Below are 57,671 nucleotides of genomic sequence, written 5' to 3' on the forward strand. Positions count from 1 at the left end.
TGCGAACGGGTGGTCGCAGGACCGGGCGGCGGACAGAAGTGCTTGTGCGGCAAGGCGTTCAGCAATCGCGGTGGCCAATTCGATTGCCGCGCAATCGGGTCCGGGTGCCACGCCGGTTGCCTCGTACGTGCCTTGGCGAAGGGCGGCGGCGATGGCGCGTTCGCGCTTCTCGAGCATCACGACATGCCAGGGCTGTTGGGTGGGGGTGTTCGGGAGCCGCAGTGGTGGGCGGTCGACGGCGAGCTTGCCTGCGGTGACCTGCAGGATCTGGTTCTCGCCTTCAGCGGTGATAATCGCTTCGAGGTTCCCTATCCAGTCCTGCAGGTGGTTGATGCGTAGCGCGCCTTGCGCGGCTGCCCGCTGTCGGCATGTGATGACGGTTCGATGGGCGGTGTTGGACAGCAGCGGTTTCGCGAGCATGGACCACATCGCGTCGTCTGGACCGGTGTGGGTTCCGGCCGCGCGGATATCGCGGATGTATCGGCCGAGCACGCTGGTCGCGTAGACCTCGACGAGCGCGCGGATCAGATCTCGTTGCACCGCATCACGATCAGCCATGCGAGTTCCGGTGCCGGGTCGGCGCTGGTTGGTGTAGTTGACGAGCCCGGCGAGTGCGGCTCTGGCGCTGGCAATTGCCGCGTTGGCCAGGTCGAGGCGTCCATTGCCGAGCACACTGATCGCGGCGTGGAACCGTCGGCGTGGGGGTAGCGCGCATTCGAAGACCCCGTCGGGGTTGATATGCGCCCAGTCTCCGCCCAGCAGCGCGTCCGCGGGCAAGCGCACGTTGTGGAACCGCACCATGGCGTGATCCATCGGTGCGGAGTCCTTATCGGGCAGCCGAACCACGTCCACACCGTCCGCGAGACCATCGGTGGTGCGTAGCCGCAGTAGGAACGGAAGCACCCCTTCGTCTCGGCCGTGTACGAGCAAACGTGCCGTGACAACAACGGTTTTGGGGACATCGGGGTCCGCGACGTTGGGCATGAACTTGACCGCCGCGGGACACGGAGTGCTGAGCACGAAACCGCCGACTACCGGATCCCAGGTGGCGGTGGTTTGCTGATCAGCGCCATTGGTTCCGCCGAGCTCGGTGAGCATCAACGCCCCGAGGGTGGTGGCGGTATCGAGCTCGCGAAGGCAGTTCTGCTGGTAATCCGAGCCGTTACCCAGAGCCAGGATTGCCCCGATCGCGAGGTCGAAATGCCCGGTCAGCACCAACAGCAGGCGTGGCGCCGCGACTTGGGCCCAATCACACAGTGCGCCACGCAATTGCGGATCCGCGGCGATCTCGCGGGCGGGAAGGCCGAGCTCACGGATGACGGTGCGAAGTAGATCAGGAGCACCTTGCGTCAGTTCGGAGTACGTGGAGCCCGACTGTGGCTGATCAGGCAGCCCGACGACAATATCTCGAACCCGGTGATGCAAGGCGCTCTGCGCACCGAAAATCACTGTGCGCAAGGCGTGCACGGTGTGTTCATCGTTGATCATCGGGGGTGTGTGCGCGGGAATCCGGTCGCGAAAAAGGTCTTTGGTTGTCATGTGGAACTCACTTCGACGCTCGAGCTGATCGCGCACACCGATCAGCGGCCGCCGTAGTGAGCGGTCGCTAGGTTATGCGCGGATCATTGTTCAACCACGCGAGCCCGCGGCCGCGCAGGTGGCGGGCCGGGGTTCGCGAATTCTGTTGGTACTGCCTCCTATCCAATGTTCAGCGGGGGTGACGGAGGGAAGGTGACGGGCAGTGCTGCCAGTGCGCGATGGAAAGGCCCGGGGCGCCATACCAATTCCTCGGCGGGGACCGCCAAGCGCAGCTCGGGTAGCGCGTCCAGAAGGAGGTCGATCGCCTCCTGGACGATGAGGATGGAGGCGGCGCGGGCTTGCATCGGGCAGGAGTGCGGGCCCGCGCTCCAGGCCAGATTCCATCCGTTGCGCAGGTACTGGCCGTCGTTCATTTCCGGATCGTTGTTGCACGCGGCCATGCTGATGATCACGGGCTGATGAGCTGGGAGCCAGACCTTGTCGACCACGACGGGCTGGCGAGGATAGGACAGGCAGTAGTTCGCCAGTGGTGGGTCCTTGGCCAGGATCTCGTCGATCGCGGTGCTGGTCGACGGTGGGAACGCGGTGCCGCCGAGCGCGAACCGCGGATCGGTGAGCATCAGCAACAGCGTGTTGGCGATCAGGTTCTGCGGGATCTCCACACCGGCGGAGTAGTGGGTCACAAGCTGATGAATCATCTCCTCATCGGAGAGCGCGGCCGGATCACGAACCAGGCGGGTGGTGATGTCATCGTCGGGGGAGGCGCGTTTGAGCAGTGAGAGCTCCAGCAGGGCCTCGTTCAGCATCGAGTTGACCGTGTCGGTGTCCACGCCCTCGAACATCGCCGCACTCGCCGCGGCGACCCGTTCGCCGATGTGAGCGGGGCAGCCGAGCATGTGATTGATCGAGGAGAACACCAGCGGCAGAATGTATTGTGCGATCACATCCGCGGTGCCGTCTTCGCAGAAGGCGTTGATCAGCGGTATCGCGATCGGTTCCACGGACGCGCGGACCGCGTGCAGATTGAGATCCGCGAGCGCGTTGACCGTGGCGCTGCGATAGCGAGCGTGTTCGGCGCCATCGGAGCGCAGCGCGTTGGGTCGCCATTCGACCATCGGCATCATGTCCAGACCCGGGGGCATGGTGCGCTGCCAGGTGCGGGGATCGGCGGGAAAATGGTAGGGATCGTTGAGGATTCGCACCGCGGTGTGGAAGTTGATGACCAGGGTCGCTGAAACCCCCGGAGCTAGCTCGACCGGAACCAGGGAGCCGTAGCGTGCGCGCATGCTGTTGTAGGCGCGGTGTGGGTCAGCGGCGAATTCCGGTGCATGTAGCGGGATTCGGGGCCCGAGGGCCTCCACTGGCAAGGGGGCGTCCTCGGTTGTCGGTGCGGGTGTGTGCGGTGCGTTCACCGGATGCTGGCTCCTTGCAGGAAGGTCAGGGGTGGGGCGGGTGGAAAGGTCACGGGTATGGCGACGGGTGCGCGGTGAAAAGTGCTGGGGTGCCAGCTCAATTGCTCGATCGGCACCGCGAGCGCGATCTCGGGTAGGGCGTCCAGTAGTTGATCGATCGCCTCCTGGACGATGAGGATGGCCACCGACTGGGCGGGACAGCTGTGCGTTCCCGCGCCCCAGGCCAGATGCGCGCGATTGCCCGCACGATCGCCGCTGATCGCGGGATCGTTGTTGCATGCGGTCAGCCCGATCAGAACCGGTTGATTGACCGGTAGCCACACGTCCCCGATGATCTGTGGCTGTCGGGGATAGCGGGGACAGCCGTTCTGTACGGGCGGGTCGGTGAACAGCACCTCGTCGATGGCCTCGCGTACCGACACCGAACCGCTGACCAGATCATCGTGGAATCCGGCGTCGACAGCCATCAGCAGCAGGGTGTTGACTATCAGATTCCAGGTCGGCTCGGACCCCATCGCGTACAGCTTGACGACCTGCTCCACGACCTCGCCGTCATCGAACCCTGCGGGGTGTATGAGCAATTGCGAGATCACGTCGTGTCCAGGAGCGTGACGCTTGGCCGTGACGGACTGCGCGACAGCACTTCTGAAGATCTGCTCGTTGAGGTCGGAGGATTCGGGATCGGCGGTCGCGTTCAGCGCGCTCATCGCCGCGTGCACGTTATCGCGTACGTCCGGGGAGAACCCCAATAGATCGTGCAGCACCTGCTCGGTGAGCGGACGGGCGTACTGGCCGAGTAAGTCGGCCGCACCCGACTCGCAGAAACCATTGATCAATGGCACCGCGACGGCCTCGACCGCAGCGCGCAGTGCGTGCAGATCGATACTCTCCATGGCGGCGGTGTAGGCGCCGCGTGCACGAGCGGGCTCATCGCTCTCATCACCGGCGGGGCCCCACTCCATCATCGGTAGCACCGGGCACTGGTCAGGGATCGTTGTGCGCCACGCTCGATGGTCGGCGGGAAAGTGGTCGGGGTCGCCCAGGATGTGCAGGGCTTGGCGGTAATCCAATACCAGTGTCGCCGGTACGCCGGTCGCGACTTCGACCGAGACCGCAGGGCCGTGCTGACGTAGTTCCTCGTAGGCGCGGTGCGGGTCAGCCGCGAATTCTGGGGTGTACAACCTCATTGCTGATCGCTCCGCAATCCGCTCCGGTGCCGTGACACGGACAGATGAGTGCGGTGTCACCGAGACCGGTGACGCGTCGGTGGACAAGGGATGCTCCCGGGGCAGGGTGGAGTGGACCGACGAACGTCATTCCCCTGCAGTGGGTCTCACGCTGTCGGCACCTGGGACGGATGTGGCCAATGTGGAGCTAATAGTTCAGTTCGCAAGCAGGTCTACCGGAATCAATTGCTACTCGGATGCAGAGAGAGCGAGCATTCTCTATGCGCCCCAGTCGGATACGAGTTCTGAGCTCCTCGGCCCAGCTTTGCTGCTGTGATCAGGCAGGATCGCCGAGGCGATAGGGGAGGAGCCAAACATGTTTTGCCATAACACGTTTCGTGCACGACTTGATGATAGCTGTGAGCGATGGCTCTCGCAGTATGAATGTGGACTTGACTGACGAGACCTGGACGAACGTTCAATGCACCTCGCTGGTTCGTCGAGGTTGCCGAGGCCCCACACAGTTCCACCGCCATGACCTCGGCCGAACACCTGGCGATACAGATTCCGCGTTGGAACAGGTTGCTGGGAGCCATCGACTCATCTCCCGAAGCACTAGCGGATCCCGAATCCCGTTGCCCCGCCTGCGAAGTCGGACTCGATCTCCCGATCACCGAACCTCATGGAACAGGTGAGGGCGATCTCCAGGTAGGAGTCCAGCTCGCTCCACCAACGTCGTTCTCGTCGCTACATCCGTGATCACCGCCGAGGAAAGCTCCCGAGAACGAGGCCGCCCGCCCCGAGCCATCGGAGTGTGTCACCGGTATAAAACCTACTGGTCTGTTCGAAATGTGCCACGTCATAAGACATTCCGTCTCTCTGTCGGCAACGAGCACAGTCAACACCCGACCGGTCTCTCGGGCCCGCGGATCGGGATCTCAGTGCTTCTCGTTGCAGGGCGGGAGGTTCCGGTCCGCAAAGAGCGGACGGTTCCGGGGCGCGGAGGTCGCATTGACGACGAACTCACCGTCGGACCACAACGCGGGAATTTCGTCGCCGGTCGACGATGCGATTGTTCGGCTCGGTGCATATGGCGACGCCCGTGAACGACGGAGTTCAGCCTGTCCGAGACGTGCTTCATGTCCGCCGGCTCTAGTTTGCCATCCGTGGCGACTTCGACCGAGGTGTCAATTTTCCGTGCGACGGTCTCCAACTCCGGGCGAGAGTTGGTCAGGCCCAGCAGGTTTCCGCTCGCGATACGGTTGGCCTTTGTAGTCTTGCCCGAGGCCAGGCATCGCTGATTCGAGGAAGGCCGTGCACGAATCCCAGGCGGGCGCTCCAGCTTCCGAGGCGGTGCTAGGTCGACTCCGCCGCCAACTCCGCGCGCAACTGATGCGCGCGCTGTAGGTCCTCGGGTGCGGCGGACGGACCGTACCTGCGCAGGCCGACGTCCAGAACCTTCAGTGCCATCGCGTCGTCGTTCTTGAAATCGCGCAGGATGCGGACGTTGTCGAGCACTCGTGCGAGGCCCTCGAGCTCCTTCGAGCCGCCGTACTCCAACTCGAGCGGCTCATCTCGCTGGATCACCAGCACATGGTTGCTCTCGGGGTCCACGACGGTGAATCGGGATTGTCCTGGTTTGAAGCGAGTGATTCGAGGTGCGCCCTTGGCCGGCACACGCCCGAACCGCACCCGTAGCGCGGCGCTGAATTCTTGGTGGCACGCGGCGACATCGTCGACAAAGACCAGACAGCTGAGCTCCGCGTCGACACCCTCGGGTCGTCCGGTGAAGTGCAACTGGTATCCGTTGCGCGCGACCGCGCCGTACACATACGGGCGGCTCTGCTCGTATGTGACCTCGAAATCGAGTGCGCGATAGAAGTCGAGCAGTTCGGACAGGTGAGCCTTCCGGCTCCACAACATCGGCACCGCGACTTCGGGCATCGTCGACTCCACTCGGTAATCAAATTTGACTAGTGCAGGTTACCATCATTCGATGTCCACGATTCGTCTACTCGTCCTCGGGGTGACCCGGCTACAACAGCCCACATACGGCTATGCGGTCCGCCGCGAACTACTGACCTGGCGAGCGGACACCTGGACGAATGTGAAGCCCGGTTCGATCTACCACGCTCTCAAACAGCTCACCCACGAGGGAAAATTGCGTGCGATCGGGACCGAAAGCAGTAGTACCGGCCCGGGCCGGACCTTGTTCGAACTGACCGAAGACGGTGAGGCCGAATACCGAACGCTGCTGGACGCCGCGCTGGTCAGTGTCGACATGGAGGAACTCGGCGCCGGTATCGCGCTGATGGACACCTTGCCGCGCGATCACGTCATCAGCCTGCTGCGGCAGCAGCGTCAGCGCAGCACGCAGGTTCGAGATGAACTGGTCGCGATGAAAGCCGACTACCCGAGACGAGGCGAGGCACCGCACTCAGCCGACCTGCTCGAACTGTGGGCCGGTACATTCGACCACCTCGCCCACTGGACGGACGGCATCCTGGAACGGCTCGACAAGGGCGACTACCAGATGGCCGACGACAGCCCAGCGGTGTGAAACAGCTCAGCGGTGTGAAAAGGGTGGTGACCGACCGTCCTCGATCACGGCTGAGCACGTCGCGATATGCCCGAAACCGTAGGCGCAGTGGGAGATACCGCTGATCGTGACATTTGAAGCCAGTCCCAGTGCCCTGCAATTGCTCGATCCATCCGATGCCGCCACCGCCAGCGGATCACTGAAGCAGCTGTTTCGGTGAGCTCGAGTTTTAGCCTCTGCCCTAAGCCGGGCGGTCGGACTCACGTTGGCGAAGTCCTTGGCTGATGATTCTTCTTGCGGCGGAACGAATCTCAGGCCGTGGTTGCGACGTTTCTCGAGGACTTTTGTTTCTGCCTGGCCAGGCGAGCGGACGCGTTGTTCGAGCTGGTCGACGCCGTCGTGTGGCCCACCGTTCGGTGAAGCCCGCCGCACGGTGGGCCGTCGATCACGTCTAGTAGCGGACGTTGCTCAGCAGCAGCGGCGGGTAGACGGCGGACGTTTCACCGTCGACCGTGGTGCCTGCGAACTGAAGCATCGCGCGCATGTCGCCGTTCAACTCGGCGGGGTAGTTCAACGTCGGAGCAGTCACCGCATCGAGCCTGCCGAGTTGTTCAGCGCTGAGCGAGACTTCGAGACCGGCGAGGTTCGACGTCAGGTGCTCGAGCCGCCGTGCGCCGACGATGGGCACGACAGTCCCCCTCCGCGACCGCAACCACGCCAACGACACTGCCGCGGAGCTGGTGCCGAGCTCGTCGGCGATCGCATCGACGGCGTCGATGACACGGAACTCTTTGTCGCTCGGGCCGCCGACGAAGGCTGCGCGTGCGGAGTCGACGACTTCGGTACCCCGAGTTCACCCGCGAATACCGTCGACTGTTCGGCGCTCCTCCTGGCCAGGACGCCGCACGCCTGCGGACCGACCCGGAGCCGGTTGTGTCCTTCATCTGAGCACGCGGCCGCTACCGCGTCAGCTCCGCCAGGATCGTCGCAGCCCAGCCCAGCCCTGCTTGGTCTCGAGCGTCATCAACCCCGGCACCCGGCTGTCCCCGGTCGCGGTGGACGACATCGGCCGCGCGGCCGCCGCAGCCATCCCCGCGCCCGAGCGATTCGACAGGGTCGAGCTGGAATTGGCGAGCGACTACCTGTCGATGACGGAGATCGCCGAGGTCCTCTCCCGCACCCTGGGCACGCACCTCGCCGCACCCGACATGACCGAACAGCAAGCTCTGGCCGCGGGAATGCTGCCCTTCGCCGCCGCACTCGAATGGCTCAACGTGGCCGGCCAGCCAGGCCGCCCGGCGTACGCCAGTGACCTCGGCATCTCACTCACCACCTTCGAAGAATGGGCGCGGCACCACCTGCGAGCTGATGCCTGACATGGGGTTCCGCTTCTTCGAGGCAGCCGCGGCCTGTTCAGGCCGGACCTCGGTTTCCGGTACGAGCGCGCGAATTAGTGACATCCGCGGCCATCTCCTTGCCGTCCGCTCGAATCCATCGGGACGCTCTTCCCGTGTGGTTCAGGCGATTCCGCTGGGTCGGCGGCGGGTGCCGGGGTCGGCGATGGCGGATGCGACTGACCGGGACGCGGCCTGACAGGTCAAGCGGCGAAGAACTTCAGACGTGGTGAGGGGACGATGGCGCTGTAGTGCGAGGCGTCTCCCTGGAGTACTTCGCTGTGGGCTCCGGTGATGTCGACAGGGACGTCACCGGCGAGGGTGATGCGGTGTAGTTTGCGTTGTTGGTCGCCGAAGTCGGCGATTCCATAGTGCTGGGTGGCGCGGTTGTCCCAGATCGCGACGTCGCCCAGGTGCCAGTTCCAGCGGAATGTGTTCTCCAGTTTGGTAATTCGTGCTTGGAGTAGTTGGTAGAGAGAGTGGAATTCGGGGGTGGTCAGGCCGCGGAAGCTCTTCGCGAAGTGGCCCAGGAGTAGGGAACGTTCGCCTGTTTCGGGGTGTACCCGCACGACGGGGTGCAGGGTTTGGTACTCGGTGCTGGTGAATTCTTCGTACTGTTTACCGACGTTCGACTGACCGGTCTGACCGACGTAGTCGTAGAGATTGCTGTGCGTGGCCCACAGTTGTTCGGTCAGTGCGCGCAGTGCCGGCGGTAGTTGTTCGTAGGCGGCGACCGTGGACGCCCAGGTGGTGGCGCCGCCGTAGCTGGGGAGGATGATCGCGCGCAGGATCGAGACCTTGGGGATGCGGTCGACGAAGGTGACGTCGGTGTGCCAGCTGTTCGCGGCTCCGTCGATCGTGAGCAGTCGGGTGCCGAGCGTGGTCAGGGTGGGGTGCGGTTCGGTGGGGGTGCCGAGCAATTCGGCGAACTCGTACTGCGATTCGTCGGTGAGCTGGTGCTGGCCGGTGAAGACGATCACCTTGTTGATCGCCAGGGCCAGCCGGATCGCTTCGACCTGGTCGGCGGGAAGGTCGCCGCCGAGCCGCACTCCGCCGACTCGTGCGCCGATGTGCTCACCGAGCCGCTCGACCGTGATGCCGGCGCGTTGGAAGATCACTGCGGCTTCGGCCGCACGGTCCGCCCGGTTGCCGATGTGTGCCAATGTCATTGTCCGAATTCCTTTTTCACTCGCCGAGCAGGAAATTGCCGATGTACTCATGGACGCTGTCGCTGCTGGGTGGATGGAAACTTCCTGCCCGGACGTCGCGATACAGTCGCTCCAATTCGTTGCGGCGGTGGATCGAGCCTGCGCCGCCGATCTCGAGCGCGAGATCCACAACCGTGCGCGCGGTCCTGGTGCCGTTCTCCTTCACCGCGAACAACGCCAGCAGCAGCCGGTCGCCGAGATCCTCTCCGCGGGCGAGTACTTCGGTGATGTGATCGAGGTGCGCGGTCGCCGCTTCCAAGGCCAATTCCGCTTCTGCGGCGTGGTACCGCACGAACGGCTTGCCCGCGACCGGCTTCCCGTCCAGGCTCAGCACAGTGCGGGTGCGCGCCGACTCGAGCGCGATATCGACTGCGCGGCGGGCGATTCCGAGGTACACGTTGACCAGCGCCGGGATCGCCCACGGCAGGATCGAGGAAATGAACGGTCCCGGGTTCGCGCCGCGCTCGTAGCTGTCGACCACGTGTTCCTGTGCGAGGAACACATCGGTGAACACCGTGTCGTGGCTGGCCGTGGCCCGTACACCGAGGGTGTCCCACGTTTCCACGGTGTGCACCCCCTCGCTGGTGCGCGGCACGAACGCGTGCAGGATGCGCGGGTGCTCCGGATCGCTGTCGTCCCGGGCGTGGATGCCAAGCCAGTCCCACGCGGGCGAGAGTGAGGTGAAGATCTTGTGCCCGTTGACCAGGTACCCACCCTCGACCGGCACAGCGCTGGTGGTGGAATCGTCGATGGCCAGATCGTTTCCGCGTTCACCGTGACCGGAGGCGATGACCTTGCCCGCCACCACCTCATGCGCGAGCCAGTCGAGCGTGGAGTCACCGGCGGCGATCCGGTCGGCCAGCGGACCGGTCCAGTACAGGTGCATGTTCACACCGAGCGCGGTGGCGGGCGCCCAGTACGCGAGGGCGCGCTGGGCGCGGTTGAATTCGGTGAGCGTCCACCCGAGTCCGCCGTGACTGACCGGGATCGCCGCACGCAGGTAGCCGATCTCCCGGAGTTCGTTCAGATCCTCTGTGAAGAAACGGTTGTCGCGATCGTATTCAGGGGCACGCCGGTGAAGTCGGTGCAGCAGCGATTCGGGCAGCACGCCGGGCGTCAGTACTTCCGCCGCCGGCGCTTCGGCAGGGTCTACGGCGAGATCTGTCATGGCACAACTACTTTCGAGAGACGTCGTTCGTATTGGTAATTCGCGCAGTCGATTCAGGCGACGCCGCGCAGCCCTCGGCTGGAGATCGCGCGGTAGTGCGCGGTGATGGCCTGGACCGCGATGTTCTCGATATGGTCCTCGAGCCCGCGCCGGGTGACCAGGCGGACATCGATCGCGCCCACCTCGGGCAGCCCGCCGATCGGGGCGAGATCGCGCGGCGCGGCGGACAGACACGGCAGCAGGGCGACGCCCAGACCGGCCTTCGCCGCGGCCAGCAGGCCGTCGAGGTTGCCGGATTCGGCGGTCACCGAGACCTCGTAGCCGCGTTCGCCGAGCGCCCGCACGGCGCGGCGACGCAGGCCGCAGGGTTCGGCGAAGGCGACCAGCGAGATCGGGCCGGGGGCCGACGGCAGCTGCCAATTCTGTGCCGCGAACCATTTCAGGTCCAGCACGCCCACCTCGGTGCCGACCGGTTCGGCGGTGTTGCCGCCCAGGACGATCACCAGATCCAGCACGCCCTTGATCACCGCGTCCGTCAACGCGGTGGACCGGTCGATGCGAAAGTGCAGGCCCGCTTCCGGATAGGTGGTGCGCAGCACGCCGAGCAGGTCGGGTAGCAAACCGTCGGCGGCGTGCTCGGTGGAGCCGATATTGATCTGCGGGCGCGGTGCTTCGGAGAAGCGGGCCAGCACCTGGTCCTGTGCGGCCAGCAGGCGTCTGGCCTCCACCACGAGCCGCTCCCCCTCGGGTGTGAAACGTGAAGTGCGACCGTTCTTTTCGACGAGAACGCATTTGAGTCTCCGCTCCAGCATGCGGATGTGCTGGCTGACGGTGGGCTGGCTCAGGTGTAACGCGTCTGCCGCGCGTCGGAAGCCGCCGGTGTCGGCGATGGTCACGAGTGTGCGCAAATGCAGCAAATCCAGCGGATCGGGCATACCGTACAGTCACCTTCGGGTTGGTCGACGCTGAAACATCATCTAAGCGGACATCGAATCGCCCTGCCGCCCTTTGAATCTGCGAGATTGCAATGAATGGCGACCGGAATTCCGATATCGCCGCGCACGGGTGCGGCAATCGATCGGATTCAGTGATGGCTGCATATCGGATATCCCGATCGCGTCATGAAAACATTTGGGGCACAGTGAAATTCGGCCGTGACTACTCGATGTGACCTCTGCCACCTCCGGTTGTTGGTTCGTTAATCGGGCTCGCACAATAACTTCACGGAGCTTTCGAGCGGGGGTCGTACTCGAATTCTTCTCCGGATCAAAAGGAGATCTTGTGAACGTTTTTCGGTATGGGGGATTCTCCCGTGCGGTCGCGATAGTGGGCGTCTCCTGCCGGCTTCCCGGAGCGAACAATCCCGACGAATTCTGGAATCTCCTGAAATCGGCGGAAATTTCGCTCGGGGTGCCCGCCGCCGAACGCGCCGCGTCCGGTGGCGATGTGGCCGACCTGGTCGGCGGCTTCCTCCCGCACGTGGATCGCTTCGATGCCGCCTTCTTCGGCATCTCCCCGGCCGAGGCTCGGCTGATGGACCCGCAGCAACGTCTGCTGCTCGAATTGGCTTGGGAGGCTGCCGAAGACGCGAACATTCCCATCACCGATCTGCGGGAGTCGGCCACCGGCGTATTCGCCGCCGCGATGGCCGCCGACTATGCCGCAGTGGTTCACGACGGCGGGGCCGCGGCCATCACGCGGCACACGCTCACGGGTCTGAGTCGCGGTGCGCTCGCCAATCGGCTTTCCTATGCCTTCGGCTTGCGTGGTGCGAGCTTCACGGTCGACTCCGGCCAGTCCTCGGGCCTGACCGCACTGCACCTGGCGTGCACGAGCTTGGCTGCGGGGGAGACGGATTCGGCCTTCGTCGCAGCGGTGAATCTGAATTTGACCCGGGACGGCGCGCGGATCGCCGAACGGTTCGGCGGCCTCTCCGCGACCGGGCGCGCCTCGGTGTTCGATGCCGATCGCGACGGTTATGTGCGCGGTGAGGGTGCGGTGGTGTTGCTGCTCAAGCCGCTGGATCACGCTGTCGCGGAAGGGGATCGGATTCACGCGGTGATCCGCTCGACCGCAGTGGCCAATGACGGGGGCGGGCAATCGTTCACGGTGCCCACCGCTGCCGGGCAGTCGGCGGTCATCGCGCAAGCTCTGCAGCGGGCCGGGATCGCCCCCGGGGATGTGCAGTATGTGGAGCTGCACGGGACCGGGACGCGCGCCGGGGATCCGATCGAGGCGGCGGCACTGGCCGAGACGATCGGTCGCACCCGGACCGCGGCCGAGCCGCTGCTGGTCGGGTCGGTGAAGTCCACCATCGGTCATCTCGAAGGTGCGGCGGGCTTGGCGGGTTTGTTGAAGACGGTGCTCAGCCTGCGCCATCGCGAGCTGCCCGCGACCCTGGGGCACGAAAACCCCGATCCCGCATTGGTTCTCGACTCGGCGAACCTGCGTGTGGTGACCGTGGCGCGTTCCTGGCCGCATCCGGAGCGCACGCTGGTGGCCGGAGTCAGTTCCTTCGGTATGGGCGGAACCAATGCGCACGTGATCGTCGAACAGGCCCCCGACGGGACCGGCGAGTGGCGCGAACGCGGCCCCGAGGACCGTGCCGATCAGGCAGCGGCGGCACCGGTACGGCCGTTCGTGGTCTCGGCCCGGTCGAGCCAGGCGCTGCGCGCACAGGGCGAGCGCCTGGCCGAATTCGTGGCGGATCGAACACCCGGCCTCGCGTCGCTGTCTTCGGGGCTGATCCGGGACCGGGTCGAATTCGACAGCCGCGCTGTCGTTCTGGCACAGGACGCCGATGCTTTGGTGACGGGTCTGCGCGCACTGTCGCTAGGGCGCACGGCCGCCGGGGTGATCACGGGCTCCGGCGCACACGGCAGCGTGGGCGTGGTGTTCAGCGGTCAAGGCAGCCAGCGGGTGGGGGCCGGACGGCAGTTATACGACCTGTTCCCGGTGTTCCGTGCGTCCTTCGACGAGTCCGTGACGCTACTCGATCGGTATCTCGGTGCGGCGGTCGACTTCTCGGTACGTGATGTGGCCTTCGGTGGACCGGGCACCGAGGGACTGATCGATCGGACGACCTATACCCAGCCGGTGATTTTCGCGGTCGAGGTGGCGCTGTACCGGCTGCTCGAATCGTGGGGGATCGAGGTCGCCGCGGTGGCCGGGCATTCGATCGGCGGTGTGGTGGCCGCGCATGTGGCCGGTGCGGTGTCTCTGTCCGACGCGGCGCGTATGGTCGCGGTGCGCGCCAGCCTGATGGGCGCGCTGCCTGCGGGCGGCGCCATGGTGGCCGTGGAGTCGGATGAGGCGGAGGTACTGGCCGCGATCGAGACCGCCGGGCGGTCGCGTGCCGTAGCGGTGGCCGCGGTGAACGGCCTACGGGCGGTGGTGATCTCGGGTCCCGATCGTGATGTCTCGGTCGTCGCCGACGCGCTGTCCGAGGCTGGACGGCGGGTCAAGCGCCTCGCGGTCTCGCACGCCTTCCACTCGGTCGCGATGGACCCGGTGCTCGCCGATTTCGAGGCGGCGATTGCCGAATTGCACTGGTCCGCACCGGAACTCACCCTCATCTCCGATACGACAGGCGCGCCGATTGCTGCTGCGCAAGAACTCGGCCCCGAGTATTGGTCCGGGCATCTGCGTGGCACAGTCCGCTTCGCCGACGCGGTGCGCACCCTGCGATCCGAGGGTGTGGGCACCTTCCTCGAGCTCGGCGCGGACGCGGTTCTGACGCCACTGGTAACCGCTGCACTGTCCGAACCCGGTGAGGTCGTTGCGACCGCCTCCCTACGGCGCGGGCGCGACGAGGTCGCGGGACTGTTGACCGCCGCCGCAGTCGTCCACACCAATGGCAACCGGGTGGATTGGGCCGCGCTGGTAGGACCCGCGACTCGGATCGACCTGCCCACCTACGCCTTTCAACGGGAACGCTTCTGGCTGGATGGGCCGCCGGACCGTGCTCTGGAGACGGCGGCCGAGCGCCCGAATCCTTCCCCTCGGTTCGCTGCCGCGCCATCGGAGCAGGCGCCGATTTCGCCCGCCCGGGTGCCGGTACGAATCGCTACCACCGTGCGCGAAGCGACCGCGACGGTGCTGGGCTACACCGACCCGCAGCAGGTCGATACCGAGGTCACCTATCGAGACCTGGGCTTGGACTCGCTCGGGGCACGAGAGCTGGCGATCCTGCTGACACAGGAACTCGACCTCACACTGGCACCGACCGTGGTCTACGACTACCCGACCCCCGACGCGCTGACCGCGCACCTCGCCGACCGGCTGCGCGGGCGGTCCACGCAGGATCGGCTCACCCACGAGGAAGCGAATCCGCGCGGTGCCGCGGAGCTTTCGGAAGCTCCGAACACTGACGCTCCAGGCAACAACCCATCCGGCAATGATCCTTCGAGCAATATCGCTGAGCCCATCGCCATCATCGCGCTGAGCGGACGATTCCCCGGCGGGCACGCGTCTCCCGAAGCGCTCTGGGATCTGCTCGCATCCGGTGGCGAGGCCATCGCGGACCTGCCCGCCGACCGGGGCTGGGACCTGGCCGGGCTCTCCGATGTGCTCGGCGAGACCGGTGGGCGTGGCGGATTCCTGCGTGAGGCACCCGATTTCGACGCGGAGTTCTTCGGAATCTCACCGCGTGAGGCCGTCGCGATGGATCCACAGCAGCGGCTGGTGCTGGAATCGGTGTGGGAACTGTTCGAGCGCGCGGGTATCGTCGCGCAGTCGCTCACCGGCACCCGCACCGCCGTCTATCTGGGGGCGAGCCCCTCGGAGTACGGCCCACGTCTACATGAGATCAGCGGGGCGGCAGCCGGATTCGGATTGACCGGTACGTCCCCGAGTGTCCTGTCGGGCCGGGTCGCGTACACATTCGGGCTCGCCGGGCCCGCACTGACCGTGGACACCGCGTGCTCGTCATCGCTGGTGGCTCTGCATCTGGCAGTGCGCGCACTGCGGGCGGGGGAGGCCGATCTCGCGGTCGCCGGTGGCGTGACGGTCATGGCCGGTCCGGGCATGTTCACCGAATTCGCACGACAGGGCGGCCTGGCCGCTGACGGTCGTTGCAAGGCGTTCGGCGCATCCGCTGACGGGACCGGCTGGTCCGAGGCGGTGAGTGTGCTTTTGGTGGAGCGGCTTTCCGATGCCCGCAGGCTGGGCCACGAGGTCCTGGCTGTGGTGCGAGGAAGCGCGGTGAATCAGGACGGTGCGTCCAACGGCTTGACCGCACCCAACGGCCCCGCGCAGCAGCGGGTGATTCGTGCGGCGCTGGCCGACGCGGGTCTGGAACCTACCGACGTCGATGTCATCGAGGCGCACGGCACCGGCACCGCGCTCGGCGACCCCATCGAGGCCCAGGCACTGCAGGAAACCTACGGCCGGCATCGTGCCGAGCCGGTGTGGCTCGGTTCACTCAAGTCCAATATCGGTCACACCCAGGCCGCCGCGGGTACCGCCGGTGTCACGAAAACTGTTCTGGCACTGCGCAATGAGCTGATTCCCGCGACCCTGCACGCCGAACCGTCCTCGCCGTTCGTCGACTGGCTGGACGGAGCTTTGCGGCCCGTGCTCGAGTCACGGCCGTGGCCCCGGGACGTGCGGCCCCGGCGCGCGGCGGTGTCATCGTTCGGGATCAGCGGTACCAACGCCCACGTAATCATCGAAGAAGCTCCCGATGTTCCGGTCGCCGAAACGGCTCCGATCCCGGCGGAGCCCGTGCCATTCGTGCTGTCGGCGCGGACTCCGGCCGCCCTGCGCGCGCAGGCGGATCGTCTCGCCGCGCACCTCTCCGGACCCGAGGCACTCGCGACCGGCGCGGTCGCGTCCTCGCTGATCCGGCACCGAGCCGGATTCGCCGCACGCGCGGTGGTGATCGCCGAGGGTGCCGCGGTTCTGCGGTCGGGTGTGCGAGCGCTCGCGGACGGACTCGTCGCGGCGAACGTCATCACCGGTCCGGGCACGTCGTCCGGTGCGGTGGGGGTGGTCTTCGGCGGGCAGGGCAGTCAGCGGGCCGGAGTCGGACGGGAACTGGCCGACCGATTCCCGGTGTTCCGCAATGCTTTCGAGGCCGCGGCGGAGTTGCTGGACCGGTATCTCGGCGCGGCGGTCGAATTCTCGGTACGTGAGGTGGCTTTCGGCGGACCCGGCACCGAGGGGCTCATCGACCGCACGGTCTATACCCAGTCGGTGGTGTTCGCGGTCGAGGTCGCGCTTTACCGCCTGTGGGAGTCCTGGGGTGTGGAAGTGGCCGCGGTTGCCGGGCATTCGATCGGCGGTGTAGTCGCCGCGCATGTGGCGGGGGTGCTGTCGCTGGAGGACGCGACCCGGCTGGTCGCCGCCCGTGCCCGCCTGATGGACAGTCTGCCGTCGGGCGGTGCGATGGTGGCGGTCGAAGCCACCGAAGCCGATGTGCGTTCCGCGATCGCCGCAGTCACCGCTGTTACCGGCGCAGTTGATGACGCCGCTGACATGGTCGCGGTCGCCGCGGTGAACGGCCCACGCGCGGTGGTGATTTCGGGCCCGCAGGAGCCAGTGTCGCGCGTCGCGGCCGACCTGTCGGCAGTCGGTCACCGCGTCAAGCGGCTCGCCGTCTCACACGCGTTCCATTCCGCGGCAATGGATCCCGTGCTCGAGGAGTTCGGTGCCGTGGTGTCCGAGCTGACTTTCGCCGAGGTCACCGGCCCGAGGATCGTGTCCGATCACACTGGCCGCGAGGTGACCGGCGCGGAACTCGCCGAGCCTTCCTACTGGGTCCAGCACCTGCGCGGCACGGTTCGTTTCGCCGATGCCGCACGCACCCTGGCCGCCGTCGGCGTCGGGCTGGTGGTCGAGCTGGGTGCGGACTCGGTGCTGGCGGCAGCCCTGTCGAGCGTGCTCGAGGGTGTCACCGTGGTCCCGGCGCTGCGTCGCGACCGGGACGAGGTCACCGGTGTGCTGACGGCTGCGGCCACCGTATTCACCCACGGCCACCACGTGGACTGGTCCGCCATCGTGCCCGACCAGGGTCGGGTTGCCTTGCCCACCTACGCTTTCCAGCGCGAGCGCTACTGGATCGATACCCCGAACGGCGCTGTCGATCAGGTGCCCGGCGAATGGATTCACCGCACGGGGTGGGAGCGCTTGCACTCCACCGGAGTGACACCCGAAACGGAGCCGACCTGGGTACTGGTGAGCCCGGACAACGGTGCCACCGACGAATGGGCGCGAACATTGCGGGTGGCGCTCGGTGGCGCGCGCGTCCTCGAGGTGTGCGTGAACCCCTCCACCACTACGAGATCCGCGCTCGAGACCGCGCTGGCCGAGATGCCGGGGGAGAGCCTGACCGTGGTCTCGCTGCTGCCGCTGGCCGTGCGTTCCGCCGGGTCGGTGTTCGACCTCGATCTCGCCGTCGGCACGGCCTACCTGACCCAATCCGCCGCCGCCACAGCGCGGGTCACCGCCTTGGCCGTGGTGACCAGTGCGACGGTGACCTCCGACGACATCGACGGGGTAATGCCCGCCGACGGTTCCGGACTCGCCTCGGATCCTTCCGGTGCCTGGCACGCCGGATTCGTCACCGCCGCGGCCACCGAAGGCGGTCTCGGCCCGGGCACGGTCATCGACGTACCGGCTGAGCCGGATACCGAAACCGCCCAGCAGGTGATCGCTGCGCTCCGAAACCTCAGCGGCGAGCGCGAATTCGCCATACGCGATGGGCAAACGTGGGTGAAACGAGTGCGCCCGGGCACCCTGCGGGCCACCGGCCGGTGGCGTCCGACCGGAACCGTGCTGATCACCGGCGGCACCGGTGCACTGGGCGCGCATGTGGCACGAAGGCTGGCCCGCAATGGCGCCACGGACCTGCTGCTGGTGAGCAGGCGCGGGCCGCAGGCACCCGGCGCGGCCGAGCTGATCGCGGAATTGTCCGCCGCCGGAGCGCATCCGGTGATCGCCGCGTGCGATGTCGGCGACCGTGACGCGTTGGCGGCCTTGCTTGCGAGCATTCCGGCCGACCGTCCGCTCACCGATGTGGTGCACACCGCCGCCGTACTCGACGACGCGCTGATCGAAGGTCTGGACCGCGAACGCCTGGAGCGGGTACATCGGGTCAAAGTGGGTGCGGCGCTGCATCTGCACGAGCTCACCCGCGACCTCGACCTGTCCTCGTTCGTGCTGTTCTCCTCGGTCACCGGCATCGTTCCGGTTCCGGGGCAGGCGAACTACGCGCCGGGGAACGCATCGCTCGATGCGCTGGCCGCACACCGACGCCGACTCGGCCTGCCCGCCACCTCGGTCGCGTGGGGGCACTGGGCCGGTGCGGGGATCGCCGGTGCGGCAGCCGGGCAGCTACGCCGGAGCGGACTGCGGGCGATGCATTCGGCACCGGCGCTCACCGCACTCGAATACGCGGTGGTGGGCGGCGAAGGCAACCTCGTTGTCGCCGATATCGATTGGGCCGCAGCCGATCCGATCCACGCCCGGCTACTTACCGAGGTGCTGCCGGTAGCCGAATCCGCGACCGCCGTCGATCCCGTCCAGGTGCTCGCCGCGCTGGACGACGCCGAGCGGCATCGTCGAGTCCACGCCCTGGTGCGGGAGGAGACCTCCGCCGCGCTGGGTCACGCCGATTCGAGCGTGGTCGATGACGATCGAGGACTGCGCGATCAGGGATTCACCTCCCTGTCCTCGGTCGAACTGCGAAACCGGCTCCGCCGGCGCACCGGCCTGGACCTGCCCGCCACCCTGGTCTTCGACCATCCCACGGTCGCCGCGCTGACCACGTTCATTGCCGGGGAGCTCGTTCCGGTCCAACCGGCGCGACTGGACATCCTGCTCGGTGACCTGGAGCGCGTGGCGGCGGGCTTGGCGGGAGCTGACCTACCCGCCGCCGAACGGACCGTCGCACTCGACCGTCTGCGCCGTCTGCTCGATGAATCCGACAGCGGCACAACTGAACCCGAGAGCACCCCGGCCCTGTCCGAGTCCGCCACGGACGCCGATCTGATCGATTTCATCGGCTCCGAACTCGGTATTTCCTGACTTACCCGGAATAGTGAAAGGCACCGCTGTGAACGCAATTGACGACGCCACCGGCGACGACAAGATCCGGCACCTGCTGCGCCGGGTGAGCGAGGAACTGTACAAGACCCGCCAGCAATTGCAGGAGGTCACCGCCGCACAGCAGGAACCGATCGCGATCGTGGCGCTCGGCTGCCGGTTCCCGGGCGGGGCCGATACCCCGGAACGGTTCTGGGATCTGCTCAGCGAAGGCCGGGACGCATTGTCCGAGTTCCCGGACGATCGCGGCTGGGACCTGGCGAACCTTTACCACGCCGATCCCGACCATCCCGGCACGGCCTACACCCGGCACGGCGGATTCCTCGACGGCGCAGCCGATTTCGATCCGGAATTCTTCGGCATCTCCCGGCGCGAGGCTTTGGCGATGGATCCGCAGCAGCGGCTGCTGTTGCACACCACCTGGGAGGCGTTCGAACGTGCGGGTATCGATCCGCGTTCGCTGCGCGGCAGTCGCACCGGGGTCTACGTCGGCACCAACGGCCAGGACTATGTGACCGGCAGTGGCAAGGTACCCGCCGGGGTGGAGGGTTACCTGGTCACCGGCACTGCGGCCAGCGTGCTGTCCGGACGCATCGCCTACACGCTGGGATTCGAGGGCCCCGCGCTCACCGTCGATACGGCCTGCTCGTCGTCACTGGTGGCGCTGCACCTCGCGGTGCGGGCACTGCGGGCGGGCGAGGTGGATTTCGCCGTCGCCGGCGGTGCGACGATCATGTCGACCCCGGCGATCTTCATAGAGTTCTCCCGCCAGCGCGGACTGTCGGTGGACGGGCGCTGCAAGGCGTTCGCCGACGGCGCGGACGGCACCGGCTGGGGTGAGGGCGCGGGAGTGCTTCTCGTGGAACGGCTTTCGGACGCCCGGCGACTCGGCCACGAGGTGCTCGCGGTGATCCGGGGCAGCGCGGTCAATCAGGACGGCGCGTCCAACGGGCTGACCGCGCCCAATGGGCCTGCCCAGCAGCAGGTGATCCGGGAAGCGCTCACCGATGCCGGGGTGAGCGCGGCCGAGGTGGACGCGGTCGAAGCCCACGGGACCGGCACCGAACTCGGCGATCCGATCGAGGCGCAGGCGCTGCTGGCGACCTACGGCCGACACCGTGCCGAACCGTTGCTGCTCGGTGCGGTGAAATCCAATATCGGCCACACCCAGGCCGCCGCGGGCGTGGCCGGGGTCATCAAGATGGTGCTGGCGCTGCGCCACGGGTCACTGCCCGCGACGCTGCACGCGGAAAAGCCCTCCACCCTGGTGGATTGGACCGCGGGGCAGGTCGAGCTGGTGACGCGGTCGCGCCCGTGGCGATCCGCGGGCAGGCCGCTGCGGGCGGGCGTATCGGCGTTCGGGGTCTCCGGTACGAATGCCCATGTAATTCTCGAGCAGGCCATCGATACCGAGACCGCCGGCCAGTCCACCGATGGGCATCCCGCCGATTTCGAAGCGGCACAGCCGGTGTCGGAGGGGCAGGTGTTGCCGTTCCTGATCTCGGGGACCTCGGAGGCCGCCCTGCGCGCGCAGGCACAGGCGCTGGCACGCTACCTCGCCGATAGCGGCGATGCGGACCTGGGCCGTGTCGCGTCGGCACTGATCCGCGACCGCGTCACCTTCGGGACGCGTGCGGTGGTCGCGGCGGGCGATCGTGACCGCCTGATCGCGGGCTTGTCGGCGCTGGGAAGTGGGGAGCCGGGTGCGGGGGTCACGGTCAGCGCGGGTGCCACCGGTGCGGTGGGTGTGGTGTTCGGCGGTCAGGGCAGCCAGCGTGCGGGCGTGGGAAGCAAGCTCTATGAACGGTTTCCCGCTTTCCGGGAATCCTTCGATGCGACGGTGGCCCTGCTCGACGAGCAGCTCGGAGCGGCCGTGCGGTTCTCGATCAGGGATGTGGCCTTCGGCGCGCCCGGCACCGAAGGGCTGATCGACGACACCACGTACACCCAGCCGGTGATCTTCGCCGTCGAAGTGGCGCTGTTTCGCCTGCTGGAATCGTGGGGTATCGAGATCACCTCGGTCGCAGGGCATTCCATCGGTGGAGTGGTGGCCGCGCATGCGGCGGGCGCGCTGTCGCTGGCCGATGCGACCCGACTGGTCGCCGCGCGCGGGCGGTTGATGGGCGCGCTGCCTCGAGGTGGCGCGATGGTAGCGGTCGAAGCCACCGAGGTCGAGATTCGTGCGGCGATCGAGCAGACCGGTGCGGGTGAGACGGTGTCGATCGCCGCCGTGAACGGCCCGCGCGCGGTGGTGATCTCCGGTGCCGAGCCGCCCGTGCTCGAGCTCGCGGCGCGACTGTCCGGATCGGGCAGCCGCGTCAAACGGCTGGTTGTCTCGCACGCTTTCCATTCCGCGGCAATGGATCCCGTGCTCGCGGACTTCGCCGAAGTCGTGGCCGGGCTGACATTGTCCGAACCTCTGGTCCGCACGCTCGTCTCCGATGCCACCGGTGCGCCCATCACCGCCGCCGAGCTATCGGACCCGTCCTACTGGGTGCGGCATCTGCGCGGCACCGTGCGGTTCGCGGACGCCGTCGCCGCGTTGCGGGCCGAGGGTGTCGGGATCATCCTCGAGCTGGGTGCGGATGCGGTGCTCACGCCGATGGTGTCCGCGACCCTGGCCGATGACACCGATCCGTGGGCCGCGGTCGCCGCGGTCCGCAACGGGCGCGACGAGATCGCCACGGTGCTGTCGGCCGCGGCCACCGTGCACGCCAATGGGCACCGGGTCGAGTGGACCGCGATCGTCTCCCGGCAGCGGCGAATAGCGTTGCCGACCTACGCTTTCCGATACGAGCGCTTCTGGGCCACCACCACCGCCGCCACCGAACCGGGCCACGGCGCGCATCCCCTGCTCGCCACTACCGTCCGGCTCGCCTCCGGTGACGGGGTCATCGCGACCGGACGGCTGTCGATCCAGGATCAGCCGTGGCTGGCCGAACACGTCGTATCCGGGCGGATCTATGTACCGGGGACCGCGCTGGCGGAACTGGCATTGCACGTCGCGGACGCGGTGGGCGCGGACGCGGTCGATGAACTCGTGATCGAGACGCCGCTGGTGTTGAATGCCGAGTCCGGTGTGGAGGTCCAGGTCAGCGCCCAGCGGGCCGAGGAGCATCACATTGTCGAGATCCACTCGCGTCCGCCCACCGATCCGGACGCACCGTGGACTCGGCACGCGGTCGGCAGGCTGGACCGCTCGCGCACGAGTTTTGTTGCGGCGGTGCCCGACTCATGGCCGCCCACCGACGCCGAGCCGGTCGACCTCACCGACGCCTACCAGCGGCTGCTGGCCGCGGGCCTGGATTACGGCCCCAGCTTCCAAGGGGTGCGAGCGATCTGGCGACGTGGGCACACCCGCTACGCCGAGATCTCCCTGCCGGAATCCGCGCTCGCGGACCCGGCGGGCTACGTCGTGCACCCCGCGCTGTTCGATGCCACACTGCACCCGGTCGCGATCACCGCGCCGGATGTCGACGCCCCACGAATCCCCTTCGTATGGAGCGGTTTCCGAGCGCATTCCCTCGGAGCGACCGCATTGCGCGTGAGCTTCACCGTTACCGCCGAGGGCCTGAGCGATCTGCTCGCCACCGATCCGACCGGTGCACCCGTGCTCTCGGTTGAGAGCCTGGTCCTGCGCGCGGCCCAGGCCGAGCGCGCACCGGCGCGCGAAGGGCTCTATGAGCCGGTGTGGGTGCAATACGCACTCCCGGAGGCGATATCGATCGATGAGCAGCGGGTGTGGGATTCCCACGGTCTCGACGCGCCCGCACACGCGGCCCTGGCCGTGCTGCGCGAGCCGGATGCCGGTGAACGAATTCTGCTCACCCACAATGCCATCGCCGCCGTCCCCGGTGACCGCCCGGACACCAGCGCCGCCCCGATCTGGGGCCTGGCCCGCGTGGCGGCCACCGAGCGCGCGGGATCGATCGCGGTGGTCGACACCGACGACGACGCCGCTTCCCAGCAGGTCCTGCCGCGTGTGCTGGCCGCGACCCGGGACGAACCGCAACTGGCGGTACGCGCGGGCCGGGCCTACGTTCCCCGGCTGGTGCACGCCGGCGCTGTCGCCGCGTCTCGGACGTGGGACCCCGAGGGCACCGTGCTGATCACCGGTGGGACAGGCGGTCTCGGGGCGTTGCTGGCCCGGCATCTGGTGCAGCGCCATGGTGTTCGGCATCTGATACTGGCCAGTCGCCGGGGAGCCGGTGCGCCCGGGGCCTCGGAACTGGCGGCCGAATTGCGCGGGCTGGGCGCGCGGGTGCTGGTGGTGTCGGCGGATCTCACCGATCGTGACACCGTCGCTCGCGTCCTCGCCGCGGTCACCCCGGAGCATCCGCTCACCGCCGTGGTGCATGCCGCCGGAATTGTCGACGATGGTGTGCTCGATACGTTGTCCGATGAACGGTTCGACGCGGTGCTCGCGCCGAAACTGGTTGCCGCACAGCTGCTCGATGAGCTGACGCGGGACCTCGAGCTGTCCGCGTTCGTGCTGTATTCCTCGATCGCCGGATTGCTGGGCACGGCCGGGCAGGCCGCCTACGCCGCCGCCAATACCGGGTTGGACGCGCTCGCGGCCCGCAGGCACGCGGACGGTCTGCCCGCGGTCTCGCTGGCCTGGGGTCTGTGGGCCGAAACCAGTGGCGTGACAGCGCATCTCACGGACGCCGACCGGGCTCGACTGGCTCGTCAGGGTGTGCGTGCGCTCTCGGCCGAGCACGGACTGGATCTGTTCGACGCCGCCGTGTTCCACCGCGAGAGTCCGCTGCTGGCTCCCGCACCGCTGGACCTGTCGGCGTTCGACCGCCCCGGGATCGAGGTGCCGTCACTGCTGCGCGGGGTGGTGCGCACGCAACGCCGCCGGGCGGAATCGACGGTGCGCGCATCGGATTCGGGGCTGTCCGGCGCGCTGAATGGGCGGCCCGCCGAGGAACAACGATCGCTGCTGCTGGATGTGGTGCGTCGCGAGGCGGCCGTGGCGCTCGACCATCCGGACCCGGTCGGGATCCGTGGCGATCGTGCCCTGACCGAGCTGGGGCTCGATTCGCTCACCGCGGTGGAGTTGCGCAACCGGCTCGCCGCCGCGACCGGATTGCGCCTGCCCGCCACCCTGACCTTCGATCACCCGACTCCGCAGGCCATCGCGGAGCTGCTGTACACGCGGCTGTCCGGGGCGTCGGAGACCGGCCCCGCCGCCGCCAGAACGGCGGATACGGCCGAGACCGATCCCATCGTGATCGTGGGCATGGCCCTGCGTTTGCCCGGCGGCATCGAAACACCTGACGCGTTGTGGCGGCTGCTCGACACCGGTGGGGACGCCATCGCCGAGTTCCCGGCCGACCGGGGTTGGGATCTGGAATCGCTCTACGACGCCGATCCCGAGCATCCGGGCACCTCCTACACCCGGCACGGCGGATTCCTGGTGGGCGCGGCCGATTTCGACGCGGGACTGTTCGGCATCTCGCCCCGCGAAGCCCTGGCCACCGACCCACAACAGCGGCTGCTGCTCGAAACCAGTTGGGAGGCATTGGAACGCGCCGGTATCGACCCGACCTCGTTGCGCGGGAGCCGGACCGGGGTGTTCGCGGGCACCATGTACCACGATTACGCCCCGCATATTCAGGACGCCCCCGCCGATCTGGAGGGCTATCTGGTCAACGGCAGCGCGGGCAGCGTCGCCAGCGGCCGCATTTCCTACACCTTCGGTTTCGAAGGCCCCGCGCTCAGTGTCGACACCGCGTGCTCGTCTTCGCTGGTGGCCCTGCATCTTGCGGCGCAGTCGCTGCGGTCCGGGGAGAGCGATCTGGCGCTGGCGGGCGGGGTGGCGATCATGGCCAGCCCGGCCACCTTCGTGGAGTTCTCGCGCCAGCGCGCACTGGCCGCGGACGGGCGCTGCAAGGCGTTCGCAGCCGCCGCCGACGGCACCGGCTGGGCCGAGGGTGTCAGCATGCTGGTACTCGAAAGACTTTCCGACGCACAGCGATCGGGTCACCCGGTGCTGGCGGTGGTGCGCGGGTCCGCGGTCAATCAGGACGGTGCGTCCAGCGGCCTCACCGCACCCAATGGCCCCGCCCAGCAGCGCGTGATCCGGCAGGCGCTGGCCAACGCGGGTCTGCGCGCGGGTGAGGTCGACGTGGTCGAGGCCCACGGAACCGGTACCAGGCTCGGCGATCCGATCGAGGCCGAGGCGATCATCGCGACCTACGGCGCCGAGCATGATCCGCAGCGGCCACTGTGGCTGGGCTCGCTCAAATCGAACGTCGGCCACACCCAGGCCGCCGCCGGCGGCGCGGGAATCATCAAAATGATTCTGGCGCTGCGCAATCGACGGCTGCCGCAAACCTTGCACATCGATGAACCCACCCCGCACGTGGACTGGGCGGCGGGCACCGTGCGCCTGCTGACCGAGCCTCGACCCTGGGAACCGCAGACCGCGCCACGCCGTGCGGGCATCTCCTCGTTCGGTGTGAGTGGCACCAACGCCCACGTCATCATCGAGGAGCCGGCCACCCTCGACACCGGCGGGTTCTCCGGTGTTGTGCCGAGCGATGCCGCAAAACCCGCTGCGCTGGGGGCTGGTCCTGCGCCGCAGGATCGGGAGCCTCCGCTGGTGTGGGCGCTGTCCGGGCATGACGCTGCGGCGCTGCGCGGGCAGGCGGTCGCGCTGGCGACCTATCTGCGTGCTCGGCCCGAGCTCGATGACGCCGATATCGCACGCACGCTGTGGGATTCGCGCGCCGCACTCGCCGAGCGGGCGCTGATTGTGGGCGAGGCCGACGAGCTGCGTGCCGGACTCGAGGCGCTGGCCTCGGGTGCGGCGCTGCCCGCTCACGTGGTCACGGGCACTGCCGATGTGATCGGGCGGACCGTGTTCGTATTCCCGGGGCAGGGCGGGCAGTGGCCGGGTATGGCCGCCGAGTTGTACCGCACCGCACCGGTGTTCGCCGATCGACTGGAGGAGTGCGCGCGGGCGCTGACGCCGTTCGTCGACTGGCCCGTGCTCGAGGTGCTGCTCGGGCGCGCCGATATCGACACCGATCGGGTCGATGTGGTGCAACCGGCGCTGTGGGCGATCATGGTCGCCCTCGTGGAGGTGTGGGCCGCACACGGTGTGCGCCCGGACGCGGTGGTCGGTCACTCGCAGGGTGAGATCGCCGCGGCGGTGGTTGCGGGGGCGTTGTCCCTGCAAGACGGTGCGCGGGTGGTCGCGTTGCGCAGCAAGGCGATTGCGGCGCATGCCGGACAGGGCGCGATGGCGGCGATCTCGCTGTCGGCGTCGGCCGCCGCCGACCTCGTGGCGGAGTACGGCGGCCGAATTTCGGTGGCCGTGGTGAACTCACCCACGTCGGTGGTGCTCTCGGGAGCGGTGGACGCCATCGAGGAGGTGCTGGCCGAGCTGGACGCACGGGGCGTGCGCAACCGGCGGGTAGCGGTCGACTACGCCTCGCACTCCGCGCAGATGCACGACCTGCGCCCGACCCTGCACACCGAGCTCGCCCCGGTGCGGCCGAGGACGGCGGCGGTCCCGGTCTTGTCGACGGTGTCGGCCCAATGGCTCGACGGCCCCGAGCTGACGGGGGAGTACTGGTTCGAGAACCTGAGCGGCACAGTGCGGTTCGAGGAGGTCACCCGGCTGCTACTGGAGCAGGGCTACCGTGCGTTCGTCGAGATCGGACCGCATCCGGTGCTGTCCTCGGTGCTCGAGGAGACCATCGCCGATACCGACACCACCGCCACGGTCGTGGTGGGCACGCTGCGCCGCGATGAGGGCGGCCCGCAGCGAGTGGCGCTCTCGGTGGCCACGGCGGTCAGCCGCGGCGTGATCGTCGACGCCGAGGCGCTATTGCTCGGGCGCGGCCGACGAATCGAGTTGCCCACCTACGCCTTTCAGCGCAGCCGGTACTGGATCGACGCGGACCGGTCCGCGTCACGTCGCGGCGATCGGTCGGAACATGTGCCGAGTGAGGTCGCCGAGACCACGAGTCCGGTTGTGCTGGACAGGTTCTCCGGCCTCGATGAGACCCAGCGGCGCGGCGCGGTACTGGAACTGGTGCGGGCCGAGACCGCCGCGGTGCTCAAACACGGCAGCGCCGCGGATGTCCCGGCCACCCGCGCCTTCCGGGAACTGGGCCTGGACTCGCTGACCGCGGTGGACCTGCGCAACCGGTTGCGGACCGCGACCGGGCTCGCACTGCCCGCCACGCTCATTTTCGACCATCCCGCACCGGCGGCGGTCGCCGACTTCATCGCCACCGCCCTGCCCCGTGCGGGCGGAACCGATCGTGGCGGCCCGGTCGACGCCGATGACGCCCTGCGCGCACTCGAGGAACTGCTGACCGGTGGCGGGACCGATGCCGAGGCCATAGCCGAGCGACTGCGCTCGCTCGCTGACCGCCTGGCCGTGCCCGAGGCCGAGCTCGATCTCGACTCCGCCTCCGATGACGAACTATTCGACCTGGTAGACAGGAACTGACGCACGATGGCCACCGAAGCCAAACTCCGTGAATACCTCAAGCGTTCGATCGCCAAGGAACAGCGGCTGCAACAGCGCCTCGACGAGATCGAGGCGCGCTCGCGCGAGCCGATCGCCATCGTGAGCACCGCGTGCCTGTTGCCGGGCGGAGTGTCCTCGCCCGAGCAGCTCTGGGAATTGGTGACGCACGGCGGCGATGCGGTCGGGGCCTTCCCCGCCGATCGCGGCTGGGATCTGGAGGCGCTCTACGATCCGGATCCGGACGTGCCAGGCACCTCCTATGCCCGGCAGGGCGGATTCCTCACCGGCGCAGCCGAATTCGACCCGGACTTCTTCGGGATCTCGCACCGTGAGGCGCTGTCGATGGACCCGCAGCAGCGACTGCTGCTACGCGTGACCTGGGAAGCGTTCGAACGCGCGGGCCTGGACCCGCACGGGTTCAAGGGCAGTCGCACCGGCGTATATGCCGGACTCGCCGGACACGACTACGGTTCGCGCCTGGATCCTGTGCCCGAGGAGCTCGAGGGCTACCTCGCGATCAACAACCTGGGCAGCGTGGTGTCGGGCCGGATCGCGTACACCTTCGGTTTCGCGGGTCCGGCGGTCACGGTCGATACGGCCTGCTCGTCCTCGCTGGTGGCGCTGCACCTCGCGGTGCGGGCACTGCGGGCCGGCGAGGTCGATTTCGCGGTCGCGGGCGGTGCGTCGGTGATGTCCACTCCGATCGGGTTCACCGAGTTCTCCCGCCAGCGCGGGCTGGCACAGGATGGCCGCTGCAAGGCGTTCTCCGATGACGCCGACGGCACCGGCTGGTCCGAAGGCGTGGGAATCGTACTGCTGGAACGACTTTCCGAGGCCCGCCGCAATGGTCACCAGGTGCTGGCGGTAGTGCGCGGCAGCGCGATCAACCAGGACGGCGCGTCCAACGGTCTGACCGCGCCCAACGGGCCCGCGCAGCAGCGGGTGATCCGCGAGGCGCTCGCCGATGCCGGGCTGGGTGTCGGCGATGTCGACGCGGTCGAAGCGCACGGTACCGGCACCGTGCTCGGGGACCCCATCGAGGCACAGGCCATTCTGGCGACCTACGGAGCACGCACCACCGGTGAACCACTGTGGTTGGGCTCCCTGAAATCCAATATCGGCCATGCTCAAGCGGCGGCGGGTGTGGCGGGGGTGATCAAGCTCGTCGAAGCCATCCGGCACGCGCACCTGCCCGAAACCCTGCATCTGGGAACGCCGTCCACACTGGTGGATTGGGAATCGGGCCGCGTCGAACTGCTCTCGACCGCACGCGAGTGGCCCGAGACCGGCCGGCCCCGGCGCGCGGGGGTCTCCGCGTTCGGGGTCTCGGGCACGAACGCACACGTGATCGTCGAGCAAGCGGTGGACGAGCCGCAGCACGACGCGGATGGCACCGCGCCGGAACCGGAAACTGTGCGCGAATCGGGGACCGTGCCGGAAGCGGCGAGCGCGTCGGCGCCGGGGACCGCGCCGCGATCGGGAACTGCGCCGACCGCTGGAGAGTTACCGTTCGTGGTCTCGGGCCATGGACCTGACGGTCTGCGCGCTCAGGCAGCGCGGCTCGCCGAATTCGTTTCGGCCACAGCGGCCGAACCCGCGTCGATTGCTTCGGCCCTGGTTCGCGACCGGGTCGCGCACGACACCCGCGCGGTCATCGTCGCGACAGAACGAGGCGAGCTGGTCGCGGCCTTGGACGGGTTGAGGCAGGGCCGCGCTACCGCCGCCGTGGCAGTCGCGACGGACGCCACCGGGGGAGTCGGTGTGGTCTTCGCCGGGCAGGGCAGCCAGCGCGCCGGTGCGGGAGCGGCGCTGTACGAACGCTTTCCGGTATTCGCGGCGGCATTCGATGCGGCGAGTGGCGCGCTGGACCGGTATCTCGCTGCGGCCGTGGAACATTCGGTGCGCGATGTCGCCTTCGGCGCGCCCGGCACCGCTGGTCTCATCGACTCGACTCTCTACACCCAGCCGGTGATCTTCGCTTTCGAGACCGCGCTGTACCGGCTGCTCGTGTCCTGGGGCATCGAGATCGATACTGTCGCAGGGCATTCCATCGGCGGAATCGTGGCCGCGCACGCAGCCGGAGCGCTCTCGCTCGAGGACGCCGCACGCCTGGTCGCGGCCCGTGCGCGTTTGATGGGTGCGCTGCCCGCGGGTGGCGCCATGGTCGCGATCGAGGCCACCGAAGCCGAGGTGCGCGCGGTCATCGACACGGTTGCCGCGCGCGCGAGCAGTGTCGTGCACACCGGCGACAGTGCCGCTGTGGCACTGGAGGATTCGCCGCAGGTGTCGATCGCCGCGGTCAACGGGCCGAACGCGGTGGTGGTGTCCGGGGCCGAGGAAGTGGTGGTGGCGGTCGCCGCCGAGCTCACCGGATCGGGGCGGCGGGTCAAGCGGCTGGCGGTCTCGCACGCCTTCCACTCACCGCTCATGGAACCCGTGCTCGACGAATTCGCCAGTGTGGTAGCCGAACTCGACTTCGCCGAACCCGATGGCGTCACGCTGGTATCGGACAGCACCGGTGCGCCGGTCGGTCGCGCGGAGCTGGCCGATCCCGACTACTGGGTCCGGCATCTGCGCGGCACCGTGCGTTTCGCCGACGCCGTGCGCACGATGCGCGCGCAAGGTGTCGGCCTCATCCTCGAGATCGGGGCCGATGCGGTACTCGCGCCGATGATCTCGGCGACCCTGGCCGAGGAGCAGGTGGCGGTGACGGCGCTGGTGCGCGGCGGCCGCCCCGAGGTCGCCACCGTGCTCAGCGCCGCCGGAACCGTGTACGCCCACGGCCACCGGGTCGACTGGGCCGAGATCGTGCCGCCCGCCACCCGTATCGCGCTGCCCACCTACGCGTTCCAACAGCAGCGATTCTGGGCTGAACCGGTCACCCGGGCGCGTACCGGCGCAGGTGCCGGGGCGACGGCGCTGGACCATCCGCTGCTCTCGGCGGTGATCGCGGCGGCCGACGGCGATCGGCTGCTGCTCACCGGGCAGTTGTCCCTGCGCACCCATCGGTGGCTGGCCGACCACGCGGTCCTGGGCACGGTCATCGTGCCGGGCACCGCACTGCTCGAACTGGTGGCGCGCGCCGGTGAGGAGGCGGCGCTGCCTTCGATCGAGGAGCTGATCGTGGAATCGCCACTGGTGCTCGGCGACACCGTGGTCGACCTCCAGGTAGCGGTGAGCGCGAATGGCGACGGCACCTCCGCGGTGACGATCCACTCGCGACCTGCGGGCGGTGCCGCCGATGCCTGGACCAGGCACGCGACCGCGGTAATCGGTCCCGAGAATCCGACGAGCACAGCGGATCTCGGTATCTGGCCGCCGCCGGGAGCCGATCCCGTCGACGTGTCGGGCATCTATCCCACGCTGTTGGAGACCGGACTGGCCTACGGTCCTGCCTTCCAAGGACTGCGGCGCGCCTGGGAGCGCGAGGGCGAGCTGTTCGTCGAGGTGGAACTACCCGAGGTGGCAGGGGCGGCGGCAGACGATTTCGCCGTGCACCCGGCACTGCTGGACGCCGCGGTGCACCTGCCCGCACTGCGGGCGCTGGCCGACGTGCCGCCCGGTCAGAACCGTCTCCCGTTCGCTTGGAGCGGAGTCCGGATATTCGCCGGTGGCGCTGCGGCACTGCGCGTTCGCATCGCCTCGACCGGCCCGGACACCGTCGCCATCGACGCCGCCGACCCGGCCGGAGCGCCGGTGCTCAGTATCGACAGCCTGGTGGCGCGCAGGGTGTCGACCACCCAATTGCGCTCGGCCCGTGCGGAATTGCGTGACGCCCTGTTCGAGGTCACCTGGACCGAACTCACGACCTCCGCCGAACCCGACCGCTGGCTGGTCCTCGACGGCGGCAGCGGTTCACAACAATTGCTCGATGCCCTGCGCGCGGGTGGCCACCGCGCCGAACTCGCCGACAGTGCTGGAAGTGATCCCGCCGCGGCCGAGACAGGCACTGTTGCGGCGGGTTTCACCGGCGGCGCGGCCATAGTCGCTGTAGCCGAAGTCGATGCACTGCTACCGGTGCTGCGGCGGTGGCTCGACGATCCCGCCACTGTCGCGGTTCCGCTGGTCGTGCTCACTCATGGCGCGGTCTCCGTCGCCGAGACCGAAGCACCCGATCCTGCCGCCGCGGCGGTGTGGGGCCTGGTCAGATCGGTTCAGGCCGAACATCCGGATCGACTGCTGCTCAGCGATATCGACGAGGCGCCCGAGTCCTGGTCCGCGCTTGCCGCGATCGTGGCCGCGGCAGGCGATGGGGATTCCCAGACCGCGGTCCGGGCCGGGCGCGTCTCGGTGCCCCGGCTGCGGCGCTGGGATCCGCCTGCCGCCGAGGAGATCTCGAGCTGGGACACCACGGGTACCACGCTGATCACCGGTGGTCTCGGTGGTCTCGGTGGGGAAGTCGCCCGCCACCTGGTCAGCGCGCACGGGGTGCGATCGCTGGTGCTGGTGGGCCGTCGCGGCGCCGCCACCGAGGAAGCGGCGGAACTGGTCGCCGAACTCGAATCATCCGGTGCCACCGTCACAGTCGCCGCCCTGAACGTGTCCGACCGCGCCGCACTCGACACGGCAGTGGCGGCGATCCCGGATGATCGGCCACTGACCACGGTCATTCATGCGGCGGGCCTGATCGACGACGGACTCTTCGAAACCATCACCCCCGAGCGAATCGCAGCGGTCGCCGCCCCCAAGAGCGGCGGTGCGCGCGTGTTGGACGAATTGACCCGCACAATCCCCACCGTCACTCGGTTCGTGCTGTTCTCCTCGGTATCGGCACAACTGGGTGGCCCCGGCCAGACGGCCTACACCGCCGCCAACGCCGAACTGGATGCGATTGCCGCGCAACGCCATTCGCTGGGACTGCCCGCCGTCTCCATCTCCTGGGGGCTGTGGGAGCGCGCCAGCGGTACGACCGCGGAACTCTCGGCGGCCGACCGCGCGCGGATCGCCAGAAACGGGCTGCGCGCCCTGCCCACCCCGACCGCGCTGGCACTGCTCGACGCGGCGGCGGGCCGCCCTGCCGAAAATGCGGCAGAAAACCGGAGCCGAGAAGCCGAGGTCGACGCTGCGGCCAGAGCTGCGCGCATCCCCGCCCTGGTGGTCGCGGCCGGGTTCGACGGGCGGGCGCTGGCTCGGCGGACCGATGTGCTGCCGCCGGTGCTGCGGTCGCTGGTTCCGGTGCGGCGGCGCAGTGCGGCGCGTGAGGCGGATGCCGGATCGGTGGTGCGGGCGATCGCGGCGCTCGACGGGGAGGCTCGTGAGCGCGCACTGCTGGATCTGGTGCGTACCGAAGTCGGTGTGGCGCTGGCTCATCCGTCTCCGCAGTCGATCGCCGGTGATCGGGCGCTGGTCGAGCTCGGGCTCGATTCGCTCAGTGCGGTGGAGCTGCGTAATGGGTTGGGGCGGGTGACGGGGCTGCGGCTGCCCGCGACCCTCACCTTCGACTATCCCACTCCGCAGACCATCGCCGAATTCATCGGTGGGCAGATCGGGACCGGCCCGGAGTCGGCTCCGGTCGCGGCCGCCGCGAGCGCCGGCCTGTCCGCGATCCACCGCGCAATGCACGATGCCGGAAAGCATTTCGAGGCCGCGCAATTGCTCATCGCCGCATCGCACGCGCGCGCGACCTTCGGCGTGACGGACCGCGCACGGCACGCGCTGGCTCCGATCCGGCTCGCCGAAGGGCCGGGGGAGACCGTGGTGGTGGCGTTCCCCGCGGTGAGCGCGATCTCCGGGCCGCACGAATACTCCCGTGTGGCACAGGAATTGCGCGGTGAGCGCGATGTGTACGTGGTGCCCGCGCCCGGATTCACCGCGGGCAGCGATGAGCTGCCCGATTCGGTCGACACCCTGGTGCGACTGGGCGTCGAGGCGCTGATCGAGGTGGTGGGCGATCGTCCGTTCGTGGTGCTGGGCCGCTCCATGGGCGGGTGTGTCGCGCACGCGGTCACCGCCGCCCTCGAATCGGAGGGGCGTGCGCCGCGCGGGCTGTTGCTGGTGGACAGCTATCCGGTCGAGGCGGCGCTGGAGCCTGGCATGGAGTGGTGGACCGGGGCGATGATCGGCGGCATGCTCGCACGCGTCGACCGGTTCGATTTGGCGGTGCAGGACGAGCGGCTCACCACCATGGGCACCTATAACCGGGTGTTCCTGGATTGGCGGGCCACCCCCGTGCGCACGCCGATTCATCTGCTGCGCTCGGAAACTCCCTTGCCGGGCACCCGCACCGACGGACCCCGGGACTGGCGGGCGTTCTGGCCGATACCGCACAGCACCGACGATATTCCGGGTGACCATTTCACGGTGCTCGAGGAGGACGCCACTACGACCGCGCGGGCTCTGCGCGCCTGGATCGACACTCTCGAGCAGTCGCGGATTTGATCCGTCACGTTCGAACGCGAAGCCCGGCACGGAAATCCGTGCCGGGCTTCGTCGTATCGGAAGGCTCGCTCAGCGGGCGAGCTGGGCGACAATGCCGTACCGGTCCGGCAGCACCCCGTATTCGACGATGCGCCCGTCCCGGAAGCGAATGGTGCTGATGCTGACCCCGGTGAATCGGCGGCCCGCGCCGCTATCGGGCACACCGAAGATCTCACCGCGCTGTACGCCGTCGATGGTCCAGTACACGACCACCCGATCGTCCTCGGCGATGAGATCGTCGACCGTGGCGGTCACGCCTTCGACATTCTCGCGCAACCAGGTGATGTGCTCGACGAATCCGGACCGGCCCTTGATGTTCCCGGCCGGGACCGCGGTGTCGCGACCGTCCTCGGCGATGATCTCGTCGAGCACCTCGAGCTTGCCCTGGGACACCACCTCGTCATAGAACCGCCGGGCGGCGGCCTTGTTGGCCTCGATGGCAGAGATCGTGGTCATCATGTGCTCCTTCGTGAGGGTGATGGATCTATCGGAAGTCGGTCTGGCAGATCAGAAGCCCTGGCCGGGTAGCGGCAGAATGCCGAGGTTGGCGTCGAGACCGCCATCCACGACCAGGGTGGTGCCGGTGATGTAACCCGCCGCGGGCGAGGCGAGGAACCAGATGGCCTCGGCCTGTTCGACAGGTTCGGCGAAGCGGCCCAACGGAATCCGGCGTTCGATGGCCGCCAGCAACCCCGGATCTCGATGCACATTGGCGGTGATGCCGGTGCGGGTCAGGCCCGGTGCGAGCGCGTTGATCCGCACGCCCTGTGCGGCATAGTCGATCGCGAACGCGCGCACCAGATTGATCAGCGCGCCCTTGGACGCGTTATAGGCCCAGTTGCCCGGATCCCCGCGCAGGCCCGCCACCGAGGCGGTGAAGATCGCCGACCCGCCGCTGTTGCGCAGCGCCGGGATCGCCGCTCGCAGACCATGAATCGGACCGCGCAGGTTGACCCCGAAGATGCGGTCGGCCGCATCGACGGCGCCGGGCGTCTCCAGCGGCGGAGTGCCGCCGGTCCCGGCGTTGAGCACCACGGTGTCGATTCGGCCGAACCGGTCCAGCGCGGTGCGCACCGCCTCCAGATTCACCGCTTCGGCGGACACGTCTCCGGTCAGGGTCACCGGATCGCCGGACAGCCCGGCCAGGCCGCGCTCGTCGACGTCCACGGCCACCACCCGGTGGCCGCGCTCGGCGAACAGTTCCGCGGTGGCGCGGCCGATGCCGGACGCGGCACCGGTGACGATCGCGACCCGCGGGTCATCGGTCGATGTCATGCGATTCCTTTCGAGAGTGAGTGTTCGGGCGGAGATTGTGAAGGTTCGTGGGTCGCCTCGGGGTTGAGGTCGCGGTCGTGACCGGCGGAGCGGGCTGACGACGTAGCCGGGCCCGGCGGTCGCGGGACAGCCGCGAGTAACTTGCGGGTGTAGTCGTGCTGTGGATCGGCGAAAACCGCTGCTGTATCGCCGATCTCGACGATCCGTCCGTGCTGGATGATCGCGACTCGCTGGCACAGCCTGCGCACCACCGCGAGATCGTGGGAGATGAGCAGCAGCGCGGCTCCGCTGTCGTGCCGCACTCGATCGAACAGGTCCAGGATCTGTGCCTGAATGGTGATGTCGAGTGCGGAGACCGGCTCATCGGCGACGATCAGATCCGGTGCGGCGGCTAGGGTACGCGCAATGGCCACCCGCTGGCGTTGCCCGCCGGACAATCGGGCGGGCCGGGCATCGCGTAGCGTGCGCGGCAAGCCGACCTCGGCGAGCAGTTCGTCGACGCGTTCGGCGCGGGCGGCTCGTGACCCGATCCGCGACAGCGCCTCGCCGATGATCGCCGCGACCGAGTGCCGGGGATCGAAGGCGCTCAGCGGATCCTGGTCGATGAGCTGCACGCGATGCCGGTGCGGTCGGCGTTCGCGTTCGCGCAGACCTGACCAGGGCGTGCCGTCGAGCAGCACTTCGCCGCTGTCCGGGGTCAGATGCGCGAGCGCCAACCGGGCCAATGTGCTCTTGCCGGAACCGGATTCACCGACCACGCCCAAGGCTTGTCCTGGGTGCAGGGTGAACGACACCGGTTCCAGGCCAACGGTTCGCCCGCCGCCGGGTAATCGATAGCGCCGACTCGCGCCCCGGAACTCCAACAGCGGAACCTGATCCACCGCCGCGACCGGCTCGGGCGGCGCGGACACCGGTATCACCGGGGCCGTGGCCACGCCCGGGCGCAGACACCGAACCGTGCGTTCGTCGGACAGCGTGACCGGCTCGGGAAGCGCTGTGCGGCAGTCGGTGTCGGCGTGTGGGCAGCGCGGAGCGAACGGGCATCCGGCATCGGCCGGTGCGGCCCAGCGCGGTGCGGCCGAAGCCAGCACCGGCCCGTCCAGTCGCGGTGCGGCGGAGAGCAATTCGATCGTGTACGGATGCGCGGGCGCGCCCAGCACCACCTCGGCGGGTCCTCGTTCGACGATGATTCCGGCGTACATGACCGCGACCGTGTCCGCCGATTCGGCGACCACCGCCAGATCGTGGCTGATCAGCAGCACCGCGGTCCCGGCCGCCCGCAGATCGCGTAACAGCCCCAGAATCTGCTGTTGCACAACGACATCCAGCGCGGTGGTGGGCTCGTCAGCGATCAGCAGTTCCGGGCCCGCCGCCAGCGCCGACGCGATCAGCGCCCGCTGACGCAGACCGCCGGACAACTCGTGCGGATACTGCCGCCAGCGGCGCTCCGGATCGTCGATGCCCGCCCGTCGGAGCAGCCCGAACACCGCGTCGTCGAGGTTTTCGGCATCGGCGAGCCGGTGGATCTCGAGCGGTTCGGCAACCTCGTAGCCGATGCGGCGCAACGGATCCAGGGAGGTCAGCGCGTCCTGCAGGACGAAACCCACACGGCGGCCCCGTATTCGCCGCCAGCGCGCGTTGCTCGCGCCGCGCAGGTCGTCCGCGCCGAGGGTCAGTTCGCCGGCGCGCACCCGGGCATCGACTCCGGCCAGCCCGACCAATGCCCGTGCGGTCACGCTCTTGCCGGAGCCGGATTCGCCTACCAGCGCCACACATTGACCCCGGTCGACGTCGAGATCGACCGACCGCACCGCGACGGCGTCGCCGAACGACACCGACAGCTCCCGCACCGACAACAGTCGTTCGCTCATCGAGTGACTCCCTCCACGCGGTCGCGCAGGGCGCGACCGGCCACACTGATCGACATCACGGTGAGGGTGACCGCCAGGCCGGGGAACAACGCCAGCGTCCACGCGGCGCTCAGATAGTTCCGGGACTGCGCGAGCATCGCGCCCCATTCCGGTGTCGCCGTATCGGGTCCAAGCCCCAGGAAACTCAGCGAGGAGCCGACAATGATCGCGGTGCCGATATTGATCACCACCAGCACACTCAGCGGCAGCAGCACATTGGGCACGATGTGACGCACGGTGACCCGCCACGGTGGAATCCCCAAATCCAATGCCGCACGGACATAGGCCAATCGGCGTACCTGATGAGTGCGAATCCGCACCAGCCGGGCGAAACCAGGAGTCAGCGCGATGGTGATGGCCAGCACCACATTGCCGGTTCCCGGACCCAGAACCGCCACCACGAGCAGCGCCATCAGAATGGTCGGAAACGCCAGCAGCACATCGGCGACCCGCATGCCGATCTGATCGGCGACCGGTCCGCCCAGCGCCGCGGCCAATCCCCAGAGCGTGCCCGCGGCCGTCGCGAGCAACGTCGACCCGATCCCGACCAGCAGTGAGGCTCGCGCTCCGTAGACGACCCGCGCGTATTCATCGCGACCCAGCCAGTCGGTGCCGAAAAGATGTGCACCACTCGGCACTTGGAGCGCGATACCAGGGTCGATGGCCTCCGGTGGGCCCGCCAACAGGTGAGGTGCGATAACCGCGATTGCGGCCAGCGCCAGCACGATCGCAGCGCCCGCTCTCCCCGGTCGCGGCCAGTAACGTCGGTTCCGCAGACGATTCAGCGTCGTCCGAAACCAATACCGCAACGGCCGAGGCCGATCCGGTGTTGCCAGCGTCCGTATCGATGGCGCGTTCACCGAGCCACCTCCCGAATCCGGGGATCCACGAGCCGGTAAAGCTGGTCGAGCACGATCGAGATCACCGCGAACGCCGCCGCGGTCAGCACCACCGTGCCGGTCACCACCGGATAGTCGCGGCCGCGTACCGCGGTCACCAGCAACTGACCCAAACCCCGTCGCGCGAACACCGTTTCGACCACGACCACACCACCGAGCAGATTCCCCAGCATCCAGCCCGAGAGCGTCAGCACCGGAGTGGCCGCATGTCGCAGCGCGTGCCCGGCCCGCACCCGAAGTTCGGTCGCGCCGCGCGCCCGCACGGTGACCGCGAACGGCTGTTCAAGCGCCTGCTCCAGTCCGTCCCGGGTGACCTGCGACAGCACCCCGGCCACGGCCACCGCGAGGGTCAGCCACGGCAGCACCAGCCCGCGCAGACCCGTCGCGCCGACCACCGGGAACACCTGCCAATGGAATGAGAACAGTGCCAGCAGTACGAATCCCACCCAATAGGTGGGCATGGACAGCGCGGTGAACTCGACTGCCCGCGCCGCCGCCCGCGAGCGCGGCCGCTGCGCGGTGAACACCGCAACGGCCACCGAAATCGCCAGCCCCAGCACCAGCCCGCCGACCGCGAGTTCGACAGTGGGCCACAGCTGCTCGGCAATGAGAGCGCGCACCGGGCGATGCTGTTGGTACGAGGTGCCCAGGTCCCCCTGCGCCAGACGCCCGAGGAATCGCGCGTACTGCGCATGGATCGGAGAGTCCAGTCCGTACTCCGAACGAATCTGTGCCAGCACCTGCGGTGAGCTGGTCGCCGCCACCCCACCCGCGATAGCCCGCGCGGGATCGCCCGGAATAGCTTGCAGCCCAACAAAAGTCAGGGTGGCGGCGGCCCAGATCACCAGCACCGCCAGCGCCAGGCGGCCGAGCAGCCACCGCACGGGCCGAGGCAACCGACGCAGCGCGTCGAGTGGCCACCGCGGTAGTGGCGTCCGCCGCCGTGAGGTGTCGGGCTGCGCCCCCGCCGGTGCGGTCGGCTGCTGCGCGGTATCGGGCAACCGCCGTGAGGTGTTCGGCAGCCACCGCAGCGGTGTGGGTAGTCGCCCAGGGGTGCGGGGCGATTGCCTCACGCCGCGAGCCAGGCGTCGTAGAACCGCGGGTAAGTCTGCGCGTCGAAGGTCAACTCGCGCACCGACTTCGCGTATCCGGTCAGGCTGACCGGGGTGTAGATCGGGATGATGTATGCCTGGGAGAGCACTTCGTGCTGGACCGAGGAGTAGTTTCCGGCGGCTAGCTTGGGGTCGGTGGTGGCCGCGGCACCGGTCACCCAGGAGTCCAGTTGTGGCGAATTGACCAGTGCCACATTGCCGCCCGCCTTGGCGTAGGTGTTGGCGGAGAAGAAGGCGAACCGCAGTACATCGGGCGTGGGCCGGGCGAAGCTGACATCCACCAGGTCATAGCCGCCGCCGATGAGGTACTTGTCGACGTAGGTACCGGTGTCCACGGTGGGCCGCTGGATATCGATGCCCACCGTGCGGGCCTGGGCCCGGATGCCGTCGGCCACCACGTCACGCTGCTCCCGGGTGCCGTCGGGCCAGTACGGCCAGATCAGCGACAGCCGCGCGCCGTCTTTGACCCGGAAGCCCTCGGAATCGGTGTGATTCCATCCGGCCTGGTCGAGTAGCCGTTTGGCATTGTCGGGGTCGAAGGCGGTCAGATCCTTGCGCGCTGGGGCGTCGTATCCGGCGGTGACCTCGCTGATCGCGTTGTCCGCCACCGGATAGTGGCCGAAGTAGATGTTCTTCACCAGCTTGGCCACATCCACCGACGCGGTGAGCGCGCGGCGCACCAGCGGATCGGCGAGCGGCCCGCGCGACTGGTTGAGATAGAGGTTGTAGTTCAGGCCGGGCGTCTCGTCCGAGTGCAGAGTGAAATTCTCGCGCTTGGCCAGATCATCCGCCGAGACCGGCGGCACACCCCCGATGGCCTGCACCTGACCGCTGGTCAGCGCGCCGTAGCGCGTGGCGTCCTCGTTGATGAACTGGAACACCAGTTTGCCCAGGCGCGCCGCACCGGAATGGGCACTGCCCGGGGCGGGCCAGCGGTAGGCGTCGAACCGGGTGAGCGTTTCGGCCTTGCCCTGCTCCCAGCTCTCATAAGCGAACGGACCGGTGCCGACCGGACGATAGGTCTGATCCGCGAGCGCCTTGGGACTCTGGATGCCCAGACTCGGTGTCGACAGCGCCTGCAGGAACGGTGTGAAGGGTTGTTTGAGAACGACTTCCACCGTGAGCGGATCGATGACTCGGGTCTCCTGATAGGCGCTGATCAGCGAGGCCGCGTACGCGGACTTGGTCTTCGGATCGACGATGTGATCGAGGCTGGCTCGCACCGCGTCCGCGGTGAACGGCGTGCCGTCGTGGAAGGTGACCCCTTCGCGCAAGGCGAACCGATAGGTGCGCCCGTCCGGTGAGATGGTCCACGAATCCGCCAGCCATTTACCGAAGGAGTCCGGACCGGTCTGCGCCACCAGCGAATCGAAGATATTGCGATTGACCAGGCTGGTCACCGCGGTCGCCGCGACCGCCGGATCGAGCGAGACCTGGGTGCCCGCCACCGCGTAGACCAGCGTGCCGTTCTCGGTGATCGGGCCCGCGCTCTCGCTATCGCCACCGGAGAGCCCCGCGACAACCCCGGCCGCGATCGCGACCCCGGCCGCAACGGCCGCCGCGATCCAGAAGGTGCGCCGCCGCCGGCGCGAACGGATTCGGGGTCGTGCGGCCGGACGATCGGCCTCTGCGTGATTAGACATGTCACCCGTTCGTCGAAGTATGAGTTCGGCCGGAACCGACACCCCGCCGACCGATGAAAACTCAACCCGCCGAATGTATTTCGGTCAATCATTTGCGATCACGTGAATTCAATTCGATCGATCGAATTCGATCATCGAAAGAGATCGGAACTTCCGATCGGACGGCGTGAGCGACCGCCGCTCACGGGTGCGGATGAATCGGATCCACCCAGTGCACGGTCTCGGGTGCTTCGACCGGCTCGATATCGAGGTTCACCACCACCGCCTCGCTGTCGCTGCGGACCAGCACGCACTCGAGCGGTTCATCGGTGCTGGCGTTGATCTCCTGATGCGGGACATACGGTGGGACGAAGATGAAGTCGCCCGGTCCGGCCTCCGCGACGAACTCCAGCTGATTTCCCCACCGCATGCGAGCACGCCCGCGCACGACATAGATGACGCTCTCGAGCGCACCGTGGTGGTGGGCACCGGTTTTGGCATCGGGATGGATGGTGACCGTGCCCGCCCAGATGTGCTGGGCGCCCACGCGGGCGGCGTTGATCGCCGCCGCGCGGTCCATCCCGGGGGTCTGCGCGGTATTGGGATCGAGCTGCCCGGATGGGATGACCCGGACCCCGTGGTCGCGCCATTCGCTGGATGTCGCATCCGAATTATCTTGCTGCCCAATTGTTGTCATAGTCGCTCCCGCACTCCCGGACTGATGTGGTCGGCGATCGTACGCTCGCTCGTGCACGGCGCGCAGACGTTGGGATTGCCCTGATTCCAAGACTTCACCGTGCCACCGAGGTCGGGTTTGCTCGTCCTCGGAGAGGAGTTCTGTCATGACGATCCGAAGTAGCGCACTGCGCGCGAGCGTTCTCATCACCGCGGACGAGCTGGCCGAGCGAGTGCGGACCGGGGAACCGGTGACCCTGCTCGATGTGCGCTGGCAGCTCGATCGCCCGGACGGGCGTGCGGACTACGCGCTCGGCCACATTCCCGGCGCGGTGTACGCCGATCTCGAGAGCGAGCTGACCGACCATTCGATCACCGGGCGCGGCCGCCATCCGCTGCCTTCGGGCGCGACGCTACAGGCGGCCGCGCGCGCGTGGGGTGTACGCTCCGGGGTTCCGATTGTGCTGTACGACAACTGGAATCGCGCCGGTTCGGCACGCGCGTGGTGGGTGCTGCGCGCGGCGGGAATCCACGATGTGCGCATTCTCGACGGCGGACTGAGCGCGTGGACCGAGTCGGGGCGCGCACTCGATACCGGTGCGGTGGTTCCGGTTCCCGGCGATATCGTCGTCCAGCGTGAGGATCTCTACGACGGTGAGCTGGCCACCCTGACCGCCTCCGAGACCGCAGAGGTTCCCGAGCGCGGCGTGCTGATCGACGCGCGAGCTCCCGAGCGGTTCCGCGGTGAGTCCGAGCCGTTGGACCCGGTGGCCGGTCACATCCCGGGGGCGCGCAATGTGCCCAGCGGATCGCTGCTCGACGAGCGTGGATTCTTCCGGGAGACAGCGGAATTGGAGCAGCGGTTCGCCGTCGCGGGCATCTCGAATGCCCCGGTGGTCGGGGTGTACTGCGGATCCGGCGTGACCGCGGCCGTCGATATCGCCGCGCTGGCGGTTCTCGGTATCGACGCGACGCTGTTCCCGGGCTCCTGGTCGCAATGGAGTTCGGATCCCGCCTTGCCCGTCGCCACCGGCGCGACCGAATCCGAAGCCACGCGGTGAGTCCGGATCCGGTGCCGCTGTCGGTTACCGGGGCGGTGCTGTTCTCCGGAGCCGTGCTGACCGGGCCGGACATCGCCGACACCTACCGGGTGGACAGATCCGGGTATGAGCCCTCGGGAACGCCGGAGCTCGTGGTGATCGCCGCCGATGTCGACGATGTGCGCCGTGCGGTCACTTACGCTGCCGAACAGGGACTTTCGGTGGTGGTCCGGGGTGCGGGCAGCGGGCTGGCCGGTGGCGCGAGTGCGGGGCGGGGTGCGCTGGTGCTCGATGTCAGCGCACTGCGCCGGATTCTCGAGATTTCGCCGGTCGACGAGCTGGCCGTGGTGCAGGCCGGAGTGAGCGCGGCCACGCTCGACGCCGAAGCCGCCGAGCACGGGCTGCGATACGCGCCCGACCCGGCGAGCGTGGCCATCTCGACCATCGGGGGGAACATTGCCACGAACGCCGGTGGACTGCGATGTGTCAAATACGGCGTGACACGGGACGCGGTGCTCGGGCTCAGTGTCGTACTGGCGGACGGTAGCCTCCTGCATACCGGCCGCCGCACCGCGAAAGGCGTTGCGGGACTCGATCTTACCGGCCTGTTCACCGGCTCCGAGGGAACGTTGGGCGTCATTGTCGAGGCGGTGGTGCGGTTGCAGCCGATTCCGATCGACACCGTCACCATCGCCGCGTATTTCGACGACGTCGATCAGGCCGCCGCGGCCGCTGCGGGAGTGCTGGCGGCACGGGTCCGTCCCGCCATGCTGGAACTGCTCGACGCGGCGTCGCTGCGTGAGGCGCAGGACCTGCTCGGCGTGCGAGGGCACGCGGCCGGTTCCTTCCTGGTGGCGCAGACCGACGGATTCGGCTCCCGAGCGGAAGCCGATCTGATCGTGGATGTGCTGCGGCAGTTCACCTCTCGCATCGAGGTCGGCGGCGATCCCGACGCGGCGAGCCAACTGCTCGCGGTCCGCCGGGCGGCGCTGCCCGCACTCGAGCGGCACGGTCGGGCGCTCATCGAGGATATCGCCGTCCCCCGCTCGCGGATCGCCGACGCGGTGCGCCGTATCAGCGCGATCGCCGCCGAATTCGATAGCCGGATATATACGTTCGGCCATGCCGGAGACGGAAATCTACACCCGATAATCGTGGTGCCCGACGGCGATTTCGCGGCACGCGCCCGGGCCGAGTCGGCCGCCGACGAAATATTCGCCGCAGCCTTGGAATTGGGTGGCACCATCACCGGCGAACACGGCGTCGGAGTGCTCAAACGCAAGTGGCTCGAGCGTGAGCAGGGAGCCGATGCGCTGCGGGTGCAGCACGCCATCCGGCGGGCTCTGGACCCGGCGGGAATCTTCAACCCGGGCAAAGCCTACTGACCAGGCAGGCACGCTGAGTGATCGACTCGGTGCGCGCTGCCGAACGGTCTATTCGGTAATTCGGATAGCTTTTCGATCCGCGAGATTCGAATGCGGCGAACGCATTTCGACTATCGGTCGTGATCGGCTATCCGAATTGAATTCGCTGAAGAGAACTCTGTTTCCGCCGACGTTGTCTCCCTAGCATGACGAATTATCGAGTGTTGTTCGCCGAGAGGAATCCCATGACTGCCGATCCGGAATCGAACGCGGTACCCGCAACCGCCGCGACCGAGGTGGAATTCATCAGCCTCACGCACACCAATGCCTCGACCGAACTGGAGCCGATACCGTCCCGGGGGATCGACCTGCCGTTCGTGCGGCGGTACGTGCGAGCCCTGGAGGACGGCGGATTCGATGCCACCTTGCTGCCGTACGGCTCCGCGGGCGCGGATTCGTTCGTGCTGGCCTCGGCGGTGGGCCAGCTGAGCACACGGATCAAGCCGATCGTCGCGGTCCGCCCGAACACGGTGTTCCCCACGGTCGCGGCGCAACAGCTCGCGACGCTGGATCAGTTGACCGAGGGTCGCGCGCTGGTGCATCTGATCTCCGGGGGCAATGACGCCGAACAGGCCCGGCAGGGCGACTACGCGACCAAGGATGAAAGATACGCGCGCACCAGCGAATTCATCGATGTGCTGCGCCGGTCGTGGACCGAGACGCAACCGTTCTCCCACGCGGGCGAACACTATCGATTCGACGACTTCGGGCCGGGCTTCCCGCCGTACGCCGAGTCGATTCCGATCTCGATCGGCGGCCAATCCGATGCCGCGTTCGATATCGGTGGCGCCAAGGCGGACATCTTCTCGTTCTGGGGAGAACCGTTGGCGGACATTGCATCCCAGATCGCCCGGGTGCACGGCATCGCCGCCGCGGCCGGGCGCGCCGATCGCCCGCGCATCTGGGTGACCTTCCGCCCCATCGTCGACCGCACCGATGAGCTGGCCTGGGCCAAGGCGTACGACTATGTCGAGCGCATCACACAGACCTTCGAACGTGGTGCGTACCGCAAAGTGAGCGCGGCCGAACCACAGAACGTCGGCTCCCAGCGGGCGCTGGAATTCGCCCGCCGCCAAGAGGTTTACGACCGCGCTCTGTGGACCAGAACGGCCGCGGCCACGAATGGTGCGGGTGCCTCGACGGCACTGGTCGGTAGTCCCGAGACGGTGGCCGCCGCGATCCTGGACTACATCGATCTCGGCGCGAACCTGGTCTCCATCCGCGGATACGACACGCTCAACGACGTCATCGACTACGGGCGGTACGTTCTGCCACTGGTCCGGCAGGAGCTCGAACACCGCGCCGCGACCGGTGAGCGCGGCACGCTGCAAGCCGACTACCCGGGCGCACTGGCCACGGTGGGCCGCTCATGACCGCCACCGCCGGTCCCGTGCTGACCGTGCCCGACACCTCATCCGCCGCGCTCGCCGCCTTGACCTCGGAAATCGCTTCCACCGCAGCGTCATACGATCGCAGCGGGGATATTCCCGAGGCCGGGCTGCTCGCGGTGCATCGCGGCGGGTATCTCACGGCCACGGTGTCCGCGAGTTACGGCGGACCGCAGTTGGATCACGCCGAGGTGGCGCGAGTGCTGGTGGCGATCGGCGAGGGTGATCCGTCGGTGGCCCTGATCGTCGCCAATACCTTGGCGGCTCACCTCGCACAGGCCACGGTCAGGAACTGGCCGGAGGAGCTGTACCGAGAGGTTCTCGGTCGCTCGGGCGAGGAGCCGATCCTGATCAACGCGGTACGTGCCGAGCCTGAATTGGGTGCGCCCGCACGCGGCGGTCTGCCCGCGACGCTCGCCAGTCGCACCGCCGATGGCTGGAACCTCAACGGCCGCAAAAGCTTCGCCACCGGCGGCACCGCACTGTCCTACCACCTGGTGTGGGTGATGACCGATGAATCCCCGGCCCGAGTGGGACATCTGATCGTCCCCGCCGACGCCGACGGCATTACCTGGCACCACACCTGGGATCACCTGGGCCTGCGCGCCTCCAACACCCACGACGTCAGCTACACCGATGCTCGAGTGCCCCTGGAGAACTTCTCGGAGATCCCTTTCCAGGACGGCGTTTACCGAGATCCTGCGGCCGCGTCGGGTCCGGCCTCGTTCGGGCATGCGGCGCTGTACGTCGGCGTGGCGCGGGCAGCACGATCGGCCTTCGCCGAGTACGCCCGCACTCGGGTACCGACCGCGCTCGGTAAGCCGATCGCCGAGACCGAGCGCATTCAATCGGTGGCCGGTGAGATCGAGGCCCAGATCGTGCAGGCCGAAACGCTGCTGTACGGCACGCTGCACCGGCTCGCGGTCGGCGAAACCGAAGCGGCGCAACGACTGTCGGTGGTCAAGGTGCTCATTGCGCGATCGGTGATCACCGCGGTACAGACCGCGGTCGCAGCCCTCGGCAATGCCGCCCTGACGCGGCACAATCCGCTCGAACGTCATCTGCGCGATGTGCTCTGCGTGCGCGTGCATCCCCCGCAGGAGGACACCGTGCTGCTGAGCAGCGGTCGCTCGGTGTTGCGGCCGCAGACGTAATACGCGACCGCGCCACTACTTTCGGCAACCCCGAGGCTTGTGCCCGGGGCCTACCCACGAGGAACAACCCAGCCATGATCACCACCACGCGGCTCGCGCGCAGTCCGCGAACAATCGGAAAGTTCGGTGTCGCAGCGGCTGTCGCGGCACTGACCGTGTTCACCAGTGCCTGCGGCGGCACCACCGATACGGCGAGCGGGCCGTCCGGGGAGGGGCGCGAACCGGTGCGAGGCGGCACCCTGAACCTGGCGTTCTTCCCGGACAACGTGGCCTTCGCCTGCATCGACCCATTCCAGACCTACTGGATCGAACACCGGTCGCTCATCCGGAATTTCGCCGATTCGCTCACCGACCAGAACCCGGAGACCGGCGCGATCGTGCCGTGGCTGGCGACCGCGTGGCAGATCAGTCCCGACGGTCTGGACTACACCTTCACCCTGCGCGACGGTGTGACCTTCGCCGATGGCGCGCCACTGGACGCCGCGGCGGTGAAGACCAATTTCGATGGATTCGCCGATCTCGCGCGCACCTCGGGCGGCACCGCCTACGGCGCGAGCTACATCGTTGGGCTCGAGTCGACGCAGGTGGTCGACGCCAAGACGGTCCGGTTCCACTTCTCCACGCCGAATTCCTCATTCCTGCAAGCGACCTCGACCACCAACCTGGCGCTGCTGTCCCCGGCCTCGTTCCAGAAGACCCCGCAGCAGCGTTGCCTCGGCGACGTTGTCGGGTCCGGACCGTTCACGCTCGACAACTACACCCCGAACCAGGGGGTGAGCCTGAGTCGCCGCACCGGCTACCACTGGCCCTCACCGTTGAACAAGAACCCGGGCGACGCCTACTTGGACAAGGTGAAGGTGAGTTACGTCGCCGAGGACGGGGTGCGCACCGGCAACCTGGTCAGCGGGCAGATCGATATCGCCTGGCCGCGCAACCCGTTCACCGTCGAGGATCGGGCATTGATCGGCCGATCCGGCGCGTACCTGCGCTCGCGCCCGCTGCCGGGCGTCTCCTACACGCTGTACCCCAACGTGTCCGAGGGTCACCCGCTGGCCGATGATCAGATCCGCCAGGCGCTGTACCACGCCATCGATCTGAAGACCTTCGCGGCGACCATCTTCGGGGCGGACTATCCCGTGGTCGGCGGGCCGTTCGACAACACCACCCCGTATTACGCCGCCCAGAGCGCCAAGCTTACTTATGACCCGGCGCAGGCCGCCCGCATTCTGGACGCGGCCGGATGGAAGATCGCTCCGGGCGATCAATACCGCTCCAAGGACGGCAAGCGGCTCACGCTGGTCCAGCCGCTGAGCGCCGCGAGTGTGGGAGCCGAGCTGATCCAGGATCAGTTGCGCCAGAGCGGAATCGAGCTCCAACTCAAGACCGTGACCGCGGCTGAGCGCCCCGCGGTCATCGCCAACGGCCAGTACGACCTCGTCGAGGGATACTTCACCCGCGCGGATCCCGGTGCACTGCAATTCATTCTGGTTGAAGCGCTGGCCAATTCGAAGGCGCTGGCGCGCAATGCCCAGAAGCCCGCGGCGGCCGCACAGATCGCCGACCTGTTCACCCGCGCTGTGCAGTCCACCGATGCGACGGCACGCGAGCAGATCTACACCGAGTTGCAGCGCACGCTGATCGACAATGGCATCACCTTTCCGCTGTCCGAGCGGGTGCAATACGCGGGAATCCGTAACCGGGTCAATGGCTTCCGCTTCACCGCCGAGAGCTTCATCGACCTTCACGATGTCTGGATCCAGCCGTGATCCGCTATATCGCCGGGCGCGTGGTGCAGGCGATCGGTGTGCTGTGGGCGGCGTTCACCCTCACCTTCGTCGTGCTCTACCTGCTGCCGAGTGATCCAGTGTCGATTCAGCTCAGTGCGGCCGGAATCGAAACCGACTCCCTCACCCCGGCGCAGCTGGCGGCCGCCAAGGCGAAATATGGGCTCGACCGCCCGGTCGCGGATCAGTACTTCTCCGCGCTGACCGGCGCGCTGCACGGCGACTTCGGCACCTCGATCGCCAAACAGGTGCCGGTGAGTCATCTGCTGGCCGAAAGGCTGGGCGGCACACTGACATTGAGCCTGATCGCGGGTGTGCTCGCGGTCGTCCTCGGCGCCGGTATCGCCTATCTGGCCGCGTTCGTGCGTATCGGCCCACTCCGTATTCTGCTGGACCGGGCACCGGCGCTGGGCGTCGCGGTTCCGTCATTCCTGGTGGGGCTCGGGCTCATTCAGTATTTCTCGTTCGAGCTGGGCTGGCTGCCATCATCGGGCTCGGGTGGCTGGAAGTACCTGGTATTGCCGGTGATCACCATGGCATTGCCGGGAGCGTCCCAGCTCGCCCAGGTGCTCAGCCGCAGCTTCCACGACACCCTGCGCGAGCCGTATATCGTGACCGCTCGTGCCAAGGGCCTCTCGCGCGGCGCCGTGCAACTGCGGCACGCCTTCCGCAACGCCGCACTGCCCGCGCTGACCATTGTCGGAGTGCTGGTGGGGCTCACCGTAACCAGCGCGATCGTGGTCGAAACCGTGTTCAACCGCAACGGAATCGGCCGTCTCGCACAGGAATCGGTGCTCGCCAAGGATGTTCCGGTGGTGCAGGCGATCGTCGTGATCGCGGCTGCGGGGTTCGTGCTGATCAACCTGATCGTCGATCTGCTGTATCCGCTGCTGGATCCACGCATCGCCCACCCCGCGCGCGCGGAGGTGAAGTGAGATGGTGCAGACGCTGACCAATCCCGAGGCCGCCGCGCCGGTCGACGACGGCCCCGAACCGCACACGGGTCCGCGCCGCGCCCGGACCGGTGCGCGGCTGGTGCGACTGACCCGCCGACCCGGCTTCGTGCTGGCGAGTCTGTTGGTCGTGTTCGTGATCGTCGCGGCCTTCGCGCCCGCCCTGTTCACCGATTACGCGCCGTATGCCACCGCACCCGCCGAGCGTTTGCGCCCGCCCAGTGGTACCCATCTATTCGGCACCGACGATGTCGGGCGCGATCTGTGGACCCGCACCCTCTACGGTGCGGATCTCACCGTGAAGGCCGCCCTCATCGCCATTGCCATCGGGCTCGGCGCGGGCCTGGTGCTGGGCGTGCTGTCCGGATTCCTGGGCGGTGTGCTGGACGCGCTGATCATGCGGGTAGTCGATGTGCAACTGGCGATTCCGGGTCTGCTGCTGGCCCTGTCGATCGTCACCGCACTCGGGTTCGGCACCATCCCCGTCGCCATCGCGGTCGGAGTCGGTACCGTTCCCGGTTTCGCGCGCACCACGCGCGCCGAGGTGCTGCGGGTCAAAACACTGCCCTATGTGGAGGCCGCGCGCTCCGGCGGCGGATCGTGGCCGCGTGTGCTGATCCGGCACGTGCTGCCCAATTCCTGGGGTCCGGTCCTGGCCCTGGCGGTGCTGGATTTCGGGACCGCGATCATCGCGGTGGCGGCCCTGAGTTTCCTCGGCTTCGGGGCGGCCCCGCCGCGCGCCGAATGGGGGTCGCTGGTCTCGAGCGGGCGGAATTTCTTGGTGACCGCGCCCTGGGTGTCGCTGCTGCCGGGTGCGATGGTCGCGCTGACGGTGCTGGCCCTCAATCACATCGCGCACACGTTGCGGGAGGTACGTCGATGACGGCGTCCACGACCGTCGCGCGCACCGGCTCGCCGATCGTCGAAATCACCAGCCTCTCAGCGGGCTACCTGACCGGTGGCACCGTGGTGACGGCCGTTCATGATTTCTCGCTGGCGGTGCGACCCGGCGAAATCGTGGCGCTGGTAGGCGAATCCGGCTCCGGCAAGTCCACCACCGCGCACGCGTTGATCGGGCTGCTGTCAGATAACGCGCGGATCACCGGCGGCTCGATTCGAGTCGGGGGCGTCGAGATCGTCGGAGCCCGCGAGAAGACGGTCCGATCCCTGCGCGGATCGACCGTCGGCCTGATCCCACAGGACCCGATGGTCGGGTTGAACCCGACCCAGCAGATCGGAACGCAAGTCGCCGAGGCCGTGCGGCTGCGCGGCATACGCGGTCCCGCAGTGCATGCCGAAGTGCTCGAGGTGCTGCGCACCGCCGGGCTCGACGCCGCCGACCAGCATGTGCACCGCTATCCGCACGAGCTGTCCGGCGGACAACGCCAGCGGGTGCTGATCGCGATCGCCCTGGCCGGGCGGCCCGAGCTGATCATCGCCGACGAACCCACCAGTGCACTGGATGTGACTGTGCAGGCCCGCATTCTCGATCATCTCGAGTCGCTGGTGCGTGAGAGCGGTATCGCCCTGCTCATCATCACCCACGACCTCGCCGTGGCGGCCGACCGCGCCGATCGGGTGATCGTGATGCGGCAGGGCCGAATCGTCGAATCCGGTGCGCCCGCAGAGATTCTCGTTGCCCCCGCGGATCCCTACACCCGGCGGCTGATCGCGGCCGCACCGGCACTCGCGAATGGCGGCGTACTGGAACCGCGCTTCCGGGAGACCGGTAACGACAGGTCCGACCATGCGGCAATTCTCGAAATAGATGCTGTGACAAAGGAATTCCGGGGGCGGAAGGGCCGGGCGGTGGTCGCGCTGAACGATGTATCGGTGTGTGTGCCTGCCGGTCGCACCCACGCCGTGGTCGGCGAATCGGGATCCGGAAAGTCCACCCTGTTGCGCATCGCCATGGGGCTCGAGACCCCCACCGCCGGTGCGGTGCGCTTCGACGGCATCGAGATGTCCGGGCTCTCCTGGCGGCGACAGCGCCCGCTGCGCCGACGGTTCCAACTGGTGCATCAGAACCCGTATGCCGCACTGGATCCGCGATTCACGGTGCGCGAGAGCCTTATCGAACCCCTGGTGTCGTTTCGCATCGGCAGCCGCGCCGAACGTCACGCCCGGGCCGGTGAACTCCTGGACGCCGTGGCGCTGCCGCGCACCGCCCTGGACCGCCTGCCCGATGAACTCTCCGGTGGCCAACGCCAGCGGGTCGCCATCGCACGGGCGCTCTCGCTTCGACCGGATCTGGTGCTGCTGGACGAGCCGGTGTCCGCGCTGGACGTATCGGTCCAGGAGCAGATCCTGGACCTGCTGCTCGACCTGCAACAACGATTCGGCCTGGCCTACCTGTTCGTATCCCACGACCTGGCGGTGGTGGCCAAGATCGCACACACGGTATCGGTGCTCGACAGTGGCACGGTTGTCGAATCCGGTGCGATCGCAGATGTTTTCGGGAATCCGCAGGACTCCCGCACCGAGCGGCTGATCGCCGCGATTCCCGGGCGCCGGGCGCGGTCCGGCCGGGAACCATCCAACCTCGAAAGGGAATCTCGATGACCACGGCAACCGATACCTGGCTGTCCGACTGGCAGCACTGGCACACCGAGCGCGAAACGCTCGCCACCGACGTCCACGGCCTGGCCGCCGCGACCGGAACGCATTGGCTCAGCGATATCCCGCAGCGTATCGACGACGTTCCCGGCGAATGGATTGCCGCCGATGGGCGAGCCATCGGCGATGGGACCGGCTTTCATCACGAACTGGGACCCGGAGACCGGGTGCCCAGCGGAGACCTGCTGTTGCAAACACTGATTCGGGCCGGTGAGGTCGCATTACGGGTATTCGACCCGCAGGCCCCGACCCGCACCGGACTGGAGGGGATCGACGCCTTCACCCCGAATCCCGCGTGGGTATTCGACGGTGTCGCCGAAAACGATTCCGCGCCACTGCGACTGGACCACATCGACGGTTTCGTCAGCACCAATACCGGTGTACGCGTGCGCATCAAGGTCGATGGGCGGGAACTGGTGCTGGCGGGCGCGGCCACCCCGGCCGGAGATATTCAGCTCACCTTCGCCGACACCACCAATGGCACCGAGACCCAGCGTTTCCGATTTCTCACCATCTCGGCCCCCGACAGTCAGGGCCGCATCGCCGTGGACTTCAATCGCGCCTACCTGCCGCCGTGCGCCTTCTCCGACCACTACCTGTGCCCGCTGCCGCCCCCGGAGAACCGTCTAGATTTCCCGGTGCGCGCCGGTGAGACCTTCCTGCGCCGGGCGGACCGATGACGCGATACGTCATCGTCGGCGCGGGCGCGATCGGGGTATCGCTGGCCGTCGAACTCGGTGATCGCGGCCATGACGTGTTGCTGGTGGCACGTGGTGCGACACTGGACTATCTTGCGGCACAACCGCTGTCGTACCACTCGCATGCCGGCCACCGGGCGATCCGGCTCCCGGCCGTAGCGCTGGACGCCGATCTGGGACTCCGCACCGGCGATATCGTCGTACTGGCGGTGAAATCCCAGGATCTGGCGACTGTCGCACCCGCCATTGCGTGGCGCGAGGTGACCGGCGATCACGGCCAGGTACAGGGCATCGCGGCGAATCTGGTTCCGGTGGTCACCACTCAGAACGGCCTGGACGCCGAACGCACCGCCGCCCGCTGGTTCGACACCGTGCTGGGCGCGGTTTTCCTCATCTCCGCTCAGCACGTCCGCACCGGTGAAGTCCGAGTTGGCGGGCACCCCCACGTAGGCGGTGCCATCGCGGGTATCGCCAGCGCACTCGCACCCGAATCCGCCGAGCAGGCCCTGAAGACCTTCACCACCGACCTGCACGATGCGAATTTCCTGACCAAATCGGTCACCGATATACGGTCGTACAAGGCCGCAAAAATAGTCCACAGCGTGCGAAACGGAATCGAAGTCCTCGCCGGTGACAGGAAAACGAAAGACGCTGTCGGCCAAGCTCTCTCGGCAGAGGCCCGAACCGTCCTCGCCGCCGCCGGATTCGACCCCCCGGACACCTCCGCCTTGATCCTCGATCCCGCCCAGGGCCACTTCAGCGCACGATCCGGGGTGACCACCGGTCGGCAATCCACCTGGCAGAGCTTCGCCCGCGGCACCCCCACCAACGAGGTCGACTACCTCAACGGCGAGATCGCCCTGCTCGCCCGTCTGCACGGCATCCCCGCCCCACTCAACACTCGCCTGCAACAGCTGCTGGGCCGAGCCACCCACACGGGTGGCGGACTCGACCTACCGGGCATCGATACCCTCACCGAGCGCCTGGCTGCCGGACAGGATTAGGTCATGTCTCCCAATAGCTTCAGCCATTCGACTGTCAGCGCCATGACGAACCCGGCCCGATAGGTGAGGGCGAGTTTGTCGTAACGGGTGGCGACCCCACGCCAGTGTTTGGCCTTGTTGAAGGCGCGTTCGACGACGTTGCGGCCCTTGTAGGCGATCGAGTCGAACCGCGGTGGCCGCCCTCCGGCGCGACCGCGTCGTTTCCGGTGGGCGATCTGGTCGGCGCGGTCGGGAATGACAGTGCCAATACCTTTGCCGCGCAACAATGCCCGGTTGCTCGCCGACGAGTACGCCTTGTCAGCCAGGACCCGGTCCGGACTGCGCCGGGGTGGGCCACCGGTCAGCCGCGGCACCGCGATCGCGTCGAGCAGCGTCGGCATCATCGGAGAATCACCGGCTTGGCCCGCGCTCAGCAGCACCGCCAGCCCGCGACCGTTGCCGTCGGTGGCCAGGTGCGCTTTCGTGGTCAGCCCGCCCCGTGACCGGCCGATCGCGTGATCGGCCGGCTCATAGCTCACCGTCCGGGCCCGGGCTCGCCTCGCCACCGCGGGAGGTGTTCGCACCGTGTTGATGGACCCGCATGATCGAAGAATCCACCGACACAACCCAATCCAGATTCCCGGTCGCGTCCGCGAGCGCGGTCAACGCGACCAGCACCCGATCCCAGGTCCCGTCCCCGGCATAACGGCGATGACGTTTCCACACCGTCTGCCACGGACCGAATACCTCGGGCAGATCCCGCCACGGCACCCCGGTCCGCAACCGGAACAACATTCCCTCCACGACCAGGCGATTGTTGGCGAAGTTGCGGCCCACATGGCCATCGGATGTCGGTAGCAAGAGCTCGAGAAGTTCCCACTGCTTGTCCGTCAGAACCCGATACCGATCACCGACCGCTGTCGCCACGGCGAACATGATGCCCGACCCAACGACTTACCGGGCACAATCCGAGAATCCCGATTGGGAGACATGCCCTAGTCACACCCGAGGTTCTGGACAGGCGATCATCAGCCCGGAATTCGCTTTGCGACCAAACCGGGCATCCTGCGGTGTCGAAGTCGCTTGTAGACACGACCGAGAGCACCCGAGGGTTGCTGCGCTGGAAGGGCGGCAGCGGCCTACTGAAGCCCCTGTGGCCTGCCGCTGGGGAGGAACGCAGGTGATCGTGACATATGCAGCCAGTCCCAGTGCCCTACAACTGCTTGATCCATCCGATGCCGTGGCGTCGATCAGCCAGGAGTGTTCCGCCGACACGCTGTCCTCCGCCGACCTTGCGGAGTTGTGTGTTGAGTTGTTGGCCGGGATCGCCGCGCGGGACCGCGACGCGTTCACCCGGCTCTACCGACTGACCAGTCATCGAGTCTTCGGGGTCGCGCTGCGGATGCTGTGCAACCGCGCGGCCGCAGAGGAAGTTACGCAGGAGGTGTACCTGCAAGTCTGGTCATCACCGGCGCGGTACGACTCGCGGCTCGCCTCTCCGATCGGCTGGCTGATCGTGCTGACCCGAAGACGTGCGATCGACCGAATACGCAGCGACCGTGCGGCTTTCGAACGCGATGTGCGCTATGGCGCGATGGCGCGAGGTATCGACCGCGACTTCGTTTTCGAAACGGTTCAGCAGCGTGACGAGCGCCGCACGGTGTTGTGTGGCCTCGGCCTTCTCACCGAATTGCAGCGCGAGAGCATCGAATTGGCCTATTTCGGCGGACTCACCTACAGCGAGTTGGCGGACCGGCTAGATATTCCGCTCGCCACCGTGAAGAGCCGGATCCGCGATGGATTGAACCGCCTTCGATCCGCCTTCGCCATGGGGACCCTGCGCTGAGACACGGGTGCGCCCCGGCGCGATCGACGTATCGATGACATCCGGGGCGCAAAAGGGACCGATGAGTTCAGTGCTGGGTCAGCGGACTGAGGTTCTCGTAATACGCTGCCATACCGGGAAAATAGTCGGCGAAGTCGGGCGGGGGCGTACCCAGTCGCGCCGCGCCGAGCATGTCGAGGTAGTACTCCCAGCCGGGGCCGACGTGGCTGACCTGGGCGATCTCGGCCTCGGTGAGCAGATGGTGGACGAAGCGCAATTCGGTGCCGCCGTCGATCTCGGTGAGTTCGAGTTCCAGCCGCCATGCGCCCGAATCGTCAATAGCGGAAATGCCGAGCAGGCGGGGCGGGTCGCAGGTGTCGATGGTCATGTCCATCCACGGCTGCTCGTCCTCGAAAGCCATCTGTACCTTGATGATTCGGCCGGGACCGGGTTCGCCGGTCCACGGGCCGAACCACCGGGCGGTGCGGTCGGATTCGGTCACGCTGGCCCACACGTCGTCGGCGGGCGCGCGGTAGGTGCGGGTCAGGACCAGGTCGCGGCCCTGCTCGGCGGCCAATAGGCGGCCGGTGGGTGTCGGGGTCATGCGGTGTCCTCTCGGTGTGTGTCGTCGGCGGTGACACGGCGCTCCCGGCGGGTGCGATACACCTCGGTCTCCAGTGCGTCGAGCCGCTGCGCCCACACGGGCTGGGTCTCGAAACTCGTTATCCAGTCGGAGATTTGCGCGAGCGGTTCGGTGTCGAGCAGGTAGTAGCGCTCTCTGCCGACCAACTCGTCATGGACCAGGCCGCTCTCCCGCAGCACCCGCAAATGCCGGCTCACGGCGGGACGACTGATGTCGAACTGTTCGGCGATAGCACCGGCGGTCAACCGCCGATCCCGCAACAGCTCCAGGATTCGCCGCCGTACCGGATCCGCGATCGCGGCTGCCACCTCGTCCACAACCAAAGCGTAACCAATCAGTTACGCATTGTCGAGATCAACCCAACCAGCGATGCCTCCACCAACATTGCAGCGCTTTCTCGGATCATTGTGCGGTAGTGGGGATGTCGGTCATGCGGATGTCGTAGCCGGTCTCCGGGTTGACGACTCGGCCTGCGGCCCACCAGTTCTCGCGCGCTGTTTCGACAACCATCATCGCGATGTCCTCTTCCGGGACGTCGGCGAGAACTCGCAGGTTTGTGACGATCTCGCGGAAGAGTTCGTTCTTCTGCTCAGCGGTGCGGTGGTTGAAGGCCAGGTGGATGAACATCGTTCGGTCGGTGCGTGGTAGTCCGAATACGACTTTTTGCATGTGGAAGTTGTCGGGGGTGACCTCCACGAAGACGTGGAATTGATCGTCCTCGGGGATTTTCAGGACGTCGACCATGGCCTTGTGGAGTGCGGTGGAGACGTTGCGGCGATATTCGGGCGAGGTTCCCTGGCGGAGATAAATGGTGATCAGCGGCATGAGTCTCACGCTAGGCAGCACCCCTGCATTCGGAAAGCGAATGGTTGGCATACTGGATATGCTGATTGCTCATGGACGTCACGATGGTCGGGCTGCGGGTACTGCGCGAGGTGGCCGAACGTGGCACGTTCACGGCCGCGGCGCAGGCGCTCGGATATACGCAATCGGCTGTCTCGCGGCAGGTGGCGGCACTCGAACAGGCCACCGGGGTGCGACTTTTCGATCGCTATCCCGGCGGTGTGCGGTTGACCGCCGCAGGTCTGGCTTTGTTACGCCACGCCGTGACCGCGCTGGACGCTTTGGATGCGGCCGATCGCGAGCTGCACGGTGCCGACGTCGACACCGGTTCGGTGCGGCTCGGCTACATCCCGGCCGCCGGAGCGGTCCTGGTGGCTCACGCCCTCGCGGTGCTGCGCGGGCAGCGGCCCGGCGTCAATGTCGCCACCCGGGAGGGCACCACCCC

Annotated in this window: 34 protein-coding genes and 2 pseudogenes (2 of these 36 cut by a window edge); 17 read left to right on the forward strand and 19 right to left on the reverse strand. The window is 67.7% G+C overall.

Annotated features, from left to right (window positions below; all coding sequences use genetic code 11):
- From AB0L82_RS33635 to AB0L82_RS33650, 4 genes are all read right to left on the reverse strand, one after another.
- On the reverse strand, positions 1 to 1,488 hold the 5' portion of the coding sequence (locus tag AB0L82_RS33635) for an acyl-CoA dehydrogenase family protein (protein WP_364645655.1). It extends 291 nt beyond the left edge of the window; only the first 1,488 of its 1,779 coding nucleotides appear in the window; it begins with the start codon at positions 1,486 to 1,488; the stop codon falls past the left edge of the window.
- Positions 1,489 to 1,697: 209 nt separating this feature from the next.
- On the reverse strand, positions 1,698 to 2,951 hold the full coding sequence (locus AB0L82_RS33640) for a cytochrome P450 (protein WP_364645657.1): 1,254 nt from the start codon (positions 2,949 to 2,951) through the stop codon (positions 1,698 to 1,700).
- Positions 2,948 to 4,138 carry a cytochrome P450 gene (locus AB0L82_RS33645; RefSeq protein WP_364645660.1) on the reverse strand — a complete coding sequence of 397 codons (1,191 nt, stop codon included), beginning with the start codon at positions 4,136 to 4,138 and terminating at the stop codon, positions 2,948 to 2,950. The genes AB0L82_RS33640 and AB0L82_RS33645 overlap by 4 nt, the downstream gene beginning before the upstream one ends.
- Positions 4,139 to 5,473: 1,335 nt before the next feature.
- Positions 5,474 to 6,061, reverse strand: coding sequence for a glyoxalase (locus AB0L82_RS33650; protein WP_364645663.1), 588 nt, complete (start codon positions 6,059 to 6,061; stop codon positions 5,474 to 5,476).
- A 52-nt stretch (positions 6,062 to 6,113) separates the two neighbouring features.
- Between AB0L82_RS33650 and AB0L82_RS33655 the strand changes: the two genes are divergently transcribed.
- Positions 6,114 to 6,677: a helix-turn-helix transcriptional regulator gene (locus AB0L82_RS33655; protein WP_364645666.1), complete on the forward strand. Its 564-nt coding sequence runs from the start codon at positions 6,114 to 6,116 to the stop codon at positions 6,675 to 6,677.
- A 430-nt stretch (positions 6,678 to 7,107) separates the two neighbouring features.
- On the opposite strand, the pseudogene AB0L82_RS33660 reads toward AB0L82_RS33655, so the two are convergent.
- Positions 7,108 to 7,506: pseudogene (locus AB0L82_RS33660) on the reverse strand (aldo/keto reductase); the annotation flags it as partial.
- A gap of 157 nt (positions 7,507 to 7,663) precedes the next feature.
- Between AB0L82_RS33660 and AB0L82_RS33665 the strand changes: the two are divergent.
- On the forward strand, positions 7,664 to 8,032 hold the full coding sequence (locus AB0L82_RS33665) for an NmrA family NAD(P)-binding protein (protein ID WP_364645668.1): 369 nt from the start codon (positions 7,664 to 7,666) through the stop codon (positions 8,030 to 8,032).
- A 221-nt stretch (positions 8,033 to 8,253) separates the two neighbouring features.
- Here AB0L82_RS33665 and AB0L82_RS33670 read toward each other — a convergent pair whose 3' ends face one another.
- Genes AB0L82_RS33670 through AB0L82_RS33680 form a run of 3 tightly spaced genes read right to left on the reverse strand, consistent with a single transcriptional unit; the run spans position 8,254 to position 11,361 of the window.
- A complete protein-coding gene (locus AB0L82_RS33670; RefSeq protein WP_364645671.1) occupies positions 8,254 to 9,219 on the reverse strand; it encodes a TauD/TfdA family dioxygenase in 966 nt (321 codons plus the stop codon).
- 16 nt (positions 9,220 to 9,235) lie between these two features.
- Positions 9,236 to 10,426 (reverse strand): acyl-CoA dehydrogenase family protein, encoded by a 1,191-nt coding sequence (locus tag AB0L82_RS33675; RefSeq protein ID WP_364645674.1) that lies wholly within the window; start codon positions 10,424 to 10,426, stop codon positions 9,236 to 9,238.
- Positions 10,427 to 10,479: 53 nt separating this feature from the next.
- On the reverse strand, positions 10,480 to 11,361 hold the full coding sequence (locus AB0L82_RS33680) for a LysR family transcriptional regulator (RefSeq protein ID WP_364645678.1): 882 nt from the start codon (positions 11,359 to 11,361) through the stop codon (positions 10,480 to 10,482).
- A 346-nt stretch (positions 11,362 to 11,707) separates the two neighbouring features.
- Between AB0L82_RS33680 and AB0L82_RS33685 the strand changes: the two genes are divergently transcribed.
- From AB0L82_RS33685 to AB0L82_RS33695, 3 genes are read left to right on the forward strand one after another with little or no spacing between them, the layout of a single operon-like run.
- Entirely contained in the window at positions 11,708 to 19,453 is a 7,746-nt protein-coding gene (locus AB0L82_RS33685; protein ID WP_364645681.1) for a type I polyketide synthase, read from the forward strand.
- 28 nt (positions 19,454 to 19,481) lie between these two features.
- Complete coding sequence (locus AB0L82_RS33690; RefSeq protein ID WP_364645684.1) at positions 19,482 to 27,944, forward strand: type I polyketide synthase; 8,463 nt, start codon at positions 19,482 to 19,484, stop codon at positions 27,942 to 27,944.
- A 6-nt stretch (positions 27,945 to 27,950) separates the two neighbouring features.
- Positions 27,951 to 34,343: a type I polyketide synthase gene (locus AB0L82_RS33695; RefSeq protein WP_364645687.1), complete on the forward strand. Its 6,393-nt coding sequence runs from the start codon at positions 27,951 to 27,953 to the stop codon at positions 34,341 to 34,343.
- Positions 34,344 to 34,412: 69 nt separating this feature from the next.
- Here the strand turns inward: AB0L82_RS33695 and AB0L82_RS33700 are convergent, their stop codons facing one another.
- The 7 genes from AB0L82_RS33700 to AB0L82_RS33730 all read right to left on the reverse strand — a co-directional run bounded on the left by AB0L82_RS33700 (position 34,413) and on the right by AB0L82_RS33730 (position 41,897).
- A complete protein-coding gene (locus AB0L82_RS33700; protein ID WP_364645690.1) occupies positions 34,413 to 34,838 on the reverse strand; it encodes an ester cyclase in 426 nt (141 codons plus the stop codon).
- Positions 34,839 to 34,889: 51 nt separating this feature from the next.
- Complete coding sequence (locus AB0L82_RS33705) at positions 34,890 to 35,657, reverse strand: SDR family oxidoreductase (RefSeq protein WP_364645693.1); 768 nt, start codon at positions 35,655 to 35,657, stop codon at positions 34,890 to 34,892.
- The gene (locus AB0L82_RS33710) at positions 35,654 to 37,528 is read right to left on the reverse strand and encodes an ABC transporter ATP-binding protein (RefSeq protein WP_364645696.1); all 1,875 of its coding nucleotides are present in this window, start codon (positions 37,526 to 37,528) and stop codon (positions 35,654 to 35,656) included. Before AB0L82_RS33710 ends, AB0L82_RS33705 begins: the two co-directional genes overlap by 4 nt.
- Positions 37,525 to 38,205, reverse strand: coding sequence for an ABC transporter permease (locus AB0L82_RS33715; protein ID WP_364645699.1), 681 nt, complete (start codon positions 38,203 to 38,205; stop codon positions 37,525 to 37,527). The genes AB0L82_RS33710 and AB0L82_RS33715 overlap by 4 nt, the downstream gene beginning before the upstream one ends.
- Positions 38,206 to 38,423: 218 nt before the next feature.
- A complete protein-coding gene (locus AB0L82_RS33720; RefSeq protein ID WP_364645703.1) occupies positions 38,424 to 39,539 on the reverse strand; it encodes an ABC transporter permease subunit in 1,116 nt (371 codons plus the stop codon).
- Positions 39,536 to 41,221: an ABC transporter substrate-binding protein gene (locus AB0L82_RS33725; protein ID WP_364645706.1), complete on the reverse strand. Its 1,686-nt coding sequence runs from the start codon at positions 41,219 to 41,221 to the stop codon at positions 39,536 to 39,538. The genes AB0L82_RS33720 and AB0L82_RS33725 overlap by 4 nt, the downstream gene beginning before the upstream one ends.
- Before the next feature lie 181 nt (positions 41,222 to 41,402).
- Positions 41,403 to 41,897 (reverse strand): cupin domain-containing protein, encoded by a 495-nt coding sequence (locus AB0L82_RS33730; RefSeq protein ID WP_364645709.1) that lies wholly within the window; start codon positions 41,895 to 41,897, stop codon positions 41,403 to 41,405.
- A 145-nt stretch (positions 41,898 to 42,042) separates the two neighbouring features.
- Between AB0L82_RS33730 and AB0L82_RS33735 the strand changes: the two genes are divergently transcribed.
- The 10 genes from AB0L82_RS33735 to AB0L82_RS33780 all read left to right on the forward strand — a co-directional run bounded on the left by AB0L82_RS33735 (position 42,043) and on the right by AB0L82_RS33780 (position 53,936).
- Complete coding sequence (locus tag AB0L82_RS33735) at positions 42,043 to 42,936, forward strand: sulfurtransferase (RefSeq protein WP_364645711.1); 894 nt, start codon at positions 42,043 to 42,045, stop codon at positions 42,934 to 42,936.
- On the forward strand, positions 42,933 to 44,300 hold the full coding sequence (locus AB0L82_RS33740) for an FAD-linked oxidase C-terminal domain-containing protein (protein WP_364645714.1): 1,368 nt from the start codon (positions 42,933 to 42,935) through the stop codon (positions 44,298 to 44,300). The genes AB0L82_RS33735 and AB0L82_RS33740 overlap by 4 nt, the downstream gene beginning before the upstream one ends.
- Positions 44,301 to 44,524: 224 nt before the next feature.
- Positions 44,525 to 45,712, forward strand: coding sequence for an LLM class flavin-dependent oxidoreductase (locus AB0L82_RS33745; protein WP_364645717.1), 1,188 nt, complete (start codon positions 44,525 to 44,527; stop codon positions 45,710 to 45,712).
- Positions 45,709 to 46,881, forward strand: coding sequence for an acyl-CoA dehydrogenase family protein (locus tag AB0L82_RS33750; protein ID WP_364645719.1), 1,173 nt, complete (start codon positions 45,709 to 45,711; stop codon positions 46,879 to 46,881). Before AB0L82_RS33745 ends, AB0L82_RS33750 begins: the two co-directional genes overlap by 4 nt.
- A gap of 74 nt (positions 46,882 to 46,955) precedes the next feature.
- Positions 46,956 to 48,647 carry an ABC transporter substrate-binding protein gene (locus AB0L82_RS33755; RefSeq protein ID WP_364645722.1) on the forward strand — a complete coding sequence of 564 codons (1,692 nt, stop codon included), beginning with the start codon at positions 46,956 to 46,958 and terminating at the stop codon, positions 48,645 to 48,647.
- Positions 48,644 to 49,600 carry an ABC transporter permease gene (locus AB0L82_RS33760; protein WP_364645725.1) on the forward strand — a complete coding sequence of 319 codons (957 nt, stop codon included), beginning with the start codon at positions 48,644 to 48,646 and terminating at the stop codon, positions 49,598 to 49,600. Before AB0L82_RS33755 ends, AB0L82_RS33760 begins: the two co-directional genes overlap by 4 nt.
- A gap of 1 nt (position 49,601) precedes the next feature.
- On the forward strand, positions 49,602 to 50,501 hold the full coding sequence (locus AB0L82_RS33765) for an ABC transporter permease (protein ID WP_364645729.1): 900 nt from the start codon (positions 49,602 to 49,604) through the stop codon (positions 50,499 to 50,501).
- Positions 50,498 to 52,180, forward strand: a complete 1,683-nt coding sequence (locus AB0L82_RS33770) for an ABC transporter ATP-binding protein (protein ID WP_364645732.1) — start codon at positions 50,498 to 50,500, stop codon at positions 52,178 to 52,180. The genes AB0L82_RS33765 and AB0L82_RS33770 overlap by 4 nt, the downstream gene beginning before the upstream one ends.
- Complete coding sequence (locus AB0L82_RS33775; RefSeq protein ID WP_364645735.1) at positions 52,177 to 52,914, forward strand: DUF1684 domain-containing protein; 738 nt, start codon at positions 52,177 to 52,179, stop codon at positions 52,912 to 52,914. Before AB0L82_RS33770 ends, AB0L82_RS33775 begins: the two co-directional genes overlap by 4 nt.
- Positions 52,911 to 53,936: a 2-dehydropantoate 2-reductase N-terminal domain-containing protein gene (locus AB0L82_RS33780; protein WP_364645738.1), complete on the forward strand. Its 1,026-nt coding sequence runs from the start codon at positions 52,911 to 52,913 to the stop codon at positions 53,934 to 53,936. The genes AB0L82_RS33775 and AB0L82_RS33780 overlap by 4 nt, the downstream gene beginning before the upstream one ends.
- Here the strand turns inward: AB0L82_RS33780 and AB0L82_RS33785 are convergent.
- Positions 53,933 to 54,851: pseudogene (locus tag AB0L82_RS33785) on the reverse strand (IS5 family transposase). The gene AB0L82_RS33780 and the pseudogene AB0L82_RS33785 overlap by 4 nt on opposite strands.
- A 304-nt stretch (positions 54,852 to 55,155) precedes the next feature.
- Between AB0L82_RS33785 and AB0L82_RS33790 the strand changes: the two are divergent.
- On the forward strand, positions 55,156 to 55,761 hold the full coding sequence (locus AB0L82_RS33790; RefSeq protein ID WP_364645741.1) for a sigma-70 family RNA polymerase sigma factor: 606 nt from the start codon (positions 55,156 to 55,158) through the stop codon (positions 55,759 to 55,761).
- Positions 55,762 to 55,828: 67 nt separating this feature from the next.
- On the opposite strand, the gene AB0L82_RS33795 is transcribed toward AB0L82_RS33790, so the two are convergent.
- The 3 genes from AB0L82_RS33795 to AB0L82_RS33805 all read right to left on the reverse strand — a co-directional run bounded on the left by AB0L82_RS33795 (position 55,829) and on the right by AB0L82_RS33805 (position 57,208).
- Entirely contained in the window at positions 55,829 to 56,344 is a 516-nt protein-coding gene (locus tag AB0L82_RS33795) for an SRPBCC family protein (protein ID WP_364645744.1), read from the reverse strand.
- Positions 56,341 to 56,700, reverse strand: a complete 360-nt coding sequence (locus AB0L82_RS33800) for a metalloregulator ArsR/SmtB family transcription factor (protein ID WP_364645747.1) — start codon at positions 56,698 to 56,700, stop codon at positions 56,341 to 56,343. Before AB0L82_RS33800 ends, AB0L82_RS33795 begins: the two co-directional genes overlap by 4 nt.
- An 85-nt stretch (positions 56,701 to 56,785) precedes the next feature.
- Entirely contained in the window at positions 56,786 to 57,208 is a 423-nt protein-coding gene (locus AB0L82_RS33805) for a tautomerase family protein (protein WP_364645750.1), read from the reverse strand.
- A gap of 71 nt (positions 57,209 to 57,279) precedes the next feature.
- Here AB0L82_RS33805 and AB0L82_RS33810 point away from each other — a divergent pair, with 71 nt between their 5' ends.
- Positions 57,280 to 57,671: the 5' portion of a LysR family transcriptional regulator gene (locus tag AB0L82_RS33810; RefSeq protein WP_364645753.1), read on the forward strand. 517 nt of this gene lie beyond the right edge of the window; only the first 392 of its 909 coding nucleotides appear in the window; the start codon lies at positions 57,280 to 57,282; its stop codon lies off the right edge, out of view.

Source organism: Nocardia sp. NPDC052001 (assembly GCF_040680615.1).
Classification (GTDB): domain Bacteria; phylum Actinomycetota; class Actinomycetes; order Mycobacteriales; family Mycobacteriaceae; genus Nocardia.

Coding starts and splice junctions, on each gene's coding strand:
- AB0L82_RS33645 (WP_364645660.1), bottom strand. CDS start 4,138: ATGAGGTTGTACACCCCAGAATTCGCGGCTGACCCGCACCGCGCCTAC.
- AB0L82_RS33650 (WP_364645663.1), bottom strand. CDS start 6,061: ATGCCCGAAGTCGCGGTGCCGATGTTGTGGAGCCGGAAGGCTCACCTG.
- AB0L82_RS33655 (WP_364645666.1), top strand. CDS start 6,114: ATGTCCACGATTCGTCTACTCGTCCTCGGGGTGACCCGGCTACAACAG.
- AB0L82_RS33670 (WP_364645671.1), bottom strand. CDS start 9,219: ATGACATTGGCACACATCGGCAACCGGGCGGACCGTGCGGCCGAAGCC.
- AB0L82_RS33675 (WP_364645674.1), bottom strand. CDS start 10,426: ATGACAGATCTCGCCGTAGACCCTGCCGAAGCGCCGGCGGCGGAAGTA.
- AB0L82_RS33680 (WP_364645678.1), bottom strand. CDS start 11,361: ATGCCCGATCCGCTGGATTTGCTGCATTTGCGCACACTCGTGACCATC.
- AB0L82_RS33695 (WP_364645687.1), top strand. CDS start 27,951: ATGGCCACCGAAGCCAAACTCCGTGAATACCTCAAGCGTTCGATCGCC.
- AB0L82_RS33700 (WP_364645690.1), bottom strand. CDS start 34,838: ATGACCACGATCTCTGCCATCGAGGCCAACAAGGCCGCCGCCCGGCGG.
- AB0L82_RS33705 (WP_364645693.1), bottom strand. CDS start 35,657: ATGACATCGACCGATGACCCGCGGGTCGCGATCGTCACCGGTGCCGCG.
- AB0L82_RS33710 (WP_364645696.1), bottom strand. CDS start 37,528: ATGAGCGAACGACTGTTGTCGGTGCGGGAGCTGTCGGTGTCGTTCGGC.
- AB0L82_RS33725 (WP_364645706.1), bottom strand. CDS start 41,221: ATGTCTAATCACGCAGAGGCCGATCGTCCGGCCGCACGACCCCGAATC.
- AB0L82_RS33730 (WP_364645709.1), bottom strand. CDS start 41,897: ATGACAACAATTGGGCAGCAAGATAATTCGGATGCGACATCCAGCGAA.
- AB0L82_RS33735 (WP_364645711.1), top strand. CDS start 42,043: ATGACGATCCGAAGTAGCGCACTGCGCGCGAGCGTTCTCATCACCGCG.
- AB0L82_RS33745 (WP_364645717.1), top strand. CDS start 44,525: ATGACTGCCGATCCGGAATCGAACGCGGTACCCGCAACCGCCGCGACC.
- AB0L82_RS33750 (WP_364645719.1), top strand. CDS start 45,709: ATGACCGCCACCGCCGGTCCCGTGCTGACCGTGCCCGACACCTCATCC.
- AB0L82_RS33755 (WP_364645722.1), top strand. CDS start 46,956: ATGATCACCACCACGCGGCTCGCGCGCAGTCCGCGAACAATCGGAAAG.
- AB0L82_RS33765 (WP_364645729.1), top strand. CDS start 49,602: ATGGTGCAGACGCTGACCAATCCCGAGGCCGCCGCGCCGGTCGACGAC.
- AB0L82_RS33770 (WP_364645732.1), top strand. CDS start 50,498: ATGACGGCGTCCACGACCGTCGCGCGCACCGGCTCGCCGATCGTCGAA.
- AB0L82_RS33775 (WP_364645735.1), top strand. CDS start 52,177: ATGACCACGGCAACCGATACCTGGCTGTCCGACTGGCAGCACTGGCAC.
- AB0L82_RS33780 (WP_364645738.1), top strand. CDS start 52,911: ATGACGCGATACGTCATCGTCGGCGCGGGCGCGATCGGGGTATCGCTG.
- AB0L82_RS33795 (WP_364645744.1), bottom strand. CDS start 56,344: ATGACCCCGACACCCACCGGCCGCCTATTGGCCGCCGAGCAGGGCCGC.
- AB0L82_RS33805 (WP_364645750.1), bottom strand. CDS start 57,208: ATGCCGCTGATCACCATTTATCTCCGCCAGGGAACCTCGCCCGAATAT.